This window comes from Neisseria sp. P0013.S005 (assembly GCF_051958425.1).
Lineage (GTDB): Bacteria > Pseudomonadota > Gammaproteobacteria > Burkholderiales > Neisseriaceae > Neisseria > Neisseria subflava.
Genome location: NZ_JBQCVL010000011.1, coordinates 1 through 48,014, shown reverse-complemented (window position 1 = coordinate 48,014; position 48,014 = coordinate 1). Strand labels below are relative to the sequence as shown.

At 48.8% G+C, this 48,014-nt stretch carries 43 protein-coding genes, 2 tRNA genes and 3 pseudogenes; 17 read left to right on the top strand and 31 right to left on the bottom strand.

Annotation, left to right across the window (positions count from 1 at the left end):
- Nucleotides 1-73 (top strand): annotated as a pseudogene (locus ACTHTA_RS09880) (integrase core domain-containing protein); the annotation flags it as partial.
- Between the two features lie 59 nt (nt 74-132).
- Here ACTHTA_RS09880 and ACTHTA_RS09875 read toward each other — a convergent pair.
- Together ACTHTA_RS09875 and ACTHTA_RS09870 are read right to left on the bottom strand one after the other, a co-directional pair.
- Nucleotides 133-963, bottom strand: coding sequence for a symmetrical bis(5'-nucleosyl)-tetraphosphatase (locus tag ACTHTA_RS09875; protein ID WP_070461450.1), 831 nt, complete (start codon nt 961-963; stop codon nt 133-135).
- Between the two features lie 70 nt (nt 964-1,033).
- Complete coding sequence (locus ACTHTA_RS09870; RefSeq protein ID WP_036472307.1) at nt 1,034-1,423, bottom strand: RidA family protein; 390 nt, start codon at nt 1,421-1,423, stop codon at nt 1,034-1,036.
- A 170-nt stretch (nt 1,424-1,593) separates the two neighbouring features.
- On the opposite strand from ACTHTA_RS09870, the gene yaaA reads away from it, so the two are divergent.
- A complete protein-coding gene (yaaA, locus tag ACTHTA_RS09865; RefSeq protein WP_308888265.1) occupies nt 1,594-2,373 on the top strand; it encodes a peroxide stress protein YaaA in 780 nt (259 codons plus the stop codon).
- A gap of 79 nt (nt 2,374-2,452) precedes the next feature.
- A tRNA-Ser gene (locus ACTHTA_RS09860) sits at nt 2,453-2,543 on the top strand.
- Between the two features lie 129 nt (nt 2,544-2,672).
- Here the strand turns inward: ACTHTA_RS09860 and ACTHTA_RS09855 are convergent.
- The 5 genes and pseudogenes from ACTHTA_RS09855 to ACTHTA_RS09835 form a co-directional block, all read right to left on the bottom strand.
- A complete protein-coding gene (locus ACTHTA_RS09855) occupies nt 2,673-4,277 on the bottom strand; it encodes an ABC transporter ATP-binding protein (protein ID WP_308888264.1) in 1,605 nt (534 codons plus the stop codon).
- A 24-nt stretch (nt 4,278-4,301) separates the two neighbouring features.
- Entirely contained in the window at nt 4,302-5,210 is a 909-nt protein-coding gene (gene oppC, locus ACTHTA_RS09850) for an oligopeptide ABC transporter permease OppC (protein WP_003683112.1), read from the bottom strand.
- A gap of 72 nt (nt 5,211-5,282) precedes the next feature.
- Entirely contained in the window at nt 5,283-6,203 is a 921-nt protein-coding gene (oppB, locus tag ACTHTA_RS09845) for an oligopeptide ABC transporter permease OppB (protein WP_036472303.1), read from the bottom strand.
- A gap of 233 nt (nt 6,204-6,436) precedes the next feature.
- The gene (locus tag ACTHTA_RS09840) at nt 6,437-8,233 is read right to left on the bottom strand and encodes an aminopeptidase P family protein (RefSeq protein WP_313971023.1); all 1,797 of its coding nucleotides are present in this window, start codon (nt 8,231-8,233) and stop codon (nt 6,437-6,439) included.
- 75 nt (nt 8,234-8,308) lie between these two features.
- A pseudogene (locus ACTHTA_RS09835) lies at nt 8,309-9,928 on the bottom strand (ABC transporter substrate-binding protein).
- A 328-nt stretch (nt 9,929-10,256) separates the two neighbouring features.
- Here ACTHTA_RS09835 and ACTHTA_RS09830 point away from each other — a divergent pair.
- The 6 genes from ACTHTA_RS09830 to ACTHTA_RS09805 all read left to right on the top strand — a co-directional run bounded on the left by ACTHTA_RS09830 (nt 10,257) and on the right by ACTHTA_RS09805 (nt 16,665).
- Complete coding sequence (locus ACTHTA_RS09830; protein ID WP_070749640.1) at nt 10,257-11,327, top strand: porin; 1,071 nt, start codon at nt 10,257-10,259, stop codon at nt 11,325-11,327.
- A gap of 124 nt (nt 11,328-11,451) precedes the next feature.
- A complete protein-coding gene (locus ACTHTA_RS09825; protein ID WP_440364403.1) occupies nt 11,452-12,969 on the top strand; it encodes a polyamine aminopropyltransferase in 1,518 nt (505 codons plus the stop codon).
- Nucleotides 12,970-13,136: 167 nt separating this feature from the next.
- Complete coding sequence (locus ACTHTA_RS09820) at nt 13,137-13,604, top strand: FxsA family protein (protein ID WP_440364401.1); 468 nt, start codon at nt 13,137-13,139, stop codon at nt 13,602-13,604.
- A 178-nt stretch (nt 13,605-13,782) separates the two neighbouring features.
- The gene (locus tag ACTHTA_RS09815) at nt 13,783-15,630 is read left to right on the top strand and encodes a transglycosylase SLT domain-containing protein (protein WP_440364400.1); all 1,848 of its coding nucleotides are present in this window, start codon (nt 13,783-13,785) and stop codon (nt 15,628-15,630) included.
- A 277-nt stretch (nt 15,631-15,907) separates the two neighbouring features.
- The gene (rpsU, locus tag ACTHTA_RS09810; protein WP_003680926.1) at nt 15,908-16,120 is read left to right on the top strand and encodes a 30S ribosomal protein S21; all 213 of its coding nucleotides are present in this window, start codon (nt 15,908-15,910) and stop codon (nt 16,118-16,120) included.
- A gap of 98 nt (nt 16,121-16,218) precedes the next feature.
- The gene (locus ACTHTA_RS09805) at nt 16,219-16,665 is read left to right on the top strand and encodes a GatB/YqeY domain-containing protein (protein WP_308888258.1); all 447 of its coding nucleotides are present in this window, start codon (nt 16,219-16,221) and stop codon (nt 16,663-16,665) included.
- 63 nt (nt 16,666-16,728) lie between these two features.
- Here the strand turns inward: ACTHTA_RS09805 and accD are convergent, their stop codons facing one another.
- The 14 genes from accD to ACTHTA_RS09735 form a co-directional block, all read right to left on the bottom strand.
- On the bottom strand, nt 16,729-17,595 hold the full coding sequence (accD, locus tag ACTHTA_RS09800; protein ID WP_070631664.1) for an acetyl-CoA carboxylase, carboxyltransferase subunit beta: 867 nt from the start codon (nt 17,593-17,595) through the stop codon (nt 16,729-16,731).
- Between the two features lie 75 nt (nt 17,596-17,670).
- Nucleotides 17,671-18,456, bottom strand: a complete 786-nt coding sequence (gene trpA / locus ACTHTA_RS09795) for a tryptophan synthase subunit alpha (protein WP_137040538.1) — start codon at nt 18,454-18,456, stop codon at nt 17,671-17,673.
- A 326-nt stretch (nt 18,457-18,782) separates the two neighbouring features.
- On the bottom strand, nt 18,783-19,130 hold the full coding sequence (locus tag ACTHTA_RS09790; protein ID WP_049351162.1) for a hypothetical protein: 348 nt from the start codon (nt 19,128-19,130) through the stop codon (nt 18,783-18,785).
- The gene (locus ACTHTA_RS09785; protein ID WP_003680933.1) at nt 19,114-19,416 is read right to left on the bottom strand and encodes an integration host factor subunit alpha; all 303 of its coding nucleotides are present in this window, start codon (nt 19,414-19,416) and stop codon (nt 19,114-19,116) included. The genes ACTHTA_RS09790 and ACTHTA_RS09785 overlap by 17 nt, the downstream gene beginning before the upstream one ends.
- 113 nt (nt 19,417-19,529) lie before the next feature.
- A complete protein-coding gene (gene pheT, locus ACTHTA_RS09780; RefSeq protein WP_440375767.1) occupies nt 19,530-21,893 on the bottom strand; it encodes a phenylalanine--tRNA ligase subunit beta in 2,364 nt (787 codons plus the stop codon).
- 54 nt (nt 21,894-21,947) lie between these two features.
- Nucleotides 21,948-22,973: a hypothetical protein gene (locus ACTHTA_RS09775; protein ID WP_003683077.1), complete on the bottom strand. Its 1,026-nt coding sequence runs from the start codon at nt 22,971-22,973 to the stop codon at nt 21,948-21,950.
- Nucleotide 22,974: 1 nt separating this feature from the next.
- The gene (locus ACTHTA_RS09770) at nt 22,975-24,069 is read right to left on the bottom strand and encodes a DNA cytosine methyltransferase (protein WP_003683097.1); all 1,095 of its coding nucleotides are present in this window, start codon (nt 24,067-24,069) and stop codon (nt 22,975-22,977) included.
- A gap of 70 nt (nt 24,070-24,139) precedes the next feature.
- Nucleotides 24,140-24,589 (bottom strand): very short patch repair endonuclease, encoded by a 450-nt coding sequence (locus ACTHTA_RS09765; RefSeq protein ID WP_003683098.1) that lies wholly within the window; start codon nt 24,587-24,589, stop codon nt 24,140-24,142.
- Between the two features lie 19 nt (nt 24,590-24,608).
- Nucleotides 24,609-25,598, bottom strand: coding sequence for a phenylalanine--tRNA ligase subunit alpha (pheS, locus tag ACTHTA_RS09760; protein WP_003683075.1), 990 nt, complete (start codon nt 25,596-25,598; stop codon nt 24,609-24,611).
- 248 nt (nt 25,599-25,846) lie between these two features.
- On the bottom strand, nt 25,847-26,206 hold the full coding sequence (gene rplT / locus ACTHTA_RS09755; RefSeq protein WP_003675502.1) for a 50S ribosomal protein L20: 360 nt from the start codon (nt 26,204-26,206) through the stop codon (nt 25,847-25,849).
- Between the two features lie 12 nt (nt 26,207-26,218).
- Nucleotides 26,219-26,416 (bottom strand): 50S ribosomal protein L35, encoded by a 198-nt coding sequence (gene rpmI / locus ACTHTA_RS09750; protein WP_003675505.1) that lies wholly within the window; start codon nt 26,414-26,416, stop codon nt 26,219-26,221.
- Between the two features lie 142 nt (nt 26,417-26,558).
- Nucleotides 26,559-27,080, bottom strand: coding sequence for a translation initiation factor IF-3 (infC, locus tag ACTHTA_RS09745; RefSeq protein ID WP_079453677.1), 522 nt, complete (start codon nt 27,078-27,080; stop codon nt 26,559-26,561).
- A 17-nt stretch (nt 27,081-27,097) separates the two neighbouring features.
- Nucleotides 27,098-29,011: a threonine--tRNA ligase gene (thrS, locus tag ACTHTA_RS09740; protein WP_440364396.1), complete on the bottom strand. Its 1,914-nt coding sequence runs from the start codon at nt 29,009-29,011 to the stop codon at nt 27,098-27,100.
- Between the two features lie 52 nt (nt 29,012-29,063).
- A tRNA-Val gene (locus ACTHTA_RS09735) sits at nt 29,064-29,140 on the bottom strand.
- 237 nt (nt 29,141-29,377) lie between these two features.
- Here ACTHTA_RS09735 and tgt point away from each other — a divergent pair.
- The 4 genes from tgt (at nt 29,378) to ACTHTA_RS09715 (ending at nt 32,805) form a co-directional block, all read left to right on the top strand.
- Entirely contained in the window at nt 29,378-30,493 is a 1,116-nt protein-coding gene (tgt, locus tag ACTHTA_RS09730; RefSeq protein WP_049329199.1) for a tRNA guanosine(34) transglycosylase Tgt, read from the top strand.
- 85 nt (nt 30,494-30,578) lie between these two features.
- Complete coding sequence (gene hemH / locus ACTHTA_RS09725; RefSeq protein WP_049329198.1) at nt 30,579-31,589, top strand: ferrochelatase; 1,011 nt, start codon at nt 30,579-30,581, stop codon at nt 31,587-31,589.
- A 120-nt stretch (nt 31,590-31,709) separates the two neighbouring features.
- Nucleotides 31,710-32,108, top strand: a complete 399-nt coding sequence (locus tag ACTHTA_RS09720) for a c-type cytochrome (RefSeq protein WP_049329197.1) — start codon at nt 31,710-31,712, stop codon at nt 32,106-32,108.
- Nucleotides 32,109-32,313: 205 nt separating this feature from the next.
- Nucleotides 32,314-32,805, top strand: coding sequence for a disulfide bond formation protein B (locus ACTHTA_RS09715; RefSeq protein WP_003683060.1), 492 nt, complete (start codon nt 32,314-32,316; stop codon nt 32,803-32,805).
- 333 nt (nt 32,806-33,138) lie between these two features.
- Here ACTHTA_RS09715 and ACTHTA_RS09710 read toward each other — a convergent pair.
- The 5 genes and pseudogenes from ACTHTA_RS09710 to ACTHTA_RS09690 form a co-directional block, all read right to left on the bottom strand.
- A pseudogene (locus tag ACTHTA_RS09710) lies at nt 33,139-33,725 on the bottom strand (transposase).
- A gap of 125 nt (nt 33,726-33,850) precedes the next feature.
- The gene (locus tag ACTHTA_RS09705; protein ID WP_049328461.1) at nt 33,851-36,580 is read right to left on the bottom strand and encodes a lactoferrin/transferrin family TonB-dependent receptor; all 2,730 of its coding nucleotides are present in this window, start codon (nt 36,578-36,580) and stop codon (nt 33,851-33,853) included.
- Between the two features lie 86 nt (nt 36,581-36,666).
- Nucleotides 36,667-38,445: a transferrin-binding protein-like solute binding protein gene (locus ACTHTA_RS09700; RefSeq protein ID WP_308888486.1), complete on the bottom strand. Its 1,779-nt coding sequence runs from the start codon at nt 38,443-38,445 to the stop codon at nt 36,667-36,669.
- A gap of 137 nt (nt 38,446-38,582) precedes the next feature.
- Complete coding sequence (locus ACTHTA_RS09695; protein WP_440364397.1) at nt 38,583-39,491, bottom strand: transposase; 909 nt, start codon at nt 39,489-39,491, stop codon at nt 38,583-38,585.
- Between the two features lie 117 nt (nt 39,492-39,608).
- The gene (locus ACTHTA_RS09690; protein ID WP_049329917.1) at nt 39,609-40,337 is read right to left on the bottom strand and encodes a YebC/PmpR family DNA-binding transcriptional regulator; all 729 of its coding nucleotides are present in this window, start codon (nt 40,335-40,337) and stop codon (nt 39,609-39,611) included.
- A gap of 365 nt (nt 40,338-40,702) precedes the next feature.
- On the opposite strand from ACTHTA_RS09690, the gene ACTHTA_RS09685 reads away from it, so the two are divergent.
- Complete coding sequence (locus ACTHTA_RS09685; protein WP_049329916.1) at nt 40,703-42,133, top strand: alanine/glycine:cation symporter family protein; 1,431 nt, start codon at nt 40,703-40,705, stop codon at nt 42,131-42,133.
- Nucleotides 42,134-42,191: 58 nt separating this feature from the next.
- Here the strand turns inward: ACTHTA_RS09685 and trhA are convergent, their stop codons facing one another.
- The gene (gene trhA, locus ACTHTA_RS09680) at nt 42,192-42,818 is read right to left on the bottom strand and encodes a PAQR family membrane homeostasis protein TrhA (protein WP_049329915.1); all 627 of its coding nucleotides are present in this window, start codon (nt 42,816-42,818) and stop codon (nt 42,192-42,194) included.
- Between the two features lie 384 nt (nt 42,819-43,202).
- Between trhA and ACTHTA_RS09675 the strand changes: the two genes are divergently transcribed.
- A complete protein-coding gene (locus tag ACTHTA_RS09675) occupies nt 43,203-43,766 on the top strand; it encodes an RBBP9/YdeN family alpha/beta hydrolase (protein WP_440364398.1) in 564 nt (187 codons plus the stop codon).
- Nucleotides 43,767-43,898: 132 nt separating this feature from the next.
- On the opposite strand, the gene pyrC is transcribed toward ACTHTA_RS09675, so the two are convergent.
- From pyrC to ACTHTA_RS09660, 3 genes are all read right to left on the bottom strand, one after another.
- The gene (gene pyrC, locus ACTHTA_RS09670; protein ID WP_070747746.1) at nt 43,899-44,933 is read right to left on the bottom strand and encodes a dihydroorotase; all 1,035 of its coding nucleotides are present in this window, start codon (nt 44,931-44,933) and stop codon (nt 43,899-43,901) included.
- A 97-nt stretch (nt 44,934-45,030) separates the two neighbouring features.
- Entirely contained in the window at nt 45,031-45,624 is a 594-nt protein-coding gene (locus ACTHTA_RS09665) for an NMCC_0638 family (lipo)protein (RefSeq protein ID WP_070747749.1), read from the bottom strand.
- 12 nt (nt 45,625-45,636) lie between these two features.
- Entirely contained in the window at nt 45,637-45,861 is a 225-nt protein-coding gene (locus ACTHTA_RS09660; protein WP_003681929.1) for a sulfurtransferase TusA family protein, read from the bottom strand.
- A 109-nt stretch (nt 45,862-45,970) separates the two neighbouring features.
- Between ACTHTA_RS09660 and ACTHTA_RS09655 the strand changes: the two genes are divergently transcribed.
- Entirely contained in the window at nt 45,971-46,582 is a 612-nt protein-coding gene (locus ACTHTA_RS09655) for a CNP1-like family protein (RefSeq protein WP_070747752.1), read from the top strand.
- 63 nt (nt 46,583-46,645) lie between these two features.
- On the opposite strand, the gene ACTHTA_RS09650 is transcribed toward ACTHTA_RS09655, so the two are convergent.
- Nucleotides 46,646-47,761, bottom strand: coding sequence for a porin (locus ACTHTA_RS09650; RefSeq protein WP_070747755.1), 1,116 nt, complete (start codon nt 47,759-47,761; stop codon nt 46,646-46,648).
- Nucleotides 47,762-47,790: 29 nt separating this feature from the next.
- Here ACTHTA_RS09650 and ACTHTA_RS09645 point away from each other — a divergent pair.
- The coding region (locus ACTHTA_RS09645) for a hypothetical protein (RefSeq protein WP_308888175.1) at nt 47,791-48,014 on the top strand (224 nt) is incomplete at its 3' end.

Here is a 48,014-nt window from a genome sequence, read left to right as displayed (position 1 = left end):
CTTTGTTAATTTCTATAACACTGTGAAGCCACACCGCAGTTTGAACGGCGATACGCCGTTTGAGGTCTTGTAGGCTTATTTTTCTCAACCTGTGGTGTAAACAACGCAACGTTTTCCTACATCTTATCCACACTATTTCAATGCCGTTTTCCAATCCAATCCGCCCAACGACGGTACCTGTATCACTTCATTGGTATCCAAATTGACCGCTGTCAGCTCTCCGCCCCATAACGCGCCTGTATCCAAAGCAATAACCTGATCGGTATTAACGTAGCCCAATGACGACCAATGTCCGAACACGGTAATATAATCCAAATTCTGCCTATCGGGCGCTTTAAACCAAGGGCGCAGGTAAAGCGGCATTTTTTTCAGAGTGGATTTATATTCGTAATCCAATTCGCCTTTGTACGTCAACGCACGCATACGGGTAAAGACGTTGATAATCATGCGTAGGCGCTCATAGCCTGTCAAATCATCCGTCCACTCGGTCGGCTTGTTGCCGTACATTTTACCAAAAAATTTCCTGTATTTTTTACCTTGCAATTCAGCCTCAGCTTCACGGGCAAGGCTTTCGGCCTTATCAACCGACCATTGCGGCAAAATACCGGCATGCACCATCACATGCCTGTCGCCGCGCACCAAAAGCGGCTGATGACGCAGCCAGTCCAGCATGGCATGACTATCGGGATGGGTCAAAATCGGCTCAACTGTATCACTGCGCTTAAGCGTTCCTTCACCGCAACCGACTGCCAAAAGATGTAAATCATGATTGCCCAAAACCATTTGCACACTGCTGTCATGCTCTTTGGCAAATTTCAGGGTTTCCAAGGACTTCGGGCCGCGATTGACAATATCGCCGACCAGCCAAAGGGTGTCCGTACCATGATTAAAGCCGATTTTGGCAAGCAACAAAGTCAGCTCGTCAAAACAGCCTTGAATGTCTCCGATTGCGTAATGTGCCATTATTATTGTTTTCCATTGTTATTATTTTCAGACGGCCTCAAGCCCAGCCCAGGCCGTCTGAAAACATCAATTATGCATTTAAAACCAATACTGCTTCAGCCTCTACCTGAACGCCTTTAGGCAAGCTGGCCACGCCAACCGCCGCACGTGCAGGGAAAGGTTGTTCGATAAATTCAGCCATCACTTCATTGAACACGGCAAAATTGGCCAAATCGGTCAAATAAGCATTGAGTTTGACGATATCGTTCAAAGAACCGCCGGCCGCTTCGGCTACGGCTTGCAGGTTTTTAAATACTTGCACTGCTTCGGCGCGGAAGTCGCCATCGCCGACCACGGTCATCGTAGCCGGATCCAAAGGAATCTGACCGCTCATATAAACCGTATCGCCTGCACGGACTGCTTGGCTGTATGCACCAATCGCGGCAGGGGCTTTGTCGGTATGGATAATGGTTTTAGACATAATATTCTCCTCAAGTAGAAATGTCAGAATCGGGTGGAAGCTTCGAATTTTACTTTCAACAGAAATACGTTTCAATAAAAGCATTCAATTAATGCGTTTATTCCATCTTGTTCTTCCCCGATTTTAAACCTACAATCCCACACATTATTCATTTCAAAGCCGAAATTATCATGTTTTTTGTCTTATCCCCAGCCAAAAACCTCAACGAAAAAGACCCCTCCCCCGTCAGCAGCTTTACCCAGCCCGACCTTTTGCCCGAAGCAGAAATCCTGATGCAGGAGTTGCGTCAGCTTGCCCCTCAACAAATCGCCGAGCTGATGCATGTTTCCGACAAAATCGCCCTGCTCAATGCCGAACGCAATGCCGTATGGCACACGCCGTTTACCCCTGAAAATGCCAAACAGGCCGTATTTATGTTCAACGGCGACGTCTATGAAGGCATCGCCGCCGATACGCTTAAACCGGAACAAATCGACTACCTGCAACAACACGTCCGCCTGCTCTCCGGCTTATACGGCGTACTGCGCCCGCTCGACTTGATGCAGCCCTACCGCTTGGAAATGGGCACGGCCTTTGCCAACTCACGCGGCAAAAACCTCTACGAATTTTGGGGCGATAAAATCACCGATATGCTCAACCAAACACTGAAACAAGCCGGCAGCGATATCTTAATCAACCTCGCCTCACAAGAATATTTCAAATCCGTCAACACCAAAAAACTCAACGCACGCCTGATTACGCCGATTTTTAAAGACGAGAAAAACGGCAAATACAAAATCATCAGCTTCTACGCCAAACGTGCGCGCGGTTTGATGGTGCGCTACGCGGCAGAACACGGCATTACCGAGCCTGAAATGCTCAAAAATTTCGACTACGAGGGCTATTCATTCAATGAAGCAGCTTCAAACGAAGCCGAATGGGTATTCATGCGTGAAGAACAATCTAAATAAAAACAGAATCCTAGATATTTTTTCTAAAATACCTCTTGGCAAAGGCCGTAAGTTCCATTAATATTACGGCTTCAAGAATGGAAGCGTGGCAGAGCGGTTTAATGCAACGGTCTTGAAAACCGTCGAGGGTTGATAGCCCTCCGTGAGTTCGAATCTCACCGCTTCCGCCATTCTTGATATTTTTTTATCTAGTGAAAATGAAATGTGAGACTTGATGATTCAAGTCTTTTTTATTTTCAAATCCAAAGAATTCCGTAAAGGCCGTCTGAAAATTTCTTTTCAGACGGCCTTTTCCTTTTCTACAAATCAAATGCGGCGTTAATCAAACGTTTGGTGTAGTCGTTTTGCGGATGGTGGAAAATCTGATCCGCGCTGCCGTACTCAACCATTTCGCCCTGCTTCATCACAATCACGTTGTCGCTGACAGCGCGCACAACAGACAAATCATGACTGATGAACATATAAGTCAGGCCGTATTTCTTCTGCAAATCGCGCAAAAGTTCGACCACTTTGGATTGTACGGAGCGGTCAAGTGCAGATGTCGGCTCGTCCAAAAGAATGAATTTCGGGCGCAGGATAACGGCGCGTGCAATCGCGATACGCTGACGCTGGCCGCCGGAGAATTCATGCGGATAGCGGTTGAGCGCGTCAAGCGGCAGGGACACTTCCTTCATGACTTCCAAAACGCGCTGGATACGTTCTTTTTTGGTCATCTCTGGATGATGAACCGTCAAACCTTCGCCAATAATTTCGCCAACGGTCAAGCGCGGGGAAAGCGAACCGAACGGATCTTGGAACACAATTTGCCGTTGCGATTTCAGACGGCGTGCCTCTTCGGCGGTATAGTTTTTCAGGTCTTTACCTTCAAAGGAAATATGGCCGGTATAAGGCAGCATCTGCATGACGGCTTTGCCCAGCGTGGATTTGCCGGAACCGGACTCGCCGACGACGCCCAATGTTTCGCCTTCTTTAATTTTGAGGCTGATGCCTTTGACGGCATCAAAAGTTTTGAGCGGTTTGCCGAAAAAGTTTTGCTTCAATACGAAAGAAACATTGACATTATCGGCATCGATTAACACACCGGCATTGTTTTCTTCCGGCTCTTTCATGCCTTTTGGAATGGCATTGATGAGTTCGGCAGTATATTCGTGTTTCGGATGAACAAATACTTCTTTGATTTTGCCACGCTCGACAATTTCGCCGTTACGCATGACGCAGACGGTTTTGGAATAGTGTTCCGCCAAACCCAAATCGTGGGTAATGAAGATAATCGCCATGCCCATTTGCTGTTGCAAATCGTGGAGCAAATCGAGAATCTCGGCTTGAATGGTCACATCCAAAGCCGTGGTCGGTTCGTCGGCAATCAGCAAGTCAGGTTCATTGATGAGTGCCATGGCAATCATGATGCGTTGCAGCTGACCGCCGGAAAACTCGTGCGGATATTGCTTCATGCGGCGCTCGGCTTCTTTGATGCCCACACGCTCCAGCAATGCCAATGCCTTCTGCCCTGCTTCTTTTTTGCCAAGCTTTTTATTGTGCACACGCGCCGCTTCAATCAGCTGCGCACCGATACGCATAAACGGATTGAGCGAGGTCATCGGCTCTTGGAAAATCACGCTGATGCGGTTACCGCGCAAATCACGCAGGGTTTTCTCATCGGCATCCAAAATGGAAATGCCGTCAAAAGTAATGCGCGAATCTTTGCCATAACGGGCAAACTTTTCAGGCAACAGGCGCATAACGGACATAGACGTTACAGACTTGCCCGAGCCGGACTCGCCGACCAAAGCCAATGTTTCACCCTCTGCCACTTTAAAGCTGACATTACGCACGGCGTGCACGTTCTTTTCATGCAATTCAAAATTGATGTCCAGATTTTCTACAACCAGTAACTGTTTTGTCATTTTGATTATCCTTTTGGTTGTGGTTTAGCGGTCTTTCGGGTCGAGCGCATCGCGCAGGCCGTCGCCGATAAAGTTGAAACAGAACAAAGTGGTTACCAAGAAGAAACTTGGCACGAGCAGCTGCCAAGGTGCGGCTTCCATCGAAATCGCGCCTTCTTGCAACATCGAACCCCAACTGGTCATCGGCTCTTGCACGCCCAAGCCCAAGAAGCTCAAGAAGGATTCAAACATAATCATGCCCGGCACCAACAAAGAGGCATACACCATCACCACGCCCAAAACATTTGGAATAATGTGGCGCGTTACGATTTTACGTTTTGCCACGCCGCTCACACGCGCCGCTTCGACAAACTCTTTATGCTTCAAGCTCAAGGTTTGACCGCGCACGATACGCGCCACGTCCAGCCAAGACACTAAACCCACGGCGGCAAAAATCAAAAGCAGATTGCGGCCGAAGAATGTGGTCAGCAGAATCACGAAAAACATAAACGGAAACGCGTTCAAAATCTCCAAAAAGCGCATCATCAGCGAATCGAGCTTACCGCCGATAAAGCCGGCAATCGCGCCATAAAGCGTACCGATGACAACGGCCACCAATGCGCCGGCCACACCGACCAGCAAGGAAATACGTCCGCCGGTTGCCGCACGCGACAGCAAATCGCGGCCGAGCAAATCCGTACCCAGATAGTGATGGGTAGAAAAGGACGGCGGAATCTGCATATTGTCCCAGTCGGTGAAGTCGTAGGTGTAGCGGACAATCCATGGCGCCACAATCACAAAAATGCTAATCAGCAACAGGATAATAATGCTGTACACCGCCGCTTTGTTCTGTTTAAAACGCCGCCATGCGTCGCTCCACAGGCTTTTACCGTGTACTTGGGCGTATTCTGCTGCCTCTGCAAGGGCCTGAGTCTGCTTCTTTTTGAATAACATAATATTCTCTCTCGCTTTTTATTCTTTCTTCAGGCCGTCTGAACGTTTCAGACGGCCTTTGCGCAAATGGGATTAATAACGGATTTTCGGGTCAATAATGGCATACAGAATATCGAGGATGGCGTTGAACAAAATGGTCATGATGCCGACCAAAATCGTCAAACCCAAAATCATGCCGTAGTCGCGGTTGAGCGCGCCGTTGACAAACAATTGTCCGACGCCGGGAATACCGAACACGTTTTCAATCACAATGGAGCCGGTAATGATGCCGACGAATGCCGGGCCTAAGAAAGAAACAATCGGCAACATGGCAGGACGCAACGCATGGCGCAGGATGATGCGGCTCATGGGCAGGCCTTTGGCGCGTGCCGTGCGGATAAAGGGGCTGTTCAATACTTCAATCATCGCGCCGCGCGTAATCCGCGCGATACTGGACACATAACCGATGGACAAAGTAACGACGGGCAAAATCAAGTTCATCAGTGCGCCATCGTTCCAACCGCCCGCAGGCAGCCATTGCAGTCTGACGGCAAACACCAGCACCAATACCGGCGCCATCACAAAACTGGGAACGACAATGCCGGTCATCGCGCCGCTCATCAGCGAATAATCCAGCCAGCTGTTTTGTTTTAAGGCGGCGATGATGCCGATAAACATGCCGAAGATGGCGGCGATTAAAAAGGCGTAGAAGCCAAGTTCTGCCGATACCGGCAGGGATTGGGCAAGCAACTCATTAACGCTGAAATCTTTATATTTGAACGACGGTCCCAAATCCCCTTGCGCTAACTGCTTGAGGTAGTGGAAATATTGGAGGTACATCGGGTCATTGAGGTGGTATTTGGCTTCGATGTTGGCCATGACCGCAGGCGGCAAATTGCGTTCGCCTGTGAACGGGCTGCCCGGTGCGAGCCGCATCAGAAAAAACGATACGGTAATCAACACCAGCATGGTCGGGATGGAAGCACATATCCGTTTGATGATGAATTTCAACATAATCAGGCTGTCCTGTCTGAACATACCGGACTCGTGAAAACAAAGCTGACCTGAAGCGGAAATCGGATGAATGGCAGCAGGCATCTGTAACGTCGCCGCGCCGGTTTCTCTCTCTATTCCGACCGGGTTATTGTTTTTATTCGGAGTCGGGTAAGGTTTTTTTAGTTTTTAGATAATTGTTGTTATAAGGCCGTCTGAAACTTTGTATCCGCCGTTTCAGACGGCCTTTCACGTTAACGCGCCAAAGGTTCGGTGCGTTCAATCAGCCATGCTTTGGCCGCGCCTTCTGTCAAAGGCTCAAGACGGCGGCGCACTTCGGCGTGATATTGGTTCAGCCATTCGATTTCGCTGCCGGTCATCAATTTGGTATCGATCAGGCGCGTATCGATTGGGCAGAGGGTAACGGTTTCAAAATACAGGAATTTGCCGAACTCAGTTTCCTCTGGGTTTTCAACCGGACGGTTGATTACCAGGCTTTCGATACGGATACCCCATTTGCCCGGACGGTAAAGACCCGGCTCGTTGGAAGTCAGCATGCCTGACTTCATCGCGTGATGCGGTTGCGGCACGGCGGCGACGGCAATGCTTTGCGGACCTTCATGCACATTGAGGAAATAGCCCACGCCATGACCGGTACCGTGACCGTAATCACATTGTGCCTGCCAGAGCGATTTGCGGCAGATGGCATCAATCATCGGGCCTTTAATGTTTTCAGGGAAAATGGTTTCCGCCAGAGAAATATGCGCTTTCAACACCAAAGTGTAATCACGCTTCATGGCCGCACTCGGATTGCCGACAGGCACCACGCGCGTGATGTCGGTCGTACCGCCCCAGTATTGGCCGCCGGAGTCAATCAGCAGCATACCGTCGCCTTTGATTTTGCTGTTGTTTTCCGGTGTCGCGCTGTAATGAGGCAATGCGGCATTGGCATTGTAGCCGGCGATGGTGTCGAAACTTGGCGAAATAAAGCCGGGACGTTGGCTGCGGTGTTTGTAGAGCATGCCGTCGATGTCCAGTTCGCTCAATTCGCCGCCATCTGCCAAGATTTGTTCAAACTCGGCAAAGAAGCCGCACAATGCCGCGCCGTCTTCCGCCATGGTATTGCGGATATGAGCGATGTCGGCATCAGATTTAACGGATTTGAAGAATGTGCTTGGGTGGATGGCTTCAATCAAACGAATGTCTTCAGGCAGGCGGCGCAAAGTGCCGACAGCGGTTTTGTTCGGATCAATCAGCAATGCGCCCTTAACGTCTGCCAAGTAGTCCGCCGCTTGCGCATAAGGCAATACTTCAAAACCTGCCGCTTTCAAAGCTTCGGCAGATTCGGCTTTCAGACGGCCTGCATCGGTAAACAATACGGCTTTGTCTTGGCTGATAAACAGATGGGACAAGAACACAGGGTTAAACGGTACATCATCGCCGCGCAGATTGGTAATCCAAGCGATGTCGTCCAACGAAGAAACCAAATGTGCATCTGCGCCCTGCTCTTTCATGGCCGCACGGATACGGGCCAGTTTTTCGGCCGCCGTTTCGGAAACATAGTCGGGATGGTGAACGTAGATTTCCGGAGTCGGCAATGCAGGACGGTCGTCCCACACTTCGTCCAACAAGGTTTCAGGATATTCGAGGCGAATGTTTTTGGCGGCAAGTGCCTGTTTCAAACCGCGCTCGCCGCTGAGTGCGAACATATCGGCAGGCGCACCGACTACTGCGCCCTCGGGCAGATTTTGTGCCAACCACTCGGTATAAGGCGCATCAACGCCCATTTTTTGCAGCTCGATGCCGTTTGGCGCAAGCTGTTGGCCTGCCTGTTCCCAATAGCGGCTGTCCGTCCACACGCCTGCTTTATCGGCGGTTACCACCAAAGTGCCGGCCGAACCGGTAAAGCCGGAAAAATCGCGGCGCGCCTGCCAATGCTCGGGCAGGTATTCGGAAAGGTGCGGATCGGCGGAAGGAATGACAAACGCGTCCACGCCATGTTTTTTCATGGCTTCGCGTAAAGCGGACAAACGTTGTTGTACAGATTTCATGTGTTATATCTCCTATTGTTTCAGACGGCCTCGGTCATCAAGGCCGTCTGAAAACTTGTGCTGTCTATAATCAATCTATTTTTTCGGTGCGAACGACCAGCTCTTGACTGTGTAGTTCCGCAAAGGGTCTTTGTCGGAATAGCCGATAATATCGGGTTTGACCATACGCACTTCAACCTGATGATACAGCGGAATCAGTGCAGCGTCTTCTTGAAGCTGCTTCTCCGCATCGGCATAGAGCTGGCTGCGCGCTTCCTTGCTGACACCATCTTTCAGCGTATTGTTCATAAATGTGTCAAACGCCGCGCTTTTGTAGCGGAATGCATTGTTTGAGTTGTTGGATTTCAAGATATTGAGCATACCCGCCGGATCGTTGAAATCGGAACACCAGCCGCTGAACGAAACCTTAAAATTACCTTGCGCGCGCGTATCCAAATAAGTTTTCCATTCCTCGTTGGACAAAGTCGGACGGATAAACGGAATGGCTGCTTTCCACACCGACTGCACGGCAGTAATTTGTTTTTTGGACGCTTCGCTGGTGCTGTACAAAATATCGAACTCAAGCGGATGGTCATCGTTGTAGCCTGCTTCGTTCAACAGTTTGCGCGCAGTTTCGATGCGTTTTTCAGGTGTCCACTCTTTCCACTCAGGATAAACAGGAATCACACCCTGCATTTGCGGTGGCGTCAATTGGAACGCAGGCGTGTCGCCACGGCCGCCCACTTTGACGACGATGTCGCGGCGTGTCAACATATTGAGCGCCTTGCGGACGCGCGGATCGTTAAACGGCGCCGCTTCGTGGTTCGGCTCCAAATACCAGCTACATAAAGAAGTTGTACGTTTCACTTGTCCCGGAAACTCAATATCCGCCACTTTGACCTGATCGCTGGGAATACCATAAGTCACATCAATTTCATTGGCGCGATAACGGTTGTACTCGCCGCTACCTGACAAGAAAACAGCCTTCGGAATAGCCACTTTGTCTTTATCGTAATAATTGGGATTGCGTTCCATATTAATGTGGCTGTTGACTTTCCAATCCGTTAACAGATAAGCGCCACTGGAAACGTAATGACCGGGCTGCGTCCACTTATTGCCGTATTTTTCAACAGTGGCGCGGTGAACCGGAAATGTGAATTGCTGAATCAGCATATCGGGGAAATAAGGCACGGGCGCAATCAGCGTAAATTGCAGGGTCTTCGCGTCCAACGCCTTGACGCCCAATGTCTCAGGCTTGGCTTTGCCGTTTAATATATCTTCCGCATTTTCCACTTGGGCATCGACCAAATAGCTGCCGAAAGGTGCGCCGGTGGCCGGATCGGCAAGACGACGGAAGCTGTACACGAAATCTTCGGCAGTAATCGGATCGCCATTGCTCCATTTGGCATCACGCAGATGGAAGGTCCAAACACGCTCGCCCTCGCTCTCCCATTTTTCCGCCAAAGCAGGAATGGTTTTGCCTTCGGCATCCGTACCGACCAAACCATCCATCAACTAACGGATAATCGCACCGGCCGCCATATCGCCGCTCATTTGAGGATCCAGCGTACCCGGCTCGACGCCGTTGCTGACCACCACGCGCTCATAATCAGTACGTTTAAACTCAGGAGCAGGCTTGACATCGCGGCTGCACGCCGACAACGCGAATACGGCAGCCAATGATGCAGCCAACAGCGGATAGGTTTTTCCGGCCATATTTCATTCCTTCTTTTTGGGTATTCTTCTTTTTCAGACGGCCTGATTATTCAAACTACACTCGACTACATTTAGTTAGAATTTTTCCAATGCAGTTAAATCGTCTATTTCAAGTCATGAAAATAGTGTTTTAAACCACATATTCCATCAGGATAATAGTGAGCCATCCAAGATTGTTGGCAAATTAACACAAAAATACGTAACTGAAAACTATTTTTCAATTTATCCTACGATAAATTACAAATGTATTGATTTTTTATAATTTGTCAAATAAGATTATCCGAATACCCCGTCCCCAATTAAGAAAAAGACATAAAAGGAGAACAAAATGAACAAGTTATCTTGTTTTGTTGCCATTACCCTCATCGGCTCTTCCATGAGCATCGCCCACGCCGAACCTAAAATGAACGGTACCATATACATTATGACCGAGGTCGAACACAACAATAAAACCGGCGTCACCAATACAACCATTTCCGATAAAAGTTCCAGTCTTTATCTCTCCGATGAAGTACGACTCAACAACGACTTATGGCTGAAATGGCAACTTGGCTCCTTTATTTACTTCGATTCCGACCGCTGGGGCGGCTGGGGTACTGCCGACTCATACGTCGCTCTCAACAGCTACAAAAACCTCGGCACCGTCAAAATGGGTTACATCAGTACACCCATGAACAGCATTTATCTGAACCCGTTCGACACCAACAGCTCGATTCTGGAATTCGGCAAAATTTCCCGCTTCGGCCAACGCCGCGTTTCTATGGCTTATGAGTCTCCTTGGAAAAACGGTTTCCAATTCAAATTCAACGTCTCCCCAGGTTCCAATGCCGCACGCAACAACAACGACTGGAATCCGGACAAAAAACGTGACGGCGACTGGGTTTTCGGCTGGGGTGTGGACTACAACCACCCAAACAACGGCTTTAACGCCCACTACGCTGCCGAATACGCACCCAACGACTCTCCGACCGAAACCAAAGACTTCCAAGCCCATGCATTCATGGCCGGATACAGCAAAGACAAAATCTCCGTCGATGCCGCGTTCCAATACGCCAAAAACACTTGCGACGGCTTCAGCTGCTGGGGCGTATGGAAAGATGCGGCAGGCAACGTAGCTGGTTCTTACGACAAAGAAATCAACAACACCAAAGAGTTTATGGTGTCCGGCTCATACAAAGTAGGCAATTTCAAACCTCAAATCGGCTTCGCCTACGGTAAAAGCTCTATCGGCGAAGACTACAAACACGTTGCCGTCAGCACTGATTACAGCTTCTCCAAACGGACAACTGCCACACTCGGCGCCGGCTGGTTGAAAGAAAACGTCAATCCGAAATACGACAAAGATTTGCCGAAAAAATCTTCTTACGCAGTGGGCATGGTATTTAAACACCGCTATTAATGCCTGACAGATTAAAGGCCGTCTGAAACAATTTGTTCAGACGGCCTTTTCTACATCCTATAAATAAACTTGCAGCCCACCTTAAAAATCATTACATTGCCCACACTCAAGCAACAAAAACGTCATCATGAACGCCCACCGCACCCTCATCATCTCTGTTTTTATCGTCGCCAGCTGCGGCCTCGCTTACGAGCTCATCATCGCCGCGCTTGCAAGCTATCTTTTGGGCGACAGTATTTTGCAGTTTTCCTCCGTCATCGGGCTTTATCTGTTTTCAATGGGTATCGGCGCGCACCTGACCCGCTACATCAAAGACGAAGACGTGTTGCACCGCTTTATCGAAATCGAACTTCTGGTCGGCATCATCGGCGGCATTTCCGCGCTGGCATTATTTGTGGCCTTCGGTTTATCCGCCGCCCCGTTCCGCACCCTGCTCTACGCTTTTGTACTGATTGTCGGCATGGTTGTCGGCATGGAAATTCCTTTAGTCATGCGCGTGTTAAACCAAAAAGGTGCGGAATTTAAAGAACTCGTTTCCAAAGTATTGACCTTCGATTACTTGGGCGCACTTGCCGTCTCTCTGTTGTTTCCGCTTTTGCTCGCCCCCAAACTCGGCATGGCACGTTCCGCCTTGTTGTTTGGCATTTTCAACGCCGCCGTCGCCTATCTGACCGCGCGTGTATTCAAATCCGAATTACCCCGCTACCACGCCATCCGCCTGCGCGCGCTGATTGTCTTGTCCGTTCTCGCCGCCACCTTCGCCTACGCCGACCGTATCTCTTTCAAAGCCGAACAAAGCTATTTCGGCGATCCCGTCGTCTATCAAAGCCATTCTCCCTACCAACGGCTGGTCGTTACCCGCTGGAAAGACGACACCCGCCTCTACATCAACGGCAACCTGCAATTCTCCTCACGCGACGAAGCCCGTTACCATGAAGCACTCGTTCTGCCTGCCATGCAGATGGTTCCCAATGCCGAACGCGTCCTGATTCTCGGTGGCGGAGACGGATTGGCGGCACGCGAAGTCTTGAAATATCCGCAGGTCAAAAATGTTACTTTGGTCGATCTCGATCCCGACATGACCGCTACTTTTAGAACCTCCGCCACCTTGAGCGCGCTCAACCAAGGTTCACTGTCCCATCCCAAAATGCACGTCGTCAACGACGATGCCGCCAAATGGCTGGAAGCGTCGTCTGAAAAATTCGACGTTATCATCATCGACCTACCCGACCCGTCCAATTTCTCACTGGGCAAACTCTACTCCGTCCCCATGTACCGCCTCGTCGCCCGCCATCTTCAGCCGCAGGGCAAGATTGTTGTGCAATCCACTTCGCCTTATTTCGCCCCTAACGCCTACTGGTCGGTCGTTGCCACCCTCGAAGCGGCCAAGTTGAATACTGCGCCCTATCATGTTTACGTCCCTTCCTTTGGCGAATGGGGATTTGTGTTGGCAGGCTTCGACCAAAACTTCCCCATTCCGCAAAAATTCGACGTACCCACCCGCTATCTCAATGCCCAGACCGTCGCCGAAATGTTCCGCTTTCCGCCCGATATGGCAAGGCGTAAAGTGGAAGCAAATTATTTGAACAACCAAATTCTTGTCAGTTATTTTGAAAGTGATTGGAACAATGTGATGCGATAGAATATCTAAAGGCCGTCTGAAACATCTGCCTTCTTTTTATCTCCGTTCAGACGGCCTCATCACCCGTTTACCCTTTTTCACACAGCATTTGCTTGAAAAAATAAGGTTTATCTTTATCTAGATAAAACACAATCGACACTATCCGTTGAATGAAGGAACAAACACTTATGCAGTATTTTGGAATCGGTTTTTTGGTTTTAATCTTTTTGGAAATCATGTCCATCGTCTGGGTCGCCGACTGGCTTGGCGGCGGTTGGACGCTGTTTGTGATGGCTCTCAGCTTTATCAGCGGTATCTTCATGCTGCGCCATACCGGCATCTCCGGCTTATTGCTCGCAGGCGCAGCCGTCCGCAGCGGACAAAACATTTCCCTCTATCAGATGCTGTGGCCGATTCGCTATACTGCCGCCGCGGTTTTCCTACTCAGCCCCGGTTTTATTTCAACCGCTGTTGCCCTGCTCTTGCTGATTCCGTTTAAAGGCAACGCGGCCGTTTCTTCTACGCAATCTTTCCAAAGCCACCAGACTTACAGCTCCGCCAAAGATGATGAAGACATTATCGAAGGCGAATATACGGTTACGCGCACCAACAAAGCCGACAAACCGCAAGACTATATCGAACACAAACCCGATTGACGACTTCCTTCATAAAAGGCCGTCTGAATTAGGAATACCTCAAAAGTGTTTCATATTTCAGACGGCCTTAATCATTTCCTGGCTTTGAAAATGTAAATATCAGTTTGTAATTCGGTTATTCCGCATAATTCATTTAAAATAAGCAGTTATTTTGATTATAAAAACGACACGGTATCCAATGAACGTTCAACGTCTTTTCCCTCTCTCCCTCAGCTTGATTACCGCCGCTGTTTTATCGGCGTGCGCCACCCAAAACACACCGACTGCTTCGAATACCGAAACCGTCGTTCAGCCTAAATCTACTTCTATTCCTTCACGCCGCGCCGACAGCGAATCCAAAATCCTGTCCGATTACAGCCAATACCAAAGCGCCATCGATGCCGCCAAACGCGGCGACGATGCTTGGGTACAACAATTTTTATCCCAAGCCAGCGACAGCGCAATGGCTGAAAACGTCCGCAACGAATGGCTGAAAACCTTGGGCGCGCGCGGCCAATGGGATTTGTTCCGTCAAGAATTCAGTAAATTGAACGCCGCCGGCGTCGCACAAGAAGTGCAATGTTATGCCGATTTGAGCAGCGACAATTACAGCAAAGCCGCCGAACTGGTTCGCGTTACCGGCAAACTGCCTGCCGGCTGTACCCGCTTGGTTGAAAGCGCGGCAGCTTCAGGCCGTCTGAACACCAACGACGCATGGCGTCGCGTGCGCGGCTTGTTGAGCAACAGTCAAACCACAGATGCACGCAACCTCGCCGCCGCATTGGGCAGCCCCTTTGAAGGTGGCGCGCAAGGTGCGACCGAATACAGCCTGTTAAGCGTGATCGGCAAAGATGCACGCAAATCCGCTTCTGCCGCCGCCACCCTGTCCGACATGGAATCCGGCCTCAGCCGCGAACAACGCAGCTTCGCATGGGGCGTATTGGGCCACTACCATGCACAAAGCCAAAACATGCCGACTGCTTTGAGCTACTACGGCCGCGTTTCCGACCGCAAACAACTGACTGACGAACAATTGGAATGGTACGCACGCGCCGCTTTGCGCCTGCAACGTTGGGACGAATTGGCAAGCGTGATTCAGCATATGCCTGAAAAACTGCAAAAAGACCCGACATGGCAATATTGGCTGGGTCGCAGCTTCGCTGCACAAGGTAAAAGCAGCCAAGCCAAAGAAATGTACGAAAAAGCTGCCGCTTCCGGCCGCAATTTCTACGCCGTAATGGCAGGTGAAGAATTAGGCCGCCGCATCAATACGCGCAACAACGTTTCCGATGCCGATGCCAGAGACGTCCGCCGCATGAGCGAAGATGGTGCCATCAAACGCGCATTGGTTCTGTTTAAAAACAGCCAAAGCAACGGCGACTCCAAAATGCGCCGTCAGGCACAGGCAGAATGGCGTTTTGCCACCCGCGACTTCAATGAAGATAACCTGCTGACTGCCGCACAAGTCGCTTTTGACAACCAGTTCTACGACATGGCAATCAACAGCGCAGACCGTACCGACCACAAACTCAACTACAAGCTGCGCTACCTCTCTCCGTTTAAAGACCTGACCGTCCGCTATGCCGCACAGGCAGGCGTTGACCCTGCATGGGTTTACGGTTTGATTCGCCAAGAGAGCCGCTTTGTCATGGGCGCGCAATCCAGCGTCGGCGCACAAGGCCTGATGCAGGTAATGCCTGCAACCGCCCGCGAAATCGCCGGCAAAATCGGCATGAGCAGCAGCGAACTCTACACCATGGACGGCAATATCCGCATGGGTACTTGGTATATGGCAGATGCCAAACGCCGCCTGCAAAATAACGAAGTAATGGCCACCGCAGGCTACAACGCCGGCCCCGGCCGCGCCCGCAACTGGCAGGCTTCTTCGCCTTTGGAAGGAGCCATCTACGCCGAGACCATCCCATTCACAGAAACCCGCGACTATGTGAAAAAAGTCATGACCAACGCAACTTATTACGCGTCATTGTTCAATGAGCCGCAAACTTCGTTGAAACAACGTATGGGTACGGTTCCCGGCCGCTATTAATACCCAACAGGCCGTCTGAAAAGTGAGACAGAATCAAACGTTCAGACGGCCTGCAATCTTGACAGACTATCGGGTTTATAAGATAATCGCACGATTGTTTCTGACCGAAAAGGTCACTTGCACGGCAAAAGCCGACTTGTTAGGAGGTGATGTTTACATCACGGCGCGTATCCCGCCCTGCCCTAGGCAAACCAGCGATACAACAACTACCCCATTATGACAAACCGTCCTCTATTTCTTAAAACGGTTTGATTGAACAAAATTTAAAGGAAATAAAATGCCTGCTATTCGTGTTAAAGAGAATGAACCATTTGAAGTTGCCATGCGTCGTTTCAAACGTGCCGTAGAAAAAACCGGTCTGTTGACCGAACTGCGCGCCCGTGAAGCGTACGAAAAACCAACTACCGAACGCAAACGCAAAAAAGCTGCAGCAGCCAAACGTCTGCAAAAACGTCTGCGCAGCCAACAACTGCCTCCTAAAATGTACTAATTACAGGCCTGCCCTGTGATAAACGACACACCGCAAGGGCAGCTTTGCGGTGTGTTTTGTTTTTCAGACGGTATCTTTTTATATAAAGTGAGAACATTATGAGCCTAAAAACACAATTAACCGAAGGCATGAAAACCGCTATGCGTGCCAAAGACCAAGTATCTTTAAGCACCATCCGCCTGATTAATGCCGCCATCAAACAATTTGAAGTAGATGAGCGCACCGAAGTCGATGACGCCAAAGTTATCTCTATCCTGACCAAAATGGTGAAACAGCGCAAAGACAGCGCCAAAATCTATACCGAAGCCGGCCGTCAAGATTTGGCTGATAAAGAAAACGCGGAAATCGAAATCCTCAACCGCTACCTGCCTCAAATGATGTCCGCAGAAGAAATCAAGACTGTCGTTGAAGCAGTCATTACAGAAACCGGTGCATCAGGCATGGCCGATATGGGCAAAGTTATGGGCGTACTGAAAACCCGTCTGGCCGGAAAAGCCGACATGGGTGAAGTCAACAAGGTTTTGAAAGCCGCATTGACTGCTTAATCATCAATAATCAAAAAGGCCGTCTGAAATATTACTTTCAGACGGCCTTTCTTATTGTGCTAATCAAGCAGCAGTTACTTTACTTTCATGACGCAACAAAGTAATCAAATCACTGATACGTTTTTTCATGGAACGGCGATCGACGATTTGGTCGATTGCACCCTTCTCCAGCAAGAATTCTGCACGTTGGAAACCTTCCGGCAGGGTTTCGCGTACAGTCTGCTCGATAACGCGCGGACCTGCAAAACCAATCAGAGCATTCGGTTCTGCCAAAACCACATCGCCCAAGAAGGCAAAGCTGGCAGATACGCCGCCCATAGTCGGATCGGTCAATACGGAAATAAACGGCAGACGTTTTTCAGTCAGCAAATGCAAAGCCGCGCTGGTTTTCGTCATCTGCATCAAAGAGTTTAAACCTTCCTGCATACGCGCACCACCGGAAGCCGCCACGCAAATAAACGAACAATTATCTGCAACAGCACGGCGTACACCCTGCACGAAACGCTCCCCCACGACCGAACCCATGGAGCCGCCGATAAAGCGGAATTCAAAAGCAGCCACCACGACGGGCAGGCCGTTCATGGTGCCTTTCATAACAACCAAAGCATCGTCCTCACCGGTTGCTTTACGCGCAGCAGTGAGGCGATCCGTATATTTCTTGCTGTCTTTAAATTTCAGCGGGTCTGTCGGTTTAATATTGACTGCAATCTCTTCACGGCCTTCTTCATCCAAAAGCAGGTCCAAACGTTCGCGCGCAGAAAGCGGATTGTGATGGTTACATTTCGGACAGACTTCGCTGTTTTGTTTCAACTCGGTTGAGTAAACCGTTGCCGAACAAGACGGACATTTGTGCCACAGACCTTCAGGGACGCTGGACGAACTGCTTCGGTTTTTAATTTTCGGAGGAAGAATTTTATCTAGCCAGCTCATGAATGACTCCTTAGGATTCAGAATTCAGACGGCCAGTTGAACGTAAGGCCGTCTGAAACAATGGAATGGAAAAATTTAGCGAATCGCGTCTTTCAACTCTTTAACCAACGCGCCTACTGCTTCAGCCTCGCTACCTGCATGGCTTTCAATCTCTTTGACGATACGGCTGCCGACAATAACGGCATCCGCCACCGCACCAATCTTACGCGCACTCTCCGCATTATTGATGCCGAAGCCGACACCAATCGGAATATCGATGTATTTGCGCAAAAGCTCTATTTTACGCGAAACTTCTTCAGTGTCCAAACTTGCCGCACCAGTCACGCCTTTGAGCGATACATAATACACAAAACCGCCGGCCACTTTGGCAATAATTTGAATACGCTCCTCAGTTGTCGTTGGCGCAATAAGGAAAATACAATCAATACCTTGTGCTTTCAACGACTCATGTAAAGGCGCAATGGTTTCTACCGGAGAATCCACGGTCAACACGCCATCTACGCCTGCTTCGGCAGCCGCTTGCGCAAACGCCTGATAGCCCATTTTATGTACTGGGTTCAAATAGCCCATTAACACAACCGGCGTTTTATCATTGGTTTGGCGAAACAAGCGTACTGTTTCCAATACATCTCGCAAAGAAACATGATTTGCCAACGCCCTTTCAGCCGCACGTTGAATAGTCGGGCCATCCGCCATCGGGTCAGAAAACGGCACACCCAGTTCCAAAATATCAGCACCATTAGCCACCAGGCTATGCATCAATGCCAAGGTTGTCTCAAGGCTGGGATCACCCACCGTAATATAAGGAATCAGTGCTTTTGCGCCATTGAGCGCTGAGAAAGTTTGTTGGATTCTGCTCATTTTCTGCTATCCATTTCATCGATTTGAATATTGTCCGGCAGCCTGTTTATTCTGCCGTTACATTTGTTTTAAAAACCTCAGTCTGCCATGAAAAGGCGGCATCTATCCGCATTATCTAATGACTGTTTCTTCCCAATCGGCAAACAAGAGGCTAAGTATAACATTTACGGCTATTTCATAGAATCATTTGCAATCAAGATTCTGATATTTTGAAAGCAATATAAAACAATAAAGGCCGTCTGAAAATCATTCAAACAGCCTTTATTAGAATCAATTATGCAAATCTTTGTATGCCTTCGCACTTTTGATTAAACTTTCCCTATCGATTACAGCTCGACATGGTGATTTTGTTGTTCAGAACCCAGATGATGCTCCAAATCAGACAAAATCTGCATCAGACCATGACGCACTTCTTCCGCATTGGCGGCAGGATTGCCGTTTGCATCCAAAGCGCCACGGCTGAACGTATCGATATATGGTTCAAACGTATCTTTCAGTTTCAACAACTTAACTACATCTGAGCGCGTATATCGATCGCCACCGTATCCAATCACAACATTATTTTCATGTTGCCATTGGGCAAACTGAGCCGGGCTGATTTGCACCAATTGGCACATCTCATCCAACGTAAAATAACGCTTGGCAGGAATAACCGGATTATTGTTGCTTGTCATAGTAATGCTCCACCATGCCTTTGAGTTTTTGGCTGGCATGGAAAGTTACCACACGGCGTGCGGTAATCGGCACTTCTTCGCCTGTTTTAGGGTTACGGCCAGGACGTTGAGGTTTGTCGCGCAATTGGAAATTACCGAAACCGGAAATTTTAATTTCTTCACCACGCGCCAAAGTGCTGCGGATTTCTTCAAAAAAGAGCTCGACGATTTCTTTTGCATCATTCTTGGTGACGTTGCTGACTTTGTCGACCAAAATATCAGCCAATTCTGCTTTAGTTAGTGTCATGTGTTTACCTTCATTCAAACTGGTGCAATTATTACCAAAATTCTTTTAAAAATCAAGTCCTCACCAAAAATCAAATATTATTGGTGATTTTTGGTGACAACTTTTATCTTATGTTAAGCGCGAAGCTGTGCGTCTTTTTCGGCTGCCGCTTTAATCATTTTCGCAACCAAAGGCTCGATGACTTCATCTGTCAGCGTGTTTTCCATATCTTGCAAAATGATTTTGACAGCAACGCTCTTCATGCCTTCAGGCACGCCCGTACCGCGGTAAACGTCAAACACGCTGATTTCTTGAACCAACTTGTTCGCCGCCGCTTTCAGGGCATTTAACAAATCATCATGCGTCACAGCTTCAGGCATTACAAATGCCAAATCTCGGCGTGCAGGTTGGAATTTGGATACGGACTGATAACGGGTTTTCTCACGACCCAATACCGCATCCATATCGATTTCAAATACCAGCGGCGCTTGTGGCAAATCATATTTTTGCAGCCATTTCGGATGCAACTCGCCCACAAAACCAACTACTCGGCCGTCTGAAACAATATTGGCGGCACGTCCAGGATGCAATGCCGGATGTTCGGCCTTAACAAAGGATACTTCCTTGTTTTTCAAAAGACTCTCACCATCGGCTTTCATATCGTAAAAATCTACGTTGCGTGTTTTCTCGCCCCATTGCTCAGGCAGCACGGAGCCATACCACAAACCGCCGATACGTTCGTTTTGAACAAATTGATCAGCCGAATCTTTGCTGAACACTCGGGCAATTTCAAATACGCGTACACGGTTTTGCTTACGGTTCAAATTGTTTTGCAAAACTTCCACCAAACCGCCGATAAGCGTAGAACGCATGACTGCATACTGCGCCGCCAACGGATTTTGCAGACGGATAGGATTGGTATTGGCAGCAAAGTCTTGCTCCCATTGCTCATCCACAAACGCATAGCTGACCACTTCGCGGTAACCACGTGCCGCCATTTCGTTATAAACCGTAAAACGCGGGCGTTTGGTTTCAGGCAAAACCAACATTTTCAGACGGCCTGAAGTATAGTCATCAGGAATATTCTCATAACCGTAAACGCGGCCGATTTCTTCAATCAAATCAGCTTCGATTTCGATGTCAAAACGGAAGCTAGGAGAAGTAACACGGAAGCCTTCTGCGGTTTTCTCAGGCTGCAAACCCAAGTGTTGCAAGATAATTTCGACTTGATCGGCAGAGATTTCAACGCCCAATACCGTTTTCAGACGGCCTAACCGCAATTCAACCTGTTTTGCCTCAGGCAATTTGCCTTGTGCCTCAACCATTTCACCGGCTGCACCACCGCAAATCTGCAACACCAATTCGGTAGCACGCTCAATAGCGTCAGCTTGCAAGCGGTAGTCCACGCCACGCTCAAAACGGAAAGAAGAATCCGAACCAAAACCGTATTGACGGGATTTACCGGCAATAATCTCCGGAGCAAACCAAGCAGCCTCCAGTACAATATTTCGCGTGTCGTCTGAAACCGCGCTTGCCTCGCCGCCCATCAAGCCGGCCAAGCTCAACGCACCTTTTTCATCAGCGACCACCAGTGTATTATCAGCCAAAGTAACCGTCTTCTCATTCAGGCACGCCAAAGTCTCGCCATTTTGAGCACGGCGGACAATTAAACTGCCTGACAGCTTGTCAGCATCGAAAACGTGCATAGGCTGACCGATTTCCAGCATCACATAGTTGCCGATGTCCACCAATGCGGAAATGCTGCGGATACCGCTGCGCTCCAAACGTTGTTTCATCCAATCAGGGGTAGCCGCTTTCGCATTGACATTTTCAATCACGCGACTGATAAAACGGCCGCAGTCAGCCGGTGCATCAATACGGACGGCCTGTTTTTTCTCACTGCCGATAGAGGCCGTCTGAATTTCAACAGGTGTAAACGCACATTGAGTCAACGCAGAAACCTCACGCGCAATGCCCTTAACGCTCAAGCAATCAGCGCGGTTAGGCGTAATTTTCAACGTAAACAGCGTATCGTCCAAATCCAAATATTCACGGATATTGGTACCGACAGGCGCATCTTCAGGCAGAATGTGCAGACCGTCTACACCATCATCAGGCAAACCCAGTTCATTGGTCGAACACAGCATACCGTTTGATGGTACGCCACGCATTTTAGTCGGCTTAATCTTGAAATTGCCCGGCAAAACGGCACCCGGCAACGAACACGGCACTTTAATACCCGGCTTGACATTCGGCGCACCACAAACAATCTGCACCAACTCGCCCGTACCCGCATCGACTTGGGTAACGTTCAAACGGTCTGCATCAGGATGCTTTTCAACAGATTTTACTTCGGCAACAACCACGCCACTGAAAGCAGGGGCGGCAGTATCGATTTCTTCCACTTCCAAACCGGCCATGGTCAAAAGATGTTCCAGTTTATCGGCAGAAAGATCAGGATTGGCTTGAGTTTTCAGCCATGAGTAGGAGAATTGCATGTTTTTCCTAAAGATTAAATTTGATTGGACAACTTAAGGGTAACCGAGTGTAAATTACATTACACATTTTTCCATAAAGCAGTCTAAAAATTCTTCATTGACAGCTTTATTTGTCAATTTCCGGCGAATGCACAAGGAATACAACTCTTCAACTGCGGAATAAGGAAAATATTGGGTATCTAAATTTTGAAACATCGGAACATTTGCTTCTTTAAAAACTTTATCCCTATCTTCATCAGGAGCAACGATAACCCAGCGCGTATTAGCATATGGTGGCAACAGGTCTTTCAACTGCTTCATCCGCGCAAGGCCGGAACGTACACCCGTACTATGTTCCACCTCCATCACCGCCGGCATCAGTTTTCCATTCCTGAACCAGATGCAATCAATATGCATTGCGGCCTGAACCGCGCCGTCAAATGAACTGATAAGTTTCTCGCATTCTATCTTTTGCACGATACCGTCCAAATCGGCAATTTTTTTATCCCCATAACTGATACCTTGGTCGTTTCTCGCAATCCACGTCCTGAAACCAAGCTGGAAACCTATTGCTGAAAGGGCAATCTGTATTTGCACGTGGCGGCGTTTTACATCTATATCTATTTCTGAATGGGTCGAAGGAAGGGATAAAGCATCGTAAACCACATTGTTGGAGGGGATTTCCGAAATAACGACATCTGTCTCATATTCCTTCATTACGCCTTTTTCATGCGGCCTATCGGGAAGCCAAATAATGTGCTTGTGTCCTTCCACCACCTCGCTTTTATTCAGACCCGGTTGTATCCGCTGCAATTTGCACCAGTAAATTTCGGGTGTATGGGCAAGCAATGCCTCCAGTGCGGAACGAAAGTTATAACTTGCGCCAAACACCCTGTCCACATTAACAGGCTCCCCCGTGGACAACGCATCCGCCAACCGCCAAATTGCTTGTTTCGATATCGAAGTTTCCGTATTTCCCCTTTTAATCTTAATCGGACCTTCCGGTTTTTCAACATGGACAATTTGTATGGTATGCGTATTTGAGCTGTTCACATAGTTATAATTGACATTCTTTTTCAAGCTGTCAATCGCACTGACCAAATTAGCAGCCGTCAGTTTTTGTCCGCTCATAGTGATTCTCCAAATAAGATTTCAGTGTCATCGCAATCCCTTTTGCTGCCAAAAACGGTACACCGTTGCCTATAGTTTTGAACATATTGCTCAATGTCATGTTATCAGGCAGCTCAAACTCCTTCGGCAAAGACTGTATTGCCAATGCCTCCGCCGCAGAAATTCTCCTGGGAAGATAGGGATGAATGTGTACTTCATTGTTTCCATATGCTGCAGTAGGGGAATAACGCCATCGGTGCAGACGTTTGTAGGATTTTTTCTTATCATCCCCTTCACTGATTGTTTGAAATTTTTTCAAACCAGCCCTCGGTTGAAAATGCTTACCTGCATTCGGGTGCGTATCCACACCGTTGCGATCGAACCAATACTGAACTGTCAGCTCAGGGTAAATGTTTTCAGGCTGACTAACGGCACTTCCTACATCTTCTGTTGTAGGCCAGTTTTTTCCCAATGCATCAGGGAATAAAATATGGGCATCCCAATCGAACTTCTGTAAAGTATCAACATGCTGATTCAAAAAACCTACTAAGATAATTCTTTCCCTATCTTGCGGTACGCCGTATTCGATAGCGTTAATGAGTTTTTCTGTACATACATACCCAAAATCAGAAAGTTGCCGTTTCAGCGCATTGAAAAACTCCCTATGCTTGGCAGTTCTATATAGTCCTTTCACATTCTCAAATACAAAAAAATCAGGCTGGTTTTTACAAATTAAATCCACATAACTTTGTGATAACTTACCATTCTCCCCATCCCTACCTTTATTTTTCCCTGCTACGGAAAAATCCGGACATGGGGGACCTCCGATAAATCCGACAATAACACCATCCTGCTTTTCCTTTTTAACCCAACTAGACAAATCTCTTGCTTTTTCCATATCAAGACATTCGTCGATACTACCTTCAAAATATCCATATTTAGGCTTTGGAATACCCATTTTGCTTCGAGAGTATTTATACGCTTCCAAAAACGGAGGATGGACTTCATTAACGAAGGCAATCTCAAATCCCGACAACTCAAAGCCCAAATCTAAAAAGCCTGAACCAGAAAAAAAAGAAAAAATCAAAGTTTTTTTTCTTTTTTGTCGTCCGTCTATATCTAAATTGTAGCTTTTATCCTGTAACTGAGACGAGGAGTTATTTTTTCCCTGCTTGTTGAGATTTTGACAATCCCTGTTTTTCGTAGATGACTTGTCTGACTGCTTCGGCACAGCTGGTTGTATCTTTAACGACATCGTTACTCCAAAAACGTAAAACCGTCCAGCCCTCGGCTTTCAGACGGCCTGTTACTTCTATATCCCTTTTGATATTGCGCTCAATTTTGGCAATCCAAAACTCACGATTTCCCTTTATTTCCGCTTTTTTCTGTTCCCAATCCTTACCGTGCCAGAATTCTCCATCGACAAATACGGCAACTTTATATTTTTTAAACGAAAAATCAGGTTTTCCAAAAATGCTTCCGCTATTTTTCCGATACCTGAGCCCCAAAGCCCACATCGCCTTTGCCAATGCAAGCTCAGGTTTCGTCCCTTTGCTTTTGTTGGCACGCATACATTTTTTACGCTGCTCTGGGGTTAATTTATCCATTTTTTGGGGCGTCTGAAAATTACTTAAACTGCTTCAAAAAGTTCAAATCATTATCGAAGAACAAGCGCAGGTCATTGACGTTGTAGCGCAACATGGCAAAGCGGTCGAGACCGATACCGAAAGCGAAACCGGTATATTTTTCAGGGTCGATATTGACGTTTTTCAACACGTTAGGATGTACCATGCCACAGCCGCCGACTTCCAACCATTTGCCGTTTTCGCCCATGATGTCGATTTCGGCAGAAGGCTCAGTAAACGGGAAGAAAGACGGACGGAAACGTACTTGCAGGTCATCGCGTTCAAAGAAGCGACGGATAAAATCAGTGAACACTGCTTTCAAATCGGCAAAAGTTACGCCCTCTTCTACCCACAAACCTTCGGCCTGATGGAACATAGGCGAGTGAGTGGCATCACTGTCCACACGGTACACGCGGCCGGGGGCAATAATGCGGATAGGCGGCTCTTTTTTGTCAAGCATATAGCGGATTTGAATAGGCGAAGTGTGTGTACGCAAAACGTCGCCGTTTTCAACGTAGAAAGTATCTTGCATCGCACGCGCTGGGTGATTTGCAGGAATATTCAAGGCTTGGAAATTATGGAAATCGTCTTCGATTTCAGGGCCGTCCGCCACTTCAAAACCCATACCGTGAAACAGCTCGACCACACGTTGCAAAGTCAAAGTAACTGGGTGCAAACCGCCATGTTCTTGAGCACGGCCCGGCAAAGTAATATCCAAGGCTTCTGCAGCCAATTGGGCTTGCAGCTTGGCTTCATTCAGGGCATCGCGTTTGGCATTAAAGGCCGTCTGAAACTGATTTTTGCATTCGTTGATGTGCGCGCCTATGGTTTTACGCTCTTCAGGAGACATTTGACCCAAAGTTTTCAAAAGTCCGGTCAATTCGCCGGTTTTACCAAGATAGCGTGCTTTAATTTGTTCTAAGGCATTGAAGTCTTGCGCGGCTTCAATAGCGGCAATACCTTCTGCAACGATACGGTTTACATTTTCCATAGTGGTTTATCGTCTGTTTGTTGATGGCAGGTCGTCTGAAACAACAAAGCCGTCTGTTGGATTTGACTTCAAACCCGTTCAGACGGCCTTTTGTCTTACTGCGGCCAATCCGTTTGATAAGAGAGGCCTATTTTATCGCAAATTAGTATAAAAAAATAGAGTTTAAAGAAAGAAAATCAACTACATAGGATTTCTTTAAGAAAAGAAAAAAGGAAGCATAAGCTTCCTTTTTAAATAATCTTATCAAATTAAGCAGCCAAAGCAGCTTTAGCTTTTTCAACCAATTGTGCAAATGCAGCTTTGTCGAATACAGCCAAATCAGCCAATACTTTGCGGTCGATTTCGATAGCAGCGCGTTTCAGGCCGTTCATGAATTTGCTGTAAGACAGACCATTTTCACGGGCACCCGCGTTGATACGAACGATCCACAGTTGACGGAATTGACGTTTGCGTTGGCGACGGTCACGGTATGCGTATTGACCGGCTTTCATTACCGCTTGTTTGGCAACACGGTAAACGTTTTTACGACGACCGCGGTAGCCTTTGGCTAACGCGAAGACTTTTTGGTGACGAGCACGAGCGGTAACACCGCGTTTTACGCGTGGCATATTCTAAACTCCTTAAGCGTAGGGCAACATTTTAGCAACAGAAGCCAAATCGCGTGAATCCACCATAGCGGTGCCGCGCAATTGACGTTTAGTTTTAGTGGTTTTTTTGGTCAGGATGTGACTTTTGAACGCATGACCGCGTTTTACACCACCGTTACCCAGTACTTTAAAGCGTTTTTTCGCGCTAGACTTGGTTTTCATTTTAGGCATTGGAAAACTCCATTCGTTATTAGATAAGGTATAAGGGGTTTTGAAATAAATTTCAAACACTTGGAACCCAAAATACCACGGTTTTTGCCGCTAATTAAACCTTATTTCGAGCGGCAATCGAAATAAGCCTTGCATTATAGCTTTATTTTTTCTTAGGCGCAATCATCATCACCATTTGGCGGCCTTCCATTTTAGGGAAGGACTCGATTTGTGCCACTTCAGCCAACTCTTCTTTTACGCGCTCAAGCAGTTGGGCACCTAATTGTTGGTGGGCCATCTCACGACCGCGGAAACGTAATGTCACTTTGACTTTGTCACCATCGGCGAGGAAGCGGTTGATGTTGCGCATCTTGATTTGATAGTCGCCTTCATCAGTACCCGGACGGAATTTAATTTCCTTGATTTGTACCTGCTTTTGGTTTTTCTTGGCTTCGTCGCGCTTCTTGGCTTGTTGGTATTTGTATTTACCGTAATCCATCAGTTTGCATACGGGCGGTTTGGCAGTCGGGGAAATTTCTACCAAATCGACATCTTGCTCTTCGGCCATAGCCAGAGCTTCACGAACTGAAACGACACCAAGCTGATCGCCTGACTCACTGATTAATCGCACTTCTTTGGCGGTAATTTCACCATTGATTCGTGCTTCGCGTTCTTGAGCGATGATGAATACTCCTATAAAAATTAATGATTGACGAGGGCATCAGTGATTTCTTGCTGCAATTGTGCAATAAAATCATCTACATTCAAAGAACCCAAGTCTTCTGCTTTGCGGCGTACCGCAACTTTGTTTTCTTGTTTCTCTTTATCGCCGACGACGATTTGATAAGGGAAACGGTATTGGCTGTTGTCACGGATTTTGTAACCGATTTTTTCGTTACGCAAATCCAATTCGACACGGAAGCCCGCTGTCTGTAATTTAGCAGCCACTTCGCGACAATAATCTGCTTGGTTCTCGGTGATATTCATAATCACCATTTGAACCGGTGCAAGCCACAATGGGAATGAGCCTGCATGGTTTTCAATCAGAATACCGATGAAGCGTTCCAATGAACCCAAAATAGCACGGTGCAACATTACAGGACGCGCACGGTCGTTGTTTTCTGTTACATATTCTGCATTCAAACGCTCTGGCAATACGAAGTCCAACTGCAGGGTACCGCACTGCCAAGAGCGACCCAAGGCATCTTTGACATGGTACTCAATCTTAGGACCATAGAATGCACCTTCGCCAGGCAATTCTTCCCACTCTACGCCGCAAGCGGTTAATGCATCACGCAGGCCTTGTTCGGCTTTATCCCAAACTTCGTCAGAACCTGCACGTTGTTCTGGGCGGAGGGACAACTTCACGGCAACATCATGGAAGCCGAATTGTTTGTAAATGCGAACCAGCAATTCATTGAATGCACGTGCCTCATCAACGATTTGATCTTCAGTACAGAAGATGTGTGCATCATCCTGCACAAAACCGCGAACACGCATCAGACCATGCAACGCACCGCTTGGTTCATTGCGGTGGCAAGAACCGAACTCAGCCAAACGCATCGGCAAATCGCGATATGAGCGCAAGCCGTTATTGAAAATTTGCACATGACCCGGACAGTTCATCGGTTTAACCGCGTATTCGCGTTTTTCGGAACTGGTCACGAACATATTGTCTTTATAGTTTTCCCAGTGGCCGGATTTTTCCCAGAAGGTTTTATCCATAATCTGAGGCGTTTTCACCTCTTTATAACCGGCAGCATTCAGCTCTTTGCGCATATGCTGCTCAATCACTTGCCACAAAGCCCAGCCTTTAGGATGCCAGAACACCATGCCCGGCGCTTCATCTTGCAGGTGGAACAAATCCAATTGTTTACCCAACTTACGGTGATCGCGTTTTTCCGCTTCCTCGATGCGTTGGATATAGGCTTTCAATTCGTCTTTGCTTGCCCAAGCCGTACCGTAAATACGTTGCAACATTTCATTGTTGCTGTCGCCGCGCCAGTATGCGCCTGCCAGCTTGGTCAGCTTGAAATTTTTCAAGAAACGGGTATTGGGAACGTGAGGACCGCGACACATATCGACGTATTCTTGATGATGATACATGCCCATTGCTTCCACTTCAGGCATATCTTCAATCAGACGCAATTTGTACTCTTCGCCGCGATCTTGGAAAATTTTGATGGTTTCTGCACGAGGCGTCATTACTTTAATGACGTCATAGTCTTGTGCAATCAACTCTTTCATGCGCGCTTCGATGGCAGCCACATCATCAGGCGTAAATGGTTTTTCAGTTGCGATATCGTAATAGAACCCGTCTTCAATGACCGGGCCGATAACCATTTTGGCATCTGGGTAGAGCTGCTTGACCGCATGACCGACCAAGTGCGCGCAGGAGTGACGGATAATTTCCACACCTTCTTTGTCTTTAGGCGTAATGATTTGAACGTGGGCATCTTCGGTAATCGGATCGCAAGCATCCACCAATTTACCGTTAACCTTGCCTGCTACCGTTGCCTTTGCCAAACCTGCACCGATAGACGCAGCAATTTGCGCCACGGTAACGGGTGATTCATATTGGCGGACCGAACCGTCCGGCAAGGTAATGTTCAACATCAGAAAGCTCCAAAACATTAAAAAATAACGGCATAAAGCCGTTATGGAAATTTGGTAGGCACAATTGGACTCGAACCAACGACCCCCACCATGTCAAGGTGGTGCTCTAACCAACTGAGCTATGTGCCTTCATCTAAGTCGCTTATTGTAACGAAGCGTGTTCTCTTTTGCAAGCATCTGTAAATACTTTTCAGACGGCCTGAATATTTTTGTTTGATTTATACCTCATTTTTTATTTCCTTCATCATTCAGGCCGTCTGAAGCATTGTTTTGACAAAGATAAAATCCAGCCGTCAACCAACGAAAAATCCTTTATAATCTGCCCTTTCATTTCGCACACACGCGAACGTCCAATCTATTGTTACTATGCTCAAATTTACCTTACACAAAAAAGACGGTCATGCCCGACGCGGCACTTTGGAACTGAACCACGGCAAAATCGAAACGCCGGTATTTATGCCGGTCGGCACTTACGGTTCGGTCAAAGCGATGAACCCGCAAAACCTGCATGACATCAAAGCGCAAATCATCTTAGGCAACACTTACCATCTGTGGCTGCGCCCAGGTTTGGAAGTTATCGAACAATTCGGCGGCCTGCACGAATTTATCGGTTGGGACAAACCGATTTTGACCGACTCGGGCGGTTTCCAAGTATTTTCGTTGTCCGATATGCGCAAGCTGACCGAAGAAGGCTGTACATTCCAAAGCCCGATCAACGGCGACAAATTGTTCCTCTCGCCCGAAGTGTCGATGAAAATCCAAACCGTATTGAATTCCGACATCGTGATGCAGTTGGACGAGTGCACACCAGGTGAGGCAACGCACAGCCAAGCGCAAAAATCGCTGCAAATGAGCCTGCGCTGGGCGGAACGCAGCAAAAAAGCCTTTGAAGACCTGAAAAACCCGAATGCGCTGTTTGGCATTGTACAAGGCGCGATGTATGAAGATTTGCGCGAAGAATCGCTGAAAGGTTTGGAAGAGCTCGACTTCCCCGGATTAGCCATCGGCGGCTTGTCCGTTGGCGAACCCAAACCCGAAATGTACCGTATGTTGCGCGCCGTCGGCCCTATCCTGCCGGAACACAAACCTCATTATTTAATGGGCGTCGGCACGCCTGAAGACTTGGTGTACGGCGTGGCACACGGCGTGGATATGTTCGACTGCGTCATGCCTACCCGCAATGCGCGTAACGGCTGGCTGTTTACCCGTTTTGGCGATTTGAAAATCAAAAACGCCAAACACAAACTCGACAAGCGTCCGATTGATGAAAGCTGCACCTGCTACGCCTGTCAGAATTTCAGCCGCTCCTACCTGCACCATCTGCACCGCGTCGGCGAAATCTTGGGCGCGCAACTCAACACCATCCACAATCTGCACTTCTACCAAGTCATCATGGCAGAAATGCGCGAAGCCATCGAACAAGGCGAATTTGCCGATTGGCAGGCGCAATTCCATGAAAACCGTGCCCGCGGTGTGGATTAATCCTTTTAAAGGCCGTCTGAAATCAGGTTTGGATTCAAACTGCTTTTCAGACGGCCTCAATTTTCTTAATTAATAAAGCACAATCATGTCCCGTTTCCATACCGAACCACCCTTAGCCTACACCGCACAAAACCGTACCGCCGTCCTGCTGCTCAACCTCGGCACGCCTGACGCGCCCACTGCTGCCGCAGTCAAGCCTTACTTGAAAGAATTTCTGTCTGATCAACGCGTTGTCGAACTGCCCAAGCTCTTATGGCAACCGATATTGCGCGGCTTGGTATTGACTTTTCGCCCGAAAAAAAGCGCGCATGCCTATGAAAAAGTTTGGTTTAAAGAAGGTTCGCCGCTTGAGGTTTACACACACCGCCAAGCAGAAGCCCTGGCCAAACATTTGCCCGATGTCATCGTCCGTCATGCCATGACTTACGGCAATCCAAGCGTTGCCGACGTTTTGGCGGAACTCAAAGCCCAAGGCGTGGGCAAATTGCTGGTCATCCCGCTCTATCCGCAATATGCCGGCTCTTCGACCGGCGCGGCTTTGGACAAAGTGTTTCAAGAATTATTGCTGCAACGCAACCAAATGAGCGTCCGCACCGTCTCCCGTTATTACGACGATGCCGCCTATATTCAAGCCATGAAGCAGCATATTGAAGCCTATTGGGCTCAAAACGGACGCGGCGAAAAACTGATGTTGAGTTTCCACGGTATTCCGCAAAAGCATCACGATGACGGCGACCCCTATCCTGACGAGTGCCACCATACTGCCAAGCTGTTGGCGCAGGCATTGGGCTTGTCCGAACAAGAATACATCGTTTCTTTCCAAAGCCAGTTTGGCAAATCCCAATGGATCAAGCCCAGCACGCAAGCCCTGTTTGATCAGCTGCCGAAACAAGGCACGACCAAACTCGACGTATTCTGTCCCGGCTTCCTGGCCGACTGCCTCGAAACCATGGAAGAAATCGCCATTATGGGACGCGAACAATTCCACGCTGCCGGCGGTAAAGAATACCGTTACATCCCCTGCCTCAACGATTCCGCCGACTGGATTGTCGCACTTGCACAATTAAGTCGGGCCAATCTGCAAGGCTGGATTTGACCTAAACCAAAGGCCGTCTGAAAAATCTACTTTCAGACGGCCTTTAGCGTTATCATCAAGCTATTAAAACGCAAACCAAGCGTGTGGCCATCAAAAACACCGCTCAAAAAGGAATACATCATGACTGCACTCCGCCCTATCCTGCTCCTTCTGACCGCACTCAGCATCCCAACTGCTTTTGCCGCTGATGCCGCGCTGATGAGCAAAGGACAAAAAATTTACGAAAGCAACTGCGCTGCCTGCCACGGTAAAAAAGGCGAAGGCCGGGGTGCCATGTTCCCGCCTTTATTCCAGTCCGACTATATCAATAAAAAACCGCAAGCCCTGTTGCAAAGCATGACTAAAGGCATCAACGGCCCGATTACAGTAAACGGCAAATCCTACAACGGCTTCATGCCTGCTACCGCTATCAATGATGCTGATGTTGCCGCCGTTGCCACTTACATCATGAACGCCTTTAATAATGGTGGCGGTACGATTACTGAAGCAGATGTCAAAAAATCTCACGGGAAAAAATAAAACGTCTCTCCCCTAAAGGCCGTCTGAACATTTCAGACGGCCTTTTCGATATGGAACACATTTTTGTTTCCATATTTATGGTTACGCAACATCAACAAACATACGCAAAAAACCGTCAAACCAAAAAAAGCATATGCGTTTTGTGTTAAAGTAAACATTATTGATCGGCTGTTTTGCATCTAGGCCGTCTGAAAGGTTTTATGTTATGAACTTTTTCCGCAAGACTGTTTTATTTTTAGTCGTCCTCTCCATATTTGCCGCCTGCGGCTCCTTTATTTCCCAATACGTTTTGGGCATGAACCCGTGCGTATTGTGTATACTGCAACGCTTGTGCGTATTGGCAGTCGGGCTGTTGGCCATTGTTACGGCATTCAGTTCTCAATCTTCCAAATTTGCCCGCTCGCTCTCGGCATTGTTGATTGCCGCTCCGGCCGTTTACGGCGCAGGTGTCGCCGCCTATCAAATTTGGCTGCAAAGCCTGCCGCCCGGCACCGCCCCTTCTTGCGGCGCACCTTGGACCTTCCGCCTGCGCGACTGGCCTTTGTTCGATTGGTTTGAACCCATCGTCCGCGGTTTTGGCAACTGCGCCGAGCCGGACTATCTATTCGGCGTTGCCCTGCCGGTGTGGAGTATTTTGTATTTCGGCTTTGTCGTATTGCTGCTGCTTTGGGCTTGGTTGAAAACCAGAAAAATCTGATTGGTTTCGATATAAAAAGGCCGTCTGAAATTTCAGACGGCCTGAGACCTTTGCAAAAAAGCCTTTCCTCTAACAGCCGAAACCTAAATAAAGATTTTCGGCTGTTTTTGTTTCAAATATCCAATAATTCTATTCAAATACTCCCTTAATCCCCCTTAAATACCTGATTAATCAGGCATCCGGACCGAGACCTTTGCAAAATTCCTTTTTCCCCAACAGCCTAAACCCAAACACAGGTTTTCGGCTGTTTTTATTTCAAATATCCACTGATTCTACTCAAATACCCCCTTAATCCCCCTTGGATACCTGATTAATCAGGCACTCAGCCACCTTTTAGGCGGCAACAGGCGCACTTAGCCTGTTGGCGGCTTTCAAAAGGTTCAAACACATCGCCTTCAGATGGCTTTGCGCACTCACTTTGCTCAGCTCAAAGTAGGCTGCCCGCGCATAGCGGAATTTACGGTGTAACGTACCGAAGCTTTGTTCGACCACATAACGGGTTTTCGACAAATATCGGTTGCGTTTGGTTTGCGCTTCCGACAGCGGATGTTTGCGGTGGGCTTTTCGGTCAGTTGGCGGTTAATCAGTTCCAGCAATTCGGACAGGGTGTCGTCTTGCGCCAGCCAGTTGCGGTAGCGGCATAAGGTGCTGTAATCGGCGATGCTCAGTTCGTCAAAACGGCAAAACAGGTTGAAATCGATGCGGGTGATGAGGCTGTGTTCGAGCTCGGGATCGGAGAGGCTGTGCCATTGTCCGAGCAGGACGGCTTTGAACATGGATAGCAGTGGATAGGCGGGACGGCCGCGGTGGTCTCTAAGGTAACGGGTTCTTTGACGATTCAGGTACTGTTCGATCGGCTGCCAATCAATCACTTGATCCAACTTCAATAGTGGGAAGCGGTCGATGTGTTTGGCGATCATGGCTTGTGCGGTTTGCTGGAAGTAAGGTGCTCATGGAAAATCCCCTAAATGTTTTGGTGGGAATTTAGGGGATTTCGGGGAATTTTGCAAAGGTCTCCTATTGCCTTGATGCACGGTTGCTTAGGTTAAAACTTCATCTCCAAAGTCAGGGTGTAATTTCGTCCCGGTGCGGCGTAGCGGTTATACCTACCGACATTATTGTGCCTATTGACCGCTCCTTCGGCAGTCTGCCTTACAGACTCCCAAGTGGTATACCGGTAGTTGAAGAGGTTATACACGCCTGCGCGCAGGGTCAGGTGTTTCTTGATATTGTAATATCCGAAAACATCCGTAACATGCCAAGGCCGCGTCCGCCGTGATGCTGCTTTTTTAGCATTGGCATTACCGTTCAACAGCGCCTGGCTGCCTAGCAGTTCGTCAACAGATTTTGCCTTGGAATAAGTAAACATCGTATTGATGCCCCATATTCCGTCAGGATGGTCGTAACCCAAACCCAATACATATCGTGAAGGTTGGACGGCATCAAAGAGATATGAAGTTACAAACGTCCTGTCGGCGCGTATATCGGCATCTTTGACCTTGATACGGTTATAGGCAAGCGTGGAATACAACCCGTCCGGCAACCTGCCCCATACACCGTGCCAATCGATTTTACCCAAAATATTGATACCGGCTATCCGTGCATTTTGAGCATTTCGGTATCCGGGGTCGCCAGAAGCCGAAGTTTGCCCGTTTTGAGTTCGGGTTTCATAACCGAATGCAATCAGGTCGCGATAAGCATTGTTGAAATAGCTGGCTTCCAAATTGCCGAAGTCCCCTTTAAATACAATACCTGTCTCTCTATTAAAGGATTTTTCCGGTTTCAGATCCAACGTTTTCAAAGACTCCCCGGCTCTCCAGCCGTACATTTCGGCAAACGACGGTAGACGGAAGCCCGTAGAAGCGCGATAAGTCAAATCCATCCAGGTGAAAGGCTTGAGGACTACGCCTGCGTTCCAAGAAAGGTTGCGGTGAGTGCCGGTAGAGACACTCTTATCTTCCGAATGCGTACTGCGGTAATCGTAACGTATGCCTGCTCCGACATCCGCCCACCTGCCCAAACGAACATTGTCTTGAACGGCTGCATAATAACCGTTGCCGCCGATATTCCTCGGTGTGCAGTCTGTATAGGTGTTATTGCCGAAGCGGCATATTGGCGATGTATTGACCGTGGTCTTGCCGATAGACACCCAATACGGTTTGCCTTGGCTTCCGTTGGGTGACTGCGCCCCTTCCGGGATTTTCGATCCATATGCCTGAACTGCGTTTTGAAGATAATAATCGCTGTGGGACAATTGCGACTTAAAGCGGTCGTACCCTAGATTGATACTCAAATTGTGACGAATTTTGGCCGTATCAAATGCCTTTTTAAATACTGCTTGGAACAGGTTTCGGCTTTCTTCATAAATCATCCGGTCGGATTTATAGAAGGAATACGGTTTATTGCCGTCGGGACGGCAATTTTTATCCGAACCGTCGTGAGAGCAATGCGTCTGCTGCAAACGGTTGTCCAAATCTATACCTTGCCGGTCATAAGAAAGTCGGGCGTAATCGGCCCAGGTATCCTTGTCAGCATTATGGTAAACATATTCGACCCCGTACCGGTTTTTAGTATGGCGTTCATCATAAAACACGCCGGTACCGTAACCGATACCCTGCAATGTACCGCCCTCTCCCTGAACAAACAGCCTTTCGGCCTTATTATTGCCCGAATATTTGCCAAAGCCGCTCGGCGTACCGTTTCTCCGGACACTTTCATTCAGATCGGCCTCGGTAAAATAGGCAGGAACAGTCATATCCCGTGTATCAAAGGTCTGCTGCGTACGTTCAAGAACGGCTCCGACATAATGGCGGTTGTCCAAATGCCACCCCGGTCGGAACAGCCATGATTGGCTGCCATACTCAAGCGGGGCCGCAAGGAAGCGGCTGGGGCCGGTATAATCCTGCGTGCTGACGGTTTTGCGCTCATCTTTGGCCAAAGCATCTTTTTTCGCATTGTCTTTACAGGCCGCATATCCATTGGAACATTCCTCTTCGACAATGAAATTTGCGTACGGATGGGTATCCTCGACCGGTATCAGCCGGTTGAAACTCTGCACACCTTTACCAGCATCTTTATGCGCATGGATTTCCTGCCCCCGCCGTTTAGTATAAATAAGGAGGGCTTCCGCGCCGCCGCTGCGTCCTGCAAGCGCAAGGGACTGTGTCAGGGCATGGTCTTTTCCAGAATAGGCAGTTTTACTCTGAATGCCCCACTGTTTTCCCTCTCCGATAATGTCGGCTGCGGTTTTGGTTTGAAATGCGACCGAACCTGCCAATGCGCCGTTTCCGTATTCTGATGAATTCGAACCCTTGCTGATTTCAACGGCCTTAACGTTTTCATACTCAATTTCATTGATTGCGCCGCTGCTGCCCGCCGTCCTCGTCCCACCCAATGCCGCCTGCGCGGTGTAGGACTGTATTTGCGAAACGCCGTCTACCGTTAAGGAAACACGGTTTTTATCCATGCCGCGTATTGAATAGCCGGAACTTGCGCCCCGACCCTGTTCGACCACGGCAATACCCGGATCGTAACGGGTCAGGTCTCGGATATTCAAAACCTGTTCTTTACTTAGCGTCTCGGAAGATTTGACCAGCTTGCCCAGCCCGGTTACTTCGTTATCACGGCGGGTTTTCTGTTTTTTCGCATTGACCTGCACGGTATCGAGCTGCTTTTCCATCACTTGTCCGGACGGTAAAACATCCGCATAAGCAGGCAGCGCAGTCATCAGCGACAGGCATAAAATATTTAATCGGAACAAATGTTGCTGTTTCATATCATTTCTCTACTTACTGCCTTCAGACGGCATTTAAAGCCGATATGCCGTCTGAAGAACTTTCCTCTGTCAACCGGCAGCCCAGTTTACCGGACAAGCTGTTGGCGTTTCGTACCGAATACCACTGCCGCCTTGCCGCTTTCTCCCTCCAATGTATTTCCGGAGAACGATCCGCCCATCTCAATGGCGTTTTTGCCGTAGAAGCCGCCGGACACATCTGCACGGATATTCGTTCGTTTCGGATCGATGGTATTTTTCGGATCTAATGCAAAGCCGTTTTCACCGGTTTTCGCCACACCTGAAAAACCGTTGCCCTGAATCGTGGCAGTGATGGTGAATACGGGGGCAATGCGGTCTTTCGCCGTCAGCATACCGTTGAGGGTTTTCTCGGCAAAATTAACTTTAAACTCCGCCCGGTTACCGCCTTCCTTATTGGAAGGTTCGGCACTCCAGCTCGTACCATTAACAATAGTACCCGACCATGTACCGCGATATACCGCCTCTCCCGCCGTTACAGGCATATCGGAAACCGGCGTACGGCTGCCCTGCAGGAACATATCGTGCGAACCGCCGTGTTCCAACACCCCGAAATGCAGGTAATCCAAATTGGAGCAGCATACCGACACCTTCACACCATCTTTCTCAAATACATGCTGGAATGCCGTCTGAGTGCCTTCGGACGGCACAAGCGCAAGCTCTACGCCGTCAATCAGCAGTTTGGCCACGTTGCCGAAGCTGTCTATCTGTTTTTTCACAAAATCCGCACCGATGCGGTAAGCGTCCATAAAGGTTTCAGCCAATGGTTTTTCTGCACCGTCTTTCTGTTTCGCGCCGAATACGGCAAGCACTTTCTTATCGTTTGCCAAAAACTTGCCGCCCAACTCATCGCCCTGAGGCCCGTAGAAACCACCTTCCAGACTATCAGAATCAGAAACGAAGGGATGATCGTTCCCAGTATCTTTATCTGCAGCCAACGCCTTACCTTTGAAGCGGTTACCGTGCAGGTTAGCCTGAATGTCGTAACGTTTAATTTGTTTGGCTTTATTTTCGGTTTCGTTATGGGTAATCCGGTTATTGCGGTAGAGCGCGCCGGTCATGGTCTTGGCGGCGAAATCCACCTCAAACTCGCTGGTCAGCCCGAAATCGGTCTGACCTTTCGGTGCCTCGCTTTCATTGCGCAACACATCCGCTTCCTCGGCAGACAAAGCCCCGTACCTATCCCCCGCTGGCGGACTACCCAACTGGGGAAACTTCTGTTTTTCCTTGGCATCGGTTACATAATCCCAAGTACCTTTGTAAATCGCCTTGCCCGTCGGCAGAGCTTGGGAAGGATTGCTGCCTTTGTAGAAAAGGTAGCCGTCCGGACCGAAAAGGGCGATATTGTTTTTGGGATCGATTTTATTGGCACCGTTGCGGTAGATATAGCCCGAGCGGACATACTTAAATTTCGTGTATCCTTCCACGCGGCTTTTACCATCGCCCGTTGTGATGGATTCGTTCAGCGTACCCTTATCCATCGCAAAAATGTCATCCTTTTGGGGAAACTTATCCGGTTCACCCGCCGCCAATTTCACCCAATCCGCATCCGACAGCGGCTGATGCCCCTGTTTCACGTTGAAATGGACATTACGGCGCGGTATTTTGGCTGCAAAACCGTAAGCCAGACGGTCGTTTTCCGCCGCCTGCGCTTCATCGGGTTTTGCCGGTTTTTCAGTCTGTTCGTCTTGGTATTTCGGTGCTTCGGACTGCGGGTTGTGCTGTTTCGTTTCCACGCTGTCCAAATCGAAACTGCCGCCGCCCGCGCAGGCAGAAAGCAGCAGCACAGGCAGGATACCGGCTGCTTGGGCAATAAGTGAATTTTTCATATCAACTTTTTTAAAAATGATAATAGTTTATATTCTATTAACTTAAAATGTAATTTGCAAACATTTTCTGACGTATCTTCACAAAAAACACCCGCACATCCTTACTCCAGATATGCGGGTGTTTGAGCAAACTTTGCCTAACCCAAAGACACCATTTCAATCTGCTCCATCGTCCTACCCAGAAAACGTTCGCCTATCGTTCTGAATTTCAAAGGAATATCGCTGACATAAAAACGATAGTCGGGATTATTGTTGTCAGTATTGAGTAATCCCTCCTGCGCAAGGACGCGTGCTGTTTCTTCAGCCATCGTAATTGCAGAATCAACCAACGCGACATTACCCGCCTCCCTACCGATTAAGGGCTTGAGCAAGGGAAAGTGCGTGCAGCCCAACACCAGCGTATCGATGCCGTCTGCAAACAATGGTTTGAGGTATTCGCATACGGTCAGGCGGGTAACTTCATGTCCCAACCAACCTTCCGCATCGGTACGGGTATGTTGTTTGTAACCGAGTTTGTAGAGGCCGTTTTTCTTTGTCCAACGGGCATCTTCATCTTTGCTCGGTGTGGTTTGGCCGTTGACTTGTCCTTCTTCATCGACTTCTATGGCCTGACGCTGTTTGCTGCCGGCGGTCTGAATAATGGTGGCGTCAATGACGGCGGCGGATGCTTTCTCTACTTTTAAACCTTTTTCAGTCAGTTGGCGGTTAATCAGTTCCAGCAATTCGGACAGGGTGTCGTCTTGCGCCAGCCAGTTGCGGTAGCGGCATAAGGTGCTGTAATCGGGGATGCTCAGTTCGTCAAAACGGCAAAACAGGTTGAAATCGACGCGAGTGATGAGGCTGTGCTCGAGTTCGGGATCGGAGAGGCTGTGCCATTGTCCGAGCAGGACGGCTTTGAACATGGACAACAGGGGATAGGCGGGACGGCCGCGGTGGTCTCTAAGGTAATGGGTTCTTTGACGATTCAGGTATTGTTCGATCGGCTGCCAATCAATCACCTGATCCAACTTCAATAGTGGGAAGCGGTCGATGTGTTTGGCAATCATGGATTATGCGGTTTGTTGGAAGAAGGTGCTCATGAGAAATCCCCTAAATGTCTTGGTGGGAATTTAGGGGATTTTGGGGAATTTTGCAAAGGTCTCGGCCTTTTGTTCTTTAAACTCTTAGTCCAGATTTAACACGGCAGAAGTGTAAACGTCTTGTACGTCGTCCAAATCTTCCAATGCGTCAATCAGTTTTTGCATTTTAACTGCATCTTCGCCGCTCAACTCGGTTTCGTTTTGGGCGCGCATGGTAACGTCACCGTCAACAGATTTGTAACCTGCAGCTTCCAAAGCCGATTTCACACCGGCCCAGTCGTTCGGTGCGGTAATCACTTCGATGGAACCGTCGTCGTTGGTGATGACGTCTTCCGCACCGGCTTCCAAAGCCGCTTCCATCAACGCATCTTCGTCAACGCCCGGTTCGAACACCAAATAGCCTTGATGAACGAAGTTGAACGCTACGCAGCCGTCGGTACCCAAGTTGCCGCCGTTTTTAGTGAACGCGTGGCGCACATCGGCAACGGTACGGGTTTTGTTGTCGGTCAGACAGTCCACCATCAAAGCCGCGCCGCCGATGCCGTAGCCTTCGTAACGCAACTCGATGTATTCCACGCCTTCCAGATTGCCCGTACCTTTGTCGATGGCACGTTGCACGTTGTCTTTAGGCATATTGTTTTCAGCGGCTTTTTCCAAAGCCAGGCGCAGGCGCGGATTTGCACCGGGGTCGCCGCCGCCCATACGGGCAGCAACGGTAATTTCTTTAATCAGACGGGTGAAGATTTTGCCGCGTTTGGCATCTTGTCGGGCTTTTTTGTGTTGGATATTTGCCCACTTACTATGGCCTGCCATATTGATTCCTTTCGTTTTTTCACGCGTTGAGGCGGAATTTGCTTCATTTGTAAGGCGTGCATTTTATCATAAGTTGCCTTTAGCCAAAATATTCAGACAGCCCGAATATTTGCAAAAACAGGCCGTCTGAAAACAAAGAAACCTTTTTTAAATAAAGAAGCACATTGGCGGCAAACCTTTGTCAGTTTTTCGTTTTAATTCACGAAGGTTTACGGTATGATGACAAAATCGGTCAAAATTGTTAACAACTTAACCGGTATCGAATGGCAAAACGGCCTGCTCGCCGATATTGCCAAACGCGAAAAATGAGTGGGAGTAGTTACCCGTATCATTTTATTTTTATTGTTTTTATTAAAGGTTTTATTATGGAAGAAATATTGTCTGCTCTGGTGGGTGCAGTCAATCTGGTTCTTTGGGACTACCTGCTGATTTATGCCTTAATCGGCATCGGCCTGTTTTTTACCCTGTACTTGGGTGCGCCGCAAATAACCAAATTGGGGACGGGTTTCAAATCCGTTTTCGGTGGCTTGTTCAGCAAAAAAGACAAAGACCACGAAGGCAAATCTCTGTCTCAATTTCAAGCCCTTGCCGTGGCGATTTCCGCGCAAATCGGTACCGGTAACGTAGCCGGTGTCGCCACTGCGATTACCGCTGGCGGCCCGGGTGCCATTTTTTGGATGTGGTTGTCTGCCATTTTGGGCATGTCTACCATTTTTGCAGAAGCCGTTTTGGCGCAAAAATACCGCGTGGTCAGCCATGGCAAATACATCGGCGGCCCTGCGTTTTACATTACGCACGGCCTGACTCCGAAAATCGGCCGTGGCGCGGCGCGTTTTCTGTCCGGCTTTTTCTCCATCGCCTTGATTATCGCGCTGGGTTTCATCGGTAACGCGACCCAATCCAACTCTATTGCCTCTGCCATGAATTTGGCTTTCGATGTTCCTCCGATGGCTGTCGGTATTACTTTGGCGGTATTCGCCGGCCTGATCATCATCGGCGGCATCAACCGCATTGCCGGTATCGCGCAATTTGTCGTGCCGTTTATGGCGGTAATTTACATCTTGTGTGCCGTGATTATTTTGTTCAAATTCTCCGACCACATCATCCCGATGTTCCACAATATTTTTGTCGCCGCCTTCAATCCGGAAGCGGTATTGGGTGGTGCGGCCGGTATCGGTATGCGCGAGGCAGTCCGCTTCGGTGTGGCACGCGGCCTGTTTTCCAATGAAGCCGGTATGGGTTCGACCCCGCACGCTCATGCGACCGCCAACGTCAAACACCCTGTGCAACAAGGTATGGCTGCATTTATCGGTATCTTTATCGATACGCTGATGGTCTGCACGGCAACCGCGCTGATTATCCTGCTGACCGACGCCGACCTTTCCGGCGAAACCGGCGCTGCGGTTACCCAACTGGCGTTTAACAAAGCCTTCCCGGGTTTCGGCTCGCAACTGCTCGCCGTCTGTCTGACCTTCTTCGCCTTTACCACCATCATCGGCTGGTACTACTTCGGCGAATCCAATATCCGCTTCCTGTTCCGCGGCAAACATTTGGGCATCTACCGCGCGCTGGTTTTGGTGGCCATCGTATTGGGTACATTGGGCAAAGTGGATTTGGTTTGGAGTATGTCCGATATGTTCAACGGCTTTATGGTCTTACCAAACTTAATCGCCCTCTTCCTGCTGCGTAAGGAAATCCGTGCTGTTTACGACGATTATCTGGCGCAAACCAAAGCTGGCAAAGAGTTGACCTACAACTATGAATTCCACGAATTCCACGACAAAAACCCAGGTTGACGACAAACAAAAACCTCTCAGTCAAACTGAGAGGTTTTTTATTCCAGGCCGTCTGAAACTACAACACATAAAAATAAATGCTGATAAATTGCGTCAAACTGCCTGCTAAGACAAACAAGTGCCAAATACCGTGGCCATGGCGGATTTTCGTATCGTTGATAAACCAATAAATCCCCGCGCTATACAATACGCCGCCCAACACCAGCCAAAATAATCCACCGGCCGAAAGCGACTGTATCAGCGGCCATACCGCCACCACAATCAGCCAGCCCATCAACACATAAATCACCATCGACAGCAGCCGCTTCTCGCTTTTGCGCCCAATTGTCAGCTCTTGAACAATGCCCAACAAAGCCAGCCCCCATGACACGCCGAAAAGCGACCAGCCCCAACCGCCCTGCAGGGTAATCAGCGTAAACGGCGTATAACTGCCTGCAATTAAAAGATAAATCATGCAATGATCGACCTTTTGCAAAATCGCCTTGGCCTTCGGCTGCGGAATACTGTGGTATAAGGTTGAGCCCAAATACAGAAGCAGCAGGCAGACTCCGTAAGTCAGTGCACCGGCAATCCGATAGCCGTCCGCCGATTCTACCGCTTTCACCAGCATCAGCACCAAGGCTGCCACTGCCAACAAGAAACCGGCCAAATGGCTGTACGCATTAAATCTCTCGCCGTGATACATAAACCATTCTCATTTATAAAAGACCAAAGTGTACGCCAAGACAGGCGCTTCGTCAGAGAAATCGGGTTAAAAATAAGTTAAAGCGTAAAGGCCGTCTGAAAAACACGGCCTTGCAATATAACAAAAACATCTTTGCAACAAACAAACCATTCTTTCCCTTTTTCAGACGGCCCCTATATATTTCAAACCCGAACAACACGGCAACGCCATCCGCCCCTGCCGTGTTGTTTGCTTTATTATTCTTGCAAATATCATTTAACAACAAAAGCTTAATCAACCATCCTTACAAAGCGGCAAACAATAAAACATAAACAAACATGGTATAATAAACGCTTACAGGCAGAGATTTAGACAAAATCTCAGGCCGTCTGAAGGAGGAGAAACATGAATCGACGCGTTTATATCGTACATGGCTTTGAAGGCAATCCGCACGGCAACTGGTTTGACTGGCTTTGCGCCCAAGTCAAAAGCACCGGCGCACAAGCAATCTCCCTCGCCATGCCCAATCCCGACAAACCAAGCACGACCGCGTGGCAGTTTACCCTTGACCAGCACATCGGCAAGCCTGATGCCCATACCTTCCTAGTCGGCCACAGCCTCGGTTGCATTACCCTCCTTCACTTCCTCAGCCGCCAACAGCCGCAAAAAATCGGCGGTCTGTTGCTTGCCGCCGGTTTTGCCGATATGCTACCGCCCCTGCCCACGCTCGATGCCTACATTAAAGCAGCGTCCCCCGATTTCGACATCCTGCGCAAAATCGATATACCCAAACACTGCCTGGTTTCCGACAATGACACCCATGTTCCACCCGAACTGACTTTGGACATGGCGGCCAAACTCAAAAGCCCTGTTACCCATATTCCAGAAGGCGGCCATTTGATGGCTTCGGACGGTTTTACCCAACTGCCGCAGGCTTGGGAAGCACTGAAACCCATGTTGACCGAATAAATACACACTCTAATCCTATTTTCAGACGGCCTTGACTGTCTTCCCTCCCCATAACAGGCCGTCTGAACGACAATAAAAACAACCTGCCCTTTCAAGCAGGTTGTTTCTTTTTATGCCTAATTGGCGGCAAATTTAATATTGTACCGTCCATTCAATCTCGCCGCCGGCCCTCATCGGTACAAGCTCGCCATCGCCGTAAGGCACACTGGCAGGTACAGTTTGCGTTTGTTTGACCAATGTAATGGTATCGGTATTTTCAGGCAGACCGTAGAAACATGGGCCGTTTTTAGAAGCAAAGGCTTCCAGTTTATCCAACGCGCCTGCTTTCTCAAACACTTCGGCATAAAGCTCGATAGCAGTCATTGCGCTGAACATACCGGCGCAACCGCAAGCATTTTCTTTGGCAGTTTTAGCATGTGGCGCAGAGTCCGTGCCGAGGAAGAATTTGTGCGCCTTATCGCCGGTAACGGCGGCAACCAAAGCCTGACGGTGGGTTTCGCGTTTGAGTACAGGCAAGCAGAAATGATGAGGGCGCACACCGCCGACCAAAAGGTCGTTGCGGTTGAGCAGCAAGTGTTGCGGCGTCACAGACGCGGCCACATTATCGCCTGCTTCCAATACCAGTCGTGCAGCCTCGGCAGTGGTGATGTGTTCAAACACGACCTTGAGGTTTGGCACTTGCGCCAAAACCGGCTTCATCACGCGCTCGATAAAGGCGGCTTCGCGGTCGAAAATATCGATTTCAGGATCGGTTACTTCGCCGTGAACCAAGAACAAAATGCCCTGTTTCGCCATTTCTTCCAACACGGGGATCAGCTTAAACAAGTCGGTCACGCCGGAATCGGAATTGGTGGTCGCGCCTGCAGGATAAAGTTTGAAAGCCACAATACCGGCAGCCTTGGCTTCACGTACGAGTTCGGGAGTGGCGTTATCGGTCAAATAAAGCGTCATCAACGGCTGGAAGCTACTGCCTTCTGGCAGGGCGGCCATAATGCGCTCTTTGTATGCTTGGGCGTCGGCAACACTGACGACGGGCGGCTTCAGGTTGGGCATGATAACCGCGCGGCCCATTTGTCGGGCGGTGTACGGGACAACGGCTTTGAGCGCGTCGCCGTCGCGCAGGTGTAAGTGCATATCGTCGGGGCGGATGATGGTCAGGGTTTGCATAGCTTACTTTCGAGTGGTTTGGTGTGATAATGTTTCAGACGGCCTTTATTCGGCGGTAACAGTTTCTATTAATTTGGTGTTTCAATCGTCAACCGGCCTAAGGCAAAACGGCGGCCTTATTGTCGTAAGAATGATGGGTCAAATAAAAAACAGCCTGTACCGGAAAATGCTCGGACGACGTTGTTTTAACAGTCAGCAAGGTTTCTTTCGGACTGCCGGACGCGCGCCATGCGTAGGAAATCTGACGCATAGGCAACGGAGTTTCCACCAAATTATCGGCACGCAATTCAGCGTTCAAACCTTGCGGCGGATTTTCTGCCAAAGCCAAAAATTGTTTGAAAATCAGATGGTCGTCGGCTTTAGCCGTGCGCACGCTGCAACTGTCTTCAGTCAGGCTCAAATAATAATCTGCGCCGTTTACCGTTTTCTTCCAAATACTTAATGCCTCCAAATCCATCATTCCGGCAGGCAAATCGGCAATATCCTTTTTCGACAATAAAACCAGTTTGTTGGCATTGGCAAACTCGCCGACAAGGGCGGCATTGCCGTCTGCGGCCACGCAGCTTTGGCGGAACAAGTCGGTTACATTTTGGGCATAATCGACAGCGTTCTGCGGCGAAACGCCTTCATTGCCGCATGCACTCAGGCAGACAGCCAATACGGCGGCAGACAACGCAACGGCTTTAGACATTTCAGACGGCCTTTATTTGTGCTTCAACACCAGCTTGAACACGCCGTCGGCTTCGCTCGATTCCAACAAAACATGTCCGGTCTGACGGCAAAACGCTTCAAAATCGCCGGGCGCGCCGCCATCGGTGGCCAATACGGTCAGCACTTCGCCTTCCTGCATTTGCGCCAAAGCTTTTTTGGCACGCAAAATCGGCAGCGGGCATTTCAAACCAATGACATCCAGAGTTTGTGTATTCATGATGAAAACTCGTCATATTAATCAGAATTAACGTCAATTATACCGCACTTACTTGCACCCCACCCTGCAAGCCCATAAAATAAAGCCGTTTTTCACTTTGGAGCTGTCTATGCGCCGTTTTGCCCTTCTTGCCCTCAGCCTTGCCGCGACTCAAGCATTTGCTTTGGGTTTCAGCCAAAAGGATACGCTGACCAACACGCGTTATCAGGAAAGCCCTGAAGAAGTTGCCGCACGCGAGTTTAAAGAACACAAAGCCGAGTTGCCGCCCCTGCCCGATACCCAATCGGGCGATTGGTTCGACCTCTATGTCAACGAAACCTACGGCAAGCAGCCTAAAATCCTGCTCAGCAGCCTGCAAATCATGCCTGCGCCTGACAACAGCATCCGCTACGTCTTGAACGTGCGCTCCGACAAAGGCTACGACAACCTCTCCGTCGAAGGCCTCTATTGCGCCCGCACATCCTTTACTTACAGCAACGATAAGCGTTCGTCTTACAAAGTATTCGCTTACGGCGACACAGTAAACCACCGCTGGATCGAGCCGCGTAAAGGCGATTGGAAGCTGATCGGCAATGCGTTCAGCCGCAACGATGCCCTGCATACCGCCCTGTATCAGGCATTCTGTGTCGACGGCATGCCGACAACGGTCGAAGGTTTGGTACAACGTTTGAAAGAACGCGGTGGCCGTCACGGCACAACGCTGACCAACCACGACAAATAAACCGCTTTAATCAACAAAAAGGCCGTCTGAAATTTTTCAGACGGCCTTGTCTTTCAAGACGGCTTAGAATTTGTGATACAGGCCCACAGAAGCGGCTTTTTGTTCAACGCCGCCTTTGTTGGCTGCAGTCAGACGGGTTTTGTTGCCGACTTTCAGATACGCCAGTTGGGCAACTACGCCGGTGCGTTTACTGAAGGTGTATTGGCCGCCGACAACGACTTGGTCGAATTTATCCACCAATTTCTCGCCGCTGTTCACGCCCTTGGCAGGCCAGCCGTGTGCATAAGTAATGCGTGGGGTGACATTGCCCAATTTGTAGCCGACAGTTACTGCTGCATCAACCACTTTCACGGCTTCAGATTTGCCTGAATCGGCAGTGATGTCACTACCCTTGTACTCATTAAAACCATCGGTGAAATAGCCTAAATATTCGTTGGCTGTCTCATGGCCTTTGGCATAGTGTACGCCGCCGCCGACAAAGAGATTGTCTTTGTCGTAATAAGTTTCAACTTTGGCGATTTGTGCCGCTTTGACTTTGCCGGAATTGTCGGTGTACGCGCCGTTGTAATGGCCGTAAGCCGCATTGGCAGTAAAGCCGTTTTTAGAGAAGCTCACGCCGCCGGTGTATTGGTCTTTGGCCGCTTGGGTGTGCGTGTATTTGTCTGAAGGATTGCGGTTGTCGCGCGGTGCGTAAGACACGTTGAATTTGAATCCGCCAAAATCCGGGCTGTCGTAGCGTACAGCGGCATTACGGTTGCCGGTACGGGTAAATATGCCCAAGCCTGCGGCATTGGTTTTGTACATCCACGGATCGATGGTGTCCATTTCGTTCAGCATATTGCTGAGTTTACCGGCACGGACTTTACCGAATTTACCTTGCAAACCGATGAAGGAATCGCGATTGGCAAAACCTTGTGAACCGCCGGTAATGGCTGTTTTTTGTTCAACTTGCCAGATGGCTTTCAAATCGCCGCCCAAGTTCTCGCTACCTTTAAAACCGATACGGGAGGTATTGTCATTGATGCTGGTTGCGGTAGAGCTGGTTTCAGAACCTGCATCACCTTTGATTTTTACTTGACCAACGGTCACGCTGCTTTTGATTTGACCATAAAGAATCACTTCTGCAGAGGCAGCCAGCGGCAAACCGGCAATAACCAAAGCGATAATCGATTTTTTCATTATTCTCTCCAATACAAAGTTAAAATCTCGTGAAAACACGTTTGGCAATATTAATGTTTTCCAACGCTACAAACAACTACTTTCATCTTGATAGATACTTTTATTCATTAGAGTTTAGACTTTTTACAACATTTTCAAATAAAACAGGCCGTCTGAAAACAATTGAACTGGCCCCAAAATCTTGGACACTCATAAAAGCCTTTTCAGGCGCTCTGTGTAAGCTGGGTTCTGTATGCGACAGGACTCAGCTTTT

Coding starts and splice junctions, on each gene's coding strand:
- ACTHTA_RS09875 (WP_070461450.1), bottom strand. CDS start 963: ATGGCACATTACGCAATCGGAGACATTCAAGGCTGTTTTGACGAGCTG.
- ACTHTA_RS09870 (WP_036472307.1), bottom strand. CDS start 1,423: ATGTCTAAAACCATTATCCATACCGACAAAGCCCCTGCCGCGATTGGT.
- yaaA (WP_308888265.1), top strand. CDS start 1,594: ATGTTTTTTGTCTTATCCCCAGCCAAAAACCTCAACGAAAAAGACCCC.
- ACTHTA_RS09855 (WP_308888264.1), bottom strand. CDS start 4,277: ATGACAAAACAGTTACTGGTTGTAGAAAATCTGGACATCAATTTTGAA.
- oppC (WP_003683112.1), bottom strand. CDS start 5,210: ATGTTATTCAAAAAGAAGCAGACTCAGGCCCTTGCAGAGGCAGCAGAA.
- oppB (WP_036472303.1), bottom strand. CDS start 6,203: ATGTTGAAATTCATCATCAAACGGATATGTGCTTCCATCCCGACCATG.
- ACTHTA_RS09840 (WP_313971023.1), bottom strand. CDS start 8,233: ATGAAATCTGTACAACAACGTTTGTCCGCTTTACGCGAAGCCATGAAA.
- ACTHTA_RS09830 (WP_070749640.1), top strand. CDS start 10,257: ATGAACAAGTTATCTTGTTTTGTTGCCATTACCCTCATCGGCTCTTCC.
- ACTHTA_RS09820 (WP_440364401.1), top strand. CDS start 13,137: ATGCAGTATTTTGGAATCGGTTTTTTGGTTTTAATCTTTTTGGAAATC.
- ACTHTA_RS09815 (WP_440364400.1), top strand. CDS start 13,783: ATGAACGTTCAACGTCTTTTCCCTCTCTCCCTCAGCTTGATTACCGCC.
- rpsU (WP_003680926.1), top strand. CDS start 15,908: ATGCCTGCTATTCGTGTTAAAGAGAATGAACCATTTGAAGTTGCCATG.
- ACTHTA_RS09805 (WP_308888258.1), top strand. CDS start 16,219: ATGAGCCTAAAAACACAATTAACCGAAGGCATGAAAACCGCTATGCGT.
- accD (WP_070631664.1), bottom strand. CDS start 17,595: ATGAGCTGGCTAGATAAAATTCTTCCTCCGAAAATTAAAAACCGAAGC.
- trpA (WP_137040538.1), bottom strand. CDS start 18,456: ATGAGCAGAATCCAACAAACTTTCTCAGCGCTCAATGGCGCAAAAGCA.
- ACTHTA_RS09790 (WP_049351162.1), bottom strand. CDS start 19,130: ATGACAAGCAACAATAATCCGGTTATTCCTGCCAAGCGTTATTTTACG.
- ACTHTA_RS09785 (WP_003680933.1), bottom strand. CDS start 19,416: ATGACACTAACTAAAGCAGAATTGGCTGATATTTTGGTCGACAAAGTC.
- pheT (WP_440375767.1), bottom strand. CDS start 21,893: ATGCAATTCTCCTACTCATGGCTGAAAACTCAAGCCAATCCTGATCTT.
- ACTHTA_RS09765 (WP_003683098.1), bottom strand. CDS start 24,589: ATGGATAAATTAACCCCAGAGCAGCGTAAAAAATGTATGCGTGCCAAC.
- pheS (WP_003683075.1), bottom strand. CDS start 25,598: ATGGAAAATGTAAACCGTATCGTTGCAGAAGGTATTGCCGCTATTGAA.
- rplT (WP_003675502.1), bottom strand. CDS start 26,206: ATGCCACGCGTAAAACGCGGTGTTACCGCTCGTGCTCGTCACCAAAAA.
- rpmI (WP_003675505.1), bottom strand. CDS start 26,416: ATGCCTAAAATGAAAACCAAGTCTAGCGCGAAAAAACGCTTTAAAGTA.
- thrS (WP_440364396.1), bottom strand. CDS start 29,011: ATGTTGAACATTACCTTGCCGGACGGTTCGGTCCGCCAATATGAATCA.
- tgt (WP_049329199.1), top strand. CDS start 29,378: ATGCTCAAATTTACCTTACACAAAAAAGACGGTCATGCCCGACGCGGC.
- hemH (WP_049329198.1), top strand. CDS start 30,579: ATGTCCCGTTTCCATACCGAACCACCCTTAGCCTACACCGCACAAAAC.
- ACTHTA_RS09720 (WP_049329197.1), top strand. CDS start 31,710: ATGACTGCACTCCGCCCTATCCTGCTCCTTCTGACCGCACTCAGCATC.
- ACTHTA_RS09715 (WP_003683060.1), top strand. CDS start 32,314: ATGAACTTTTTCCGCAAGACTGTTTTATTTTTAGTCGTCCTCTCCATA.
- ACTHTA_RS09705 (WP_049328461.1), bottom strand. CDS start 36,580: ATGAAACAGCAACATTTGTTCCGATTAAATATTTTATGCCTGTCGCTG.
- ACTHTA_RS09700 (WP_308888486.1), bottom strand. CDS start 38,445: ATGAAAAATTCACTTATTGCCCAAGCAGCCGGTATCCTGCCTGTGCTG.
- ACTHTA_RS09695 (WP_440364397.1), bottom strand. CDS start 39,491: ATGATTGCCAAACACATCGACCGCTTCCCACTATTGAAGTTGGATCAG.
- ACTHTA_RS09690 (WP_049329917.1), bottom strand. CDS start 40,337: ATGGCAGGCCATAGTAAGTGGGCAAATATCCAACACAAAAAAGCCCGA.
- ACTHTA_RS09685 (WP_049329916.1), top strand. CDS start 40,703: ATGGAAGAAATATTGTCTGCTCTGGTGGGTGCAGTCAATCTGGTTCTT.
- trhA (WP_049329915.1), bottom strand. CDS start 42,818: ATGTATCACGGCGAGAGATTTAATGCGTACAGCCATTTGGCCGGTTTC.
- ACTHTA_RS09675 (WP_440364398.1), top strand. CDS start 43,203: ATGAATCGACGCGTTTATATCGTACATGGCTTTGAAGGCAATCCGCAC.
- pyrC (WP_070747746.1), bottom strand. CDS start 44,933: ATGCAAACCCTGACCATCATCCGCCCCGACGATATGCACTTACACCTG.
- ACTHTA_RS09665 (WP_070747749.1), bottom strand. CDS start 45,624: ATGTCTAAAGCCGTTGCGTTGTCTGCCGCCGTATTGGCTGTCTGCCTG.
- ACTHTA_RS09660 (WP_003681929.1), bottom strand. CDS start 45,861: ATGAATACACAAACTCTGGATGTCATTGGTTTGAAATGCCCGCTGCCG.
- ACTHTA_RS09655 (WP_070747752.1), top strand. CDS start 45,971: ATGCGCCGTTTTGCCCTTCTTGCCCTCAGCCTTGCCGCGACTCAAGCA.
- ACTHTA_RS09650 (WP_070747755.1), bottom strand. CDS start 47,761: ATGAAAAAATCGATTATCGCTTTGGTTATTGCCGGTTTGCCGCTGGCT.